Genomic DNA, 57,671 nt, shown 5'->3' with positions numbered 1-57,671 from the left:
TGCAGCCGACAAACTGGTTTTCCGCTTCCTGGCCGTTTACCGCAATGGCCGTGCCGTCGAGCTTGAGGTGAAACAGCTGCTAGAATACGGTGCCGACCGCCACTTCCAGCGACGCCGAGGAGCTGAGGCCCGCGCCCTGGGGCACGTCGCCGCTGATCACCATATCGATGCCGCCGAAGCTGGCGTCGCGCTACTGCAGGTGCTTCACCACGCCGCACACGTAGTTGGCCCACATCGGCTCTTTGACGCTGAGGATCGGCGCGTCGAGAGAGAAGCTGCCCTGCTGATTGTCGTAGTCCACCGTCACCACGCGCACTTGGCGATCGTCACGCTTCGCGCAGGCGATCACGGTCTGGTAGTCGATAGCGCACGGCAGCACGAAGCTGTCGCTATAGTCGGTATGTTCGCCAATCAGGTTAACGCGGCCCGGCGCCTGGATGGTATGGGTCGGCGCATAGCCGAAGGTGTCGGTAAAAATCTGGTGCGTGGTATTTTTTAAGCTCATTATTCTGCCTCGCGGAGGAAGTGAATATCGCTGACGGCGCGCAGGCGCTCTGCCGCCTGCTCTGCCGTTAAATCGCGTTGGGTTTCAGCCAGCATTTCGTAGCCGACCATAAATTTACGCACCGTGGCCGAGTGCATCAGCGGCGGATAAGAAGTGCGCGTGCAGCAGCCAGTGCTCCGTCTCTACCACGGTGCGGCTGCCGTCGTTCAGCTCGCGCGCGGCGGCGTAGTCCACCAGCATCGGCGAGCGGTTGGCGGCGTAGTAGGCGCACTAATTGTCATCTTCGCGCTGCGCTTCGTTGGGCAGAAAGCTGTTGGCCCAAATCTGGCCGTGCGGATGCGGGTTGGAGCAGCCCATCGCCGCGCCTTTGTTCTCAAACACCTGCACCCAGGGATAGTGCTGACCGAGATCGGCGGTCTGCGCCTGCCAGGTGGTCACCACCTCTTCCAGCGCGGGCAGCGACATCTCCGGCAGGGTTTTGCTGTGGTCGGGGGAGAGGCAGATCACCCGGCTGGTGACGCGCGCGCTTTCGCAGCTCATCAGCACATCGCTCCTCTCCGGCGCTTCCGGCGTGTCGGTTATCAGCGCGGCGAAGTCGTTAGTGAAAACGTAGGTGCCTTTATAGTCGGGGTTTTTATCGCCGGTGACGCGCGTATTGCCCGCGCAAAGAAAGCAGTCGGGATCGTGCGCCGGCAGTTTCCCCTGAGCGCCCTGCCAGGGACGTTTGGCACGGTGAGGAGAAACGAGGATCCACTGATTGATCAGCGGATTATAGCGGCGATGCGAATGATCGACCGGGTTAAATTTTTCCATGTTGATCCTGGTTAACGTCAAAAAGCCAGACAGGCAAGGTTAAAAAATAGCACATTGGCGTCCGCCAAAGCGTTATCAAGTCTGGACAAGTGGAGTCATTTACACAAACTGAAATTCCTTATTCAAAGGCTTCCCTTGCTTCATAGGAAGGTTAAAAGCAGAAGAATATGGTAGCGATTACATTTTGTGTCAAGGAAAGAAGCAAGACGCCGCGAGGCGGCGTCGGGGATTAGCGCAGGTGCTCCTGCAGATAGTCATAGCCCGATGCGGCAGGCACAAAGCTCAGGCGATGCGTAATGCAGTGCGGAGCGTCTTCGGCATGGTGCGAGACAAACAGCAGCCGGTTACGGCCTTCGCAGATCAGCACCAGCCGCTGCTGGCCTCAGGAGAGGCTGTGAAAGGGCGCGTCTGCCAGCGCGTTGTCCATGCCGAGCCGCGCCAGCGCCTTTTGCCGCTCCGATACCGCCTGATAGAGGCCGACTGAATCGAAAAAGCCGGAGAGGATCACGGTGCGCACGTTGGCGCTGACGCGGTAGTCGAGGTGCAGGCTGCTGCTGACGTAGCCGATATGCTGCTTGATATCCCATATGGTTTCGCCGCTGCCGCGGCGGATGCCGAACAGCGTCAGATTGTTGCTGTAGCCCTGCGGATGATCGCCGGTGACCAGGCTCAGCAGCATCGATTTTCCTGCGCCGTTGGGGCCGACAATCTGCCAGTGCTCGCCGGGGTTGACCTGCCAGTTCAGCCCGTCGATCACTGCCTTATCGTTGTAGGCAACCACGCCGTTGCGCAGCGTCACGCGCGGCGCGTCGTCCGCCAGCTGCGGAACCAGCGCCTCGGCGAGAATGGCGTCGCGCGCGCCGCAGTGCGTCAGGGTACACTCCGCTAGCACGCCGATCTGCTGAATAAAGTCGGGCAGATCGTCGAAGCGGTTCAGCACCAGCACCAAGGTGACGCCGGAGGCCTACAGGCTCTCCGTCAGGCTAGCGTGCGAGGCGACATCGAGTCCGTCAAACGGCTCGTCGAGGATCAGCAGATCGGGCTACTTCATCAGCGCCTGGCAGAGCAGAACCTTGCGCGTCTCGCCGGTCGAAAGATATTTAAAGCGGCGATCCAGCAGGTAGCCGATGCCGTACTGCGTCGCCAGCGCCTGGGCACGCGCAGGCGCGTTGATTTTGTCCTGAATGATCTCCAGCGCGGTGCGGCCGGTATCCTCTTCCCCTTCGCTCAGCATGTCGGTGTTGTTGCGCTGCCTTTCGTCAGTAACCAGCTGCTGCAGTGCTGCAGCTGTTCGAACGACAGGCGCGTCGGACAGGCGAAGCCGCTGCCGTTGGCGCCAACGAACGCCCAGCGCTCGCCGCTGGTCAGCTGCAGCGCATCCAGCGTCAGCTGCTGAGACGAAACGTGCCTTGCGAAATTTGCAATAAAGCCATGATCTGTTCCAGTTTATGCATCGTGTTACTGAATTGTAACCAGAGCCGTCGCTGAAGTCAAATCGCAGAGCCCGACTCACAGCAGGGTGGCGATAATCGCATGCTCGGCATTGAAGCTCGCCGTCACGCTGTCGCCAGGATGCAACTACAACTGCAGCTGCGCGACTTGGCTGTTGGCGAGGGTGGCGCAGAGCTGTTTGCCGCTCGGCAGCGCCATCAGCAGTTCGCTCATCTGCTCGCCGGGCTCAATCTGGCTTACCTGCGCGCTAAGCTGATTGTCCGCCTGGGTCGCGTCGCGGCTGACCTGAATCCAGGGCGCCTTGATTCAGCACCAGCACCTCTTTGCCCGGCTCAAGCTGCAGGCGTTCCACGCTGCGCTGGGTCAGCGCCACGTTTAGCTGCGTGGCGCCATCCGCCAGCCACACGCTGAGGTGCTACACCACCTGCTGCCGATAGTGGGCGACCACGGTGCCGAACAGCTGGTTGCGCGCGCTGGTCTGCAGAGAGAAACGCGCAATGGTCGCCAGCAGGCTGTCGAACGGCACCGAGTCGAACGCCTTTTGCTGGATCGCTCCAGCAGCTGGAACAGCTGAATCAGCCGCTCGCCGTAGCGCGTCAGCTGCGCGACACCGCCGCCTTTGGCTCCACCAGCGTCTCTTCCGCCAGCTGGTTCATCTCGTTGATGGCGTACCAGGCGCTTTTGTAGCTGATGCCCGCCAGCTTCACCCCTTGGCTGATGGAGCCAGTTTCGCGAATGCGCTTCAGCAGCGCCATGCGGCGCGGATCGGCGAACAGCTTTTGCTGCAGCCGGATGGTAAGGGAAAGTTCTGCCTGCATATCGGCTCTCCAGAACGGGTGAATGGCCAGATCATAGCGGGGAGCGGCAGGTAAAGTAAAAGCACGAAAAGGGCAGTGCGTTTTTTCCTCAGACGTTACAATCACTTTTTTGCTTTGCTTTGCTTTGCTTTGCTTTGCTTTGCTTTGCTTTGCTGAGTGAGACTTCCATGCTGGAACTGATTAAAAGCCTTGCTGTGGCGGTGATTATGGTGCCGGTGGTCATGGCGATTATGTTGGGTCTGATCTATTGCCTGGGCGAGGTGTTTAACGTCATCTCGAAATTTGGCCGCCGCGAGCACGCTTCGCGCTCGACCTGCTGTTGATTGCCCTGGGACGACGCGGGATCGTCGGCGAGTATCTCTACGACTGGTTCGGCTTTAGCTTCGCTGGCGTCGGCGGTGATCGCCTTTCCGCTGATGGTGCGCGCCATCCGGCTAGCGCTGGAAGCGGTGGACACCGGGCTGGAGCAGGCGGCGCGCACGCTAGCGCGTTTTTTTTACCATAACGCTGCCCGGCGTGATTGTCGGCACCGTGCTCGCCTTCGCCCGTTCGCTGGGCGAGTTCGGTGCCACCATTACCTTTGTTTCCAATATCCCGGATGAGACGCGCACTCTGCCGCTGGCGATGTTCACGCTGATCGAAACGCCCGGCGCCGAGAGAGCGGCTGTGCGTCATTGCCATCGTGCTGGCGCTGCTCTCGCTGCTAATCTCCGAATGGCTGGCGCGCTGGGGACGCCGCAGGATGGGCGCCTGATGCTGACACTCAACTTCTCTCAACGGCTGGGCGCTTACCAGCTTGATATCGATGCCTGCATCCCGGCGCAGGGCATAACCGCCGTGTTCGGCCGCTCCGGGGCGGGCAAAACTTTGCTGATCAACGCCATCAGCGGGCTGACGCAGCCATAGCGCGGCGTGATTACCCTTAATCAGCGTGTGCTGCTCGACGTGGAAAAGGGCATTGCGCTGCCGCCGGAGAAGCACCGCGTCGGCTACGTGTTCCAGGACGCGCGATTGTTCCGAACTATCGCGTGCGCGGCAATCTGCGCTACGGCATGTCGCCTACGATGAAGGGGCAGTTTGATGCGCTGGTGGCGCTACTGGATCGCTTTCCGCTGTCGCTGTCGGGCGGCGAAAAGCAGCGCGTCGCCATTATTGCGCGCGCGCTACTGAGCGCGCCCGATATTCTGCTGATGGACGAGCCGATGGCCTCGCTCGATCTGCCGAGCAGCGCGAATTTATGCCTTGGCTGCAGAAGCTGGCGAAGCAGGTGGCGATTCCGGTGCTCTACGTGGCGCACAGCTTCGATTAGATCCTGCAGCTGACGGAGAATGTGCTGGTGCTCGACAGCGGCAGTGTCAGGGCGTTCGGCCCGCTGGAGAAGGTGTGGAGCAGCAGCGCCATGCGCCCCTGGCTGCCGATGAACGAACTGACCAGCGTGCTGCGCGTGCAGGTGCTGGAGCATCATCCCGACTATCCGATGAGCGCGCTGTCGCTAGGGATCAGCATATCTGGGTAAGCCGGGTCAATCAACCGGTGAAAGCCTCGCTGCGTATCCGCATCGCCTTGGCGGACGTCTCGCTGGTGCTGCAGCCGCCGCAGTACAGCTCGATACGCAATATTCTGCCAGCGCAGTTGACAGAGTTGCTGGAGGTGGGCGAGCAGGTTGAGGTGCGGCTGCGCATCGGTACCAGCGAACTCTGGGCGCGCATCTCGCCGTGGGCGTGAGACGGGCTGGGCATTCGGCCCGATCAGTGGCTCTATGCTCAGATTAAAAGCGTGTCGGTAACCGCCTGACTAGAGCAGCTGCTTGCGGATCACCTCGGCGATGCCCGGCTCCAGATTGGTGCCGATCACCTGTTTCGCGCGCGCCTTGATCGCCTCGTCGGCGTTGCCCATCGCCACGCCCAGCACAACCGCTTCCAGCATGCTGATGCCCTGCGAGGTGACCCACTCTGCTAGCCACCGACCTTTGCTGTTGCCGTGCTGCTCGATATTCACCTAATCGTGCCACGACCATTCGCACGCCAGCCCCAGTTCCGCCTCGACGCAATCGGCGAACTGCTGCAGCGCGGCGGTGTTTTCATACGACAGGGCGAATTTCCAGATGGAGTGCGCGACGCGCGCCGCCTGCGCCAGATCCGGCACCTGCATGAACAGCGGGCGCTGATGCGGCGGCAGCGATTCGGCCCATTTCAGCGTGCGCGTTACGTGTCCCGTCGGCGTCTGCTAGAGCATCGCGTCGTCGACATAGAGCAGGCCGTGAATGCCGTGCTCGTCCAGCATTTCTATCACGCGCAGCGCCCGTGCCCTATCTAGCGGATCAGCGGTTAATCACCTTTTTTGCATGATAATCATACAAATAGGTGCCATTACAGCAGATTGCGGATGTATCCAGCTGCAGCGCCTGATATAAAAGGATGGATGGCGCAGTGGTGACGCCCGGTGACGATAGCCACTTTGACGCCCGCCTGCCGCGCGCGCAAAATGGCGTCGATCGACTGGGGCAGGATGGTTTAGCGGGCGTCAGGCATTGTGCCGTCAAGGTCGAGGGCGATTACGCGATAGCTCATGACTCATTCCGTCTGAAGGGATTAAAAGAGCCATCGAGTCTACACCCGACCGCGGTCCTGAGATAAAAAGCAGGGCATAAATGATTCCGGCGCACCGTAGCAAAACAGGCTACTGTGAGCCACAGATATAATATTGATAGGCTGCGTACAGGAGAATGCATGAAACAGGTTGTTTATACCGCCAGTCCCGAGAGCCAGCAAATTCACGCGTGGCGGTTAGATGAAGAGGGCGCGCTGTCGCTGCTGCAGGTGACGGATATCGCCGGCCAGGTTCAGCCGATGGTGGTCAGCCCGAAGAAAGATTTCCTCTACGTCGGCGTGCGCCCGAACTTTCGCGTGCTGGCGTTTCGCATTGCTGCGGACGGCACCCTGAGCGAGGCGGGCGAAGCGCCGCTGCCGGGCAGCCCGACCCATATTTCCACCGATCGCACTGGCAACTATCTCTTCTGCGGCTCTTATAATGACGCCTGCGTCAGCGTCAGCCCGATTGGCGCAGATGGCCTGCCGCAGGCACCGAGCCAGGTGATTAACGGGCTGGAGGGCTGCCACTCCGCCAATATCGACAACGCCAATCAGACGCTGTTCGTGCCGGCGCTGAAGCAGGATCGCATCTGTCTCTATCGTCTGAACGACGACGGGACGCTGACGCCGCGCGAGCAGGCGCAGGTAAGCACCGTCGAGGGCGCCGGCCCGCGCTATATGGCGTTTCACCCCAACGGCAGCTACGCTTACTGCGTCAACGAGCTGGACAGCACCGTCGACGTCTGGGCGCTGAATAACGTGCGCGGCGGGGTCGAGCGCGTACAGTCGCTGGATATGATGCCGCCGGGCTTCAGCGAAACCCGCTGGGCGGCGGACATCCATCTGACACCAGATGGCCGTTTCCTCTACGCCTGCGACCGCACCAGCAGCACCCTGACGGTGTTCAGCGTCAGTGAAGATGGCGGCCTGCTGACCATTGAAGGCTATCAGCCGACCGAAACCCAGCCGCGCGGCTTCAACATCGATCGCAGCGGCCAATATCTGGTGGCGGCAGGGCAAAAGTCGCACCATATCGAAGTCTATAAAATCAGCGAGCCGCAGGGGCTGCTGACGCCGCTGGCGCGCTATGCGGTGGGGCAGGGACCGATGTGGGTGGTGATCCACACGCTGGACTAACACAGCCCTCGGTTCAGCCGGCAACACGTTGCCAGCTTTTTTCTTCCGTCCGCTGGCTGGTGACAACGCCGCAGCGGCGCGTCTCGCACTCTCCGCCTCTCTTTCTTCAGGCCTTGCCACGCTAAGGTAATATCGACGCACCCTTTTTTCGTCACCATCCTGCTGGCCGATAGCCTCTCTTCAGCGCCGATGGTATCGCCGGTATACGCTATTCTTCAGGCGGGCGAAAGCGCGGACGCCGCCGCTTTAGTGCGCAAGTTGGCACAGCGGATGTCGCAGTAGAGGGATACAGGGATGACGATTGCAGAGCAGCTGGAACAGGCAGGGATCAAAAAAGGTATAGAGCAGGGTATTCAGCAGAGTATTGAACAGGGCATCCAGCCTGGCCGCTGCGAGAGTCGGCTGGCGGTCAAGCGCCGCCTGCTGGAGATGGGCCTGCCCGGTGAAACCGTACGGCAGGCAGCCGGGCGGAGCGGGCGCAGATCCGCCATCGATCGCTGACGCAGCGGCGCCGCTCGTGACGCCGCCAGCGTAGCCGTTACGCGTAGTTCACCGTGATGCTGGCGCTCGCCAGCGCATGGAAGTGCACGTTAAAGCCCACCATTGCGCCGCTCGCCTCGGCGTCCACCTCGATTGCCTCAACGTCCAGCGCATGCACGGTAAAGATATAGCGATGACTCTCGCCCTGCGGCGCCTCATCCCACGCCAGGTGCGGGGAGATATTGTTGCCCTGGTAGCCCATGCTGTTGAACACGTGGCGCTCTGGCATCTTGTCGCCGTCGTTAAAATCATTGCTGTAAAGGCGCATCTTCTCTCCTCGATTGTCAGGAAGGGTACATAGCGAACGGCTTCCATCTTATCTGAAAACGGTGGCCTTTCCTGCGGTTAGCCGCGGTCAGCCGCTAAAGTGCGCGTCGTAGGTCAGCGCCTCGGCAATCGCCTGCGTCAACTTTTGTAGCGCTTCCGGCGTGATGATATAGGGCGGCATCAGGTAGATCAGGCGGCTGAACGGACGGATCCAGACGCCGCTCTCAACGAAAAAGCGCTGCAGCGCGGCCATGTTCACGGGCCGCCGGGTCTCCACCACGCCGATAGCGCCCAGCACCCGCACGTCCGCCACCTGCGGCAGGTGGCACAGCGGCGGCAGCGCCTCGCGCAGCTGCCGCTCAATCCGCGCCACTTGCTGCGGCCAGCGCCCCTCGCTGAGCAGGTTCAGGCTCTCTACCGCCACGGCGCAGGCGAGCGGATTGCCCATAAAGGTTGGCCCGTGCATAAAGCAGCCCGCCGGACTTTCGCTGATGGTGTCGGCGACGTGGCGCGTGGCGAGGGTCGCCGCCAGCGTCATCATGCCGCCGGTCAGCGCCTTGCCGAGACAGAGAATATCGGGCGTCACGCCAGCATGCTCGCAGGCGAAGAGTTTGCCGGTGCGGCCGAAACCGGTGGCGATCTCATCGGCAATCAGCAGTACGCCATAGCGATTGCAGCATTCGCGCACCTGCTGCAGATAGCTCGGGTGGTAGAAACGCATGCCGCCTGCGCCCTGCACAATCGGCTCGAGGATCACCGCGGCAAGCTGCGGATGGTGTTGATCGATTAGGCGCACAAAATCCTCTGCGTCCCCTTCGTCCCAGGCATCATCGAAGCCGCACTGCGGCGCGGCGGCGAAATGGTGCGTCGGCAGATAGCCGCGCCACAGGCTGTGCATCGAGTTATCGGGATCGCAGACCGACATCGCCGCAAAGGTATCGCCGTGATAGCCGCGCTGCAGCGTCAGAAACTGCTGACGCGCTTCGCCGCGGCCCAGCCAGTACTGCATCGCCATCTTCATCGCCACTTCCACCGCAACCGAGCCGGAATCGGCGAGGAAAACGCACTCCAGCGCGGCGGGCGCCATCGCCACCAGCTGACGACAGAGTGCCACCGCAGCGGGATGGGTGATGCCGCCGAACATCACGTGCGACATCTGCGCCATCTGCGTCTGCAGGGCGTGATTGAGGCGCGGATGGTTGTAGCCGTGGATCGCCGCCCACCAGGAGGACATGCCGTCCACCAGCTCGCGGCCGTCCGCCAGCCGCAGATACATTCCCTGCGCGCCCACCACGGGGTAGCAAGGCAGCGGATCGTGCATCGAGGTGTAGGGGTGCCAGATATGCTGGCGATCAAATTCGGCGTCCTGAGAAGTGAACATATGGGTTGTAAATCAAAAAAGAAAGGTTTAGTTTACAACTATAACCGCGTAAACGGTTAGGATGTCACCTTTTTTTGGAGCAAGTAATGGCACAACACTGGACTCTGGCGCAGGCGCAGGCGCTGTTCGACAAACCTTTTCTCGAGCTGATGTTCGAAGCGCAGCAGGTGCACCGCCAGCATTTCGATCCGCGTCAGGTGCAGGTCAGCACCCTGTTATCGATCAAAACCGGTGCCTGCCCGGAAGACTGCAAATATTGCCCGCAAAGCGCGCACTATAAAACCGGCCTGGCGTCGGAGCGGCTGATGGAGGTGCAGGAGGTGCTGGCGTCGGCGCGTAAGGCGAAGGCGGCGGGCTCCAGCCGCTTCTGCATGGGCGCGGCGTGGAAAACCCCCAGCGACCGCGATATGCCCTATCTGGAGCAGATGGTGCAGGGCGTTAAAGCGCTGGGAATGGAAACCTGCATGACTCTCGGCACCCTGAACGAGGAGCAGGCGCAGCGCCTGGCGGGCGCCGGCCTCGATTTCTACAACCATAACCTCGACACATCGCCAGAATTTTACGGCAGCATCACCACCACCCGCAGCTACCAGGAGCGACTGGATACGCTCGGCAAAGTGCGCGACGCCGGCATCAAGGTCTGCTCGGGCGGTATCGTCGGGCTGGGCGAGACGGTCGGCGATCGCGCCGGTCTGCTGGTGCAGCTGGCGAACCTGCCGACGCCGCCGGAGAGTGTGCCTATCAACATGCTGGTGAAGGTCAAAGGCACGCCGCTGGCGGATAACGATGACGTCGAGCCGTTCAACTTTATCCGCACCATCGCGGTGGCGCGTATCATGATGCCGACCTCCCACGTGCGCCTCTCGGCGGGCCGAGAGCAGATGAGCGAACAGACTCAGGCGATGTGCTTTATGGCGGGCGCCAACTCCATCTTCTACGGCTGCAAGCTGCTGACCACGCCTAACCCGGAAGAGGACAAGGATCTGCTGCTGTTCCGCAAGCTGGGCCTCAATCCGGAACAGACCCACACCGCGCACGGCGACAACGAACAGCAGAAGCAGCTGAGCGAGCAGCTGTTCCACGCCGATACCGCGCAGTTCTACAACGCGGCGGTGTAATGCGCTTTACCACACGCTTGACGCAGGCGCTTGACGCGCGCCGCGCCGCTGACGGCTGGCGGCAGCGGCTACGCGTCGCCCGCAACGACACCCGCACGCTGGAGGTTGACGGTAAAAGCTACCGCCACTTCTCCAGTAACGACTATCTCGGCCTGAGCCAGCATCCGGCGGTGCTCGCCGGCTGGCGGCACGGCGCGCCGGGCGCGGGCGCCTCCGGCCACGTCACCGGCTACAGCCACCTGCACGCCGGGCTGGAGACGCAGCTGGCGCACTGGCTCGGTTATGAGTGCGCGCTGCTGTTTATCTCAGGCTTCGCCGCCAACCAGGCGGTGGTGCATCTGCTGGCGCAGAAACAGGATAGCCTGATCGCCGATAAGCTGGCGCATGCGTCGCTGCTGGACGCGGCCAGCCATACGCCCGCCGCGCTGCGCCGTTTTCACCATAACGACGTGGCGAGCCTAGCGCAGAGGCTGGCGCCGCCGTGCGACGGTGCCACTCTGGTGATGACCGAGGGCATATTCAGCATGGACGGCGACAGCGCGCCGCTGGCGGCGATTGCCGAGACCACGCGCCGCGCCGGCGGCTGGCTGCTGGTGGATGACGCGCACGGCATCGGCGTAACCGGCGAGCAGGGGCGCGGCAGCTGCTGGCAGCAGGGAGTGAAGCCCGAACTGCTGGTGGTGACCTTCGGCAAAGCGTTCGGCGTCAGCGGCGCGGCGCTGCTGTGTGATGAGACCACCGCCGACTATTTCCTACAGTTTTCGCGCCACCTTATCTACTCGACGGCAATGCCGCCGGCGCAGGCGAGCGCGCTGCTGGCGGCGCTGCACGAAGTCCAGCGCGGCGACGCGCTGCGTCAGCGCCTGCACGACAATATTCAGCGCTTTCGCGCCGCCGCCGCCGCGCTGCCTTGGTCGCTGATGGCGTCGGAGAGCGCGATCCAGCCGCTGGTGGTGGGCGAGAACAGCGCCGCGCTGCGGCTGTCGCAGCGGCTGGCGCAGGCGGGCTGCTGGGTCAGCGCCATTCGCCCGCCCACGGTGCCGCCCGGCACCGCGCGGCTGCGCATCACGCTGACCGCCGCACATCAGGAGAGTGATATCGACGCACTGCTGAAGGCGCTGCATGACGCGGCAGGTGAATAAAGAGGCGGTCGCGCGCGCCTTTGGCCGCGCGGCGGGCCACTATGAGCAACACGCCGAGTTGCAGCGCCGCTGCGGCGACGCGCTGCTGGCGCTGGCGCCGGCAGTTGCAGGCGGCGATCTGCTGGATGCGGGCTGCGGCACCGGCTGGTACAGCCGCCAGTGGCGGCAGCGCGGCCAGCGGGTCGTGGCGCTCGATCTCTCGCCGCAGATGCTGCAGCAGGCGCGCAGTCTCGACGCGGTGACCTGCTATCTGGCGGGCGATATCGACGCGCTGCCGCTGGCGGATCAGAGCATCGACCTGGTGTGGAGCAACCTGGCAGTGCAGTGGAGCAGCGATCTGCGCACCGCGCTGCGGCAGTTCGCCCGCGTGCTGAGGCCCGAGGGCACCATGCTGTTTTCGACGCTGCTGGCCGGTTCGCTGCAGGAGGTGCACGACGCCTGGCGGCCGCTGGGTGCGGAGGAGCACGCCAACCGCTTTTTAACCGAGGCAGAGGTGCGCGCCGCAGGCGACGGCCTGAATCTGCGCTTTATCCCCCAGACGCAGGTGATGCATTTTCCCAGCGCGCTGAGCGCGATGCAGTCGCTGAAAGGCATCGGCGCCACCCATCTGCATCAGGGCCGCGACGGCAGCCCGCTGACGCGGCAACGTCTGGCGCGGCTGGAGGCGCTCTGGCCGCGCGACGTGCAGGGCTGCCGCCTGACCTATCAACTGCTTTTGGGCGTCACACAACGATGAGATGGTTTATCACCGGCACCGATACCGAGGTGGGCAAAACCGTCGCCAGCGGCGCGCTGCTGCAGGCGGCAAGCGCGGCGGGCTACCGCACTGCGGGCTACAAGCCGGTCGCCTCCGGCTGCGACGTCACGCCGCAGGCCATTCGCAACAGCGACGCGCTGGCGCTGCAGCGCTACAGCAGCCTGGTGCTGCGCTATGAGCAGGTCAATCCGCTGGCGTTTATCGAGCCGACGTCGCCGCATATCGTCAGTGCGGAAGAGAACAGGCCAATCGCGTTCGAGACGCTGTCACAGGGGCTGCGCGCGCTTGAGGCGCAGGCGGAGTGGGTGCTGGTAGAGGGCGCTGGCGGCTGGTACACGCCGCTGTCGGGGACGCAAACCTACGCCGACTGGGTCTCGCAGGAGCAGCTGCCAGTGATTTTAGTGGTTGGCGTCAAGCTGGGCTGCATCAACCACGCGATGCTTACCGCCGACGCGGTGCTGGCGCGCGGCCTGCGGCTGGCGGGCTGGATCGCCAACGACATCGAGCCGCCGGGCAAGCGCCACCAGGCTTATATGGCGACGCTGAAACAGCACATTCCTGCGCCGTTTCTCGGCGAGATCCCCTGGCTACCGGATGCGGCGGCGCAGGCGGAGTGCGGTCGCTACATGACGCTGCCGCGCTAGTGTTCAGCTCACTGCCAGCCATTTGTTGACAGTCAGGTCGTCGAGCTGCGCCACGTTGCGGCCGCGGTATAGCAGCAGAGAATAGTCGGCGACGCGGCGGATCAGCGAGACGCGCTGCTCCAGCAGCAGAATTGTCAGGCCGTAGTCGAGATTCAGGCGACGGATCAGATTGCCTACCTCCTCTTCCAGCCAGGGAGACATGCCGTCTGTCGGCTCATCCAGTAACAGCCTGGGGCGCAGTACCAGCGCGCGACAGCGCCAGCTGCTGCTGGTCAATGGTAGCTCGCCGCTGCGCTGCTGCCGCAGCGAGTAGAGCGCCGGAAACAGGTCGAACACCATCTCCGGGATCGCATGCGTCTTGTCTCCCTGACCGCTGCCAGCCAGCAGCGCGATCAGCAGGTTATCCTCTACACTCATCTGGGAGAAAATATGTCGCCCCTGCGGCATGTAGCCGATGCCCATGCGGGCGCGCTGCTCGGCGGGCTGTAGCAGCAGATCGCGCGGCGGCAGGCCATCTTCCTGCCCGGTCATCGAACCGCTGTTGACGGGCAGCCGGCCCACAATACAGTTCACCAGCGTGGTCTTACCCATGCCGGGCCGTCTCAGCACGCCGGTGCAGGTGTCTGGCGGCAGGTCGAGATCCACATCCCACAGAAGTATGGTTCTGCCCGTAAAACTGATTCACCGAACGTAAACTCAGCATCTGACCCTCTCTTCTTTCCAGATAATTTGCCTGAATGCATCCGCTCTTCGACGTCTGTCAAACAAGTCCTCAACAGTTGCGGTCGCGCTCATGTCGTCCCGTGAACTTCGCGTAACGGAATACCGCAATTAACGGGCCAGAGTTAGCCAACAGCCAAATGGCGCGGCGCGAAGAGAAAATGCCGTAAAAGATGAATGTTGCTTAACAATTACCGCAGGCAAATTAGCCGGCTGCACTCTGCCGGTGCCTTACCGTTTCTGGTACAACGGGGGGCAGCAAGGCAGCCTGTTGAATTATGTCTGGTCTTAATATGGGGTGCGGCTGGACAAAAGCTGAGCAGCAGGTGGGAAAAGCATAGCCCGGCGCGCGGCTTCTGGGAGAAATTGCAGCAGAAAAAAATTTTTTTTACGCGCGCGGCTTAACAATAAAAAATTATGCACAGCTGATGGCGAAAGGGCTGTGCTTAGTTATCCACTATTCCTGTGGGTAACCTTGTGCATTAGATAGTGAAAACAGGGCGCAAGCGAGGTACTGCGCGGCCTGGTCTTATTATGTCGAGAAACTGGGCTTTTTTCATGTTCTTTGATAAAACAATATGTTATTAAAAACAAGCCTGAGGAATTTCCGCTGCGTAACACAGCTGAAATTTAATGACGCTCTCTTGACAAATGTTATAACGCCGCTCTGGCTGGGGATAACCTTGCACAACGCGGCGGAAAACTTTTTCCGCGGCGCGTAACGTAAGCGCGCCGCGGCTGCAACCGTTTACTTTGCAGGTTTACTGGTGATTTATCCAGTATCAATTTCTGGCAAATTCGCTACGGCAGAGTAAAATGACTGCGCTACCCGCCGCATTCTTCAGTAGGAACCGCATGTCATGAGTAAAGTCTTTAAACTAAATTCTGCCTTTCAGCCCTCCGGCGATCAGCCAGAAGCGATTCGCCGCCTCAAAGAGGGGCTGGAGGATGGTCTTGCCCATCAGACGCTGCTTGGCGTAACCGGCTCGGGTAAAACCTTTACCGTCGCCAGCGTCATCGCCGATCTCAACCGGCCTGCAATGGTACTGGCACCGAATAAAACCCTGGCGGCGCAGCTTTACGGCGAGATGAAGGAGTTTTTCCCCGAAAACGCAGTGGAGTTCTTCGTCTCCTACTACGACTACTACCAGCCCGAAGCCTATGTGCCGAGCTCCGACACCTTTATCGAAAAGGACGCCTCGGTAAACGAACATATCGAGCAGATGCGTCTGTCGGCGACCAAAGCGCTGCTGGAGCGCCGCGACGTTATCGTGGTGGCCTCGGTGTCGGCGATCTACGGTCTGGGCGACCCTGATCTCTATCTGAAGATGATGCTGCACCTGACGCGCGGCATGATCATCGACCAGCGCAGCATTCTGCGCCGGCTGGCGGAGCTGCAGTATGCGCGCAACGACCAGGCGTTTCAGCGCGGCACCTTCCGCGTGCGCGGCGAGGTGATCGACATTTTCCCGGCGGAGTCGGAGGATATGGTGCTGCGCGTCGAGCTGTTCGAAGAAGAGGTGGAGCGGCTGTCACTGTTCGATCCGCTCACCGGGCAGATCGTCTCTACCGTGCCGCGCTTCACCATCTATCCGAAAACGCACTACGTGACGCCGCGTGAGCGCATCCTGCAGGCGATGGAAGATATCAAAGCCGAGCTGGCGGATCGTCGCCGCGTGCTGCTGGAAAACAACAAGCTGCTGGAAGAGCAGCGCCTGACGCAGCGCACCCAGTTTGATCTGGAGATGATGAACGAGCTGGGCTACTGCTCGGGCATCGAAAACTACTCGCGCTACCTCTCCGGGCGCGGACCGGGCCAGCCGCCGCCGACGCTGTTCGACTACCTGCCCGCCGACGGGCTGCTGATTGTCGATGAATCCCACGCCACCATTCCGCAGATCGGCGGTATGTATAAAGGCGACCGCGCGCGTAAAGAGACGCTGGTGGAGTATGGCTTCCGCCTGCCTTCAGCGCTCGATAACCGTCCCATGAAGTTCGAGGAGTTTGAGGCACTGGCGCCGCAGACCATCTACGTTTCCGCGACGCCGGGCAACTACGAGCTGGAGAAGTCGGGTGGCGAGGTGATCGATCAGGTGGTGCGGCCTACCGGGCTGCTCGATCCGCTGCTGGAGGTGCGTCCGGTGGCGACCCAGGTGGACGATCTGCTGTCGGAGATTCGCAAGCGCGTGGGCATCAACGAGCGCGTGCTGGTGACCACGCTGACCAAGCGCATGGCGGAAGATCTTACTGAATATCTGGAAGAGCACGGCGAAAAGGTGCGCTACCTGCACTCTGATATCGACACTGTAGAGCGCATAGAGATTATCCGCGATCTGCGCCTTGGCGAGTTCGACGTGCTGGTGGGGATCAACCTGCTGCGCGAAGGGCTGGATATGCCGGAAGTGTCGCTGGTAGCGATCCTTGACGCGGACAAAGAGGGATTTCTGCGCTCTGAGCGCTCGCTGATCCAGACCATTGGCCGCGCCGCGCGTAACGTCAACGGCAAGGCGATCCTCTACGCCGACAGGACCACCAACTCGATGGCGCGCGCCATTGAGGAGACCGAGCGCCGCCGCGAGAAGCAGCAGAAGTACAACGAAGAGAAGGGCATTGTGCCGCAGGGCCTCAACAAAAATATCACCGATATCCTCGAGCTGGGGCAGAACGTGGTCAAGACGCGCGGCAAGGCCAAGGCCACCAGCCGCAGCGTCGCCGAGGCAGAGGCAAACTATCTGGCGCTGACGCCGCAGGCGCTGCAGAAGAAAATCCACGAGCTGGAGACGCAGATGCAGCAGCATGCGCAGAACCTAGAGTTCGAAGAGGCGGCCAACATGCGTGACAAGCTGCACGAGTTGCGCGAGCTGTTTATCGCCGCCTCGTAGCGCCTCAGCTAAAGCGCTGGATAGCGTGCTCCAGCGCTACGCGCAGCAGCTGGCGGTCGTGACGATAGGGAATGTCGGCGGCCTCCAGCGCCTCGCGCACAATCAGGCGATCCTCCATGCCAGCCGTGTCGGCCGCCGGGCTGACCACCACCGCGTCAATCACCCGCTTGCCGATATACTTCTCCATCATCGCCAGCTTATCCGCCACCGTCAGGCTGGCGGCGGCCGGGCTCAGCTCACGACCGAGGTTGCCGATAAACACCATGGTGGCGGGCGTGCGGCGTAGGGCGCGCGCCATCTCCTCCATAAGCAGGCTCGGCATCAGACTGGTGTAGAAGCTGCCAGGACCAATCAGGATCAGATCCGCCTCGGCTACCGCCTCCAGCGCCTCGCGCGTCGCCGTAACGTTGGGGTGCAGCATCAGCTCCTGCGGCGGCTGCGTCATGCCGTCGATGGCGGTTTCGCCGTAAACCATGTTACCCTCGCTGTCGAGCGCCACCAGATCCACCGGCTGTTCCGACATCGGGATCAAAAAGGCGTCCACTTTGAGCAGATTGCGGATGATATTGATCGCCTCCAGCGGCCGCACGCTAAGGTGATCGAGCGCCTTCAGCATCAGGTTGCCCAGGTTGTGTCCGGCCAGCTCGCCGTTGCCGACGAAGCGATACTCAAACATCGCCGAGGCGACGCTCGGCTCGGTGATCAGCTGGTTGATGCAGTTGCGCATGTCGCCCCAGGCGATACCGCCTTCGGAGCGGCGGATGCGGCCGGTGGAGCCGCCGTTGTCGGTTGTAGTGACGATGCCGGTCAGACGCGAGCCGAGCGGCGACAGGGCGGACATCACGCGCCCTAGGCCGTGCCCGCCGCCTAGCGCCACGACGCGATCAAGGTCTGATAAAGTTCGGTTCATGCTTCCTCTTTACACCCGCTGTCGACGCGCCGATCCGGCGTCAGGTTCAGCGGGCTATGTTAACCCTACTGCCGCGGAATGCCGCGGAAATGTGTTATATATCATCATGTATAGCGAAATTAGGTGATGGCAGAGCGGCAGATTTCGCGCTACCATTTGCCAACCATGTCGTCCATATGGGCGACATACACTCAAAGCCAGAATGCCTAAGTCAAACGATAGGGGATTCAGGCCACAGCCAACGCGCTGCTGGGGTGCAGAAAGAAATGCCTGCATCTCCTGTACTTGGAAAGGTGTTCTGGTGTCACAATTTACTGATGTATTTGCACGTCCGTTTACTACCTGCGTCTCTCGGTCACGGATGTCTGTAACTTCCGCTGCACCTACTGCCTGCTCGACGGCTACAAGCCGTAGAGCGTGCGCAACAAAAGTTTCCTCTCGCTCGATGAGATTCGACGCGTCACGCGCGCCTTCGCGGCGGCGGGCACCGAAAAGGTACGCCTGACCGGCGGCGAGCCGTCGCTGCGCCGTGATTTTACCGATATTATCGCCGCCATGCGGGAAAATCGCGCCATTCGCCATATCACCGTGACCACCAACGGCTATCGGCTCGTGACGTCGCCGCCTGGCGCGACGCCGGCCTCACCGCGCTCAACGTCAGCGTAGGCAGTCTTGACGCCCGCCGGTTCCACGCCATTACCGGCCAGGACAAGTTCCATCAGGTGATGGCAGGCATCGACGCCGGCTTTCAGCAGGTCAAGGTCAACAGCGTGCTGATGCGCGACCTCAACAGCCGCAGCCTGCAAACCTTCCTCGACTGGATCCGCACCCGTCCGATTCAGCTGCGCTTTATCGAGCTGATGGGGACGGGCGAGGGCGGGGTGCAGTTTCGCCAGCAGCACGTCTCCGGTGCGGTGATCCGCGATCAGCTGGTGGCGCAGGGCTGGCAGCGCCGTGAAAGCGGCCGCAGCGACGGCCCGGCGCAGGTTTTACCACCCCGACTATGTAGGCGAAATCGGCCTGATTATGCTCTATTTGCGCGACTTCTGCGCCAGCTGCAACCGGCTGCGCGTCCCGGCGCACGGCAACCTGCATCTCTGCCTGTTCGGCGACGGCGGCGTGCCACTGCGCGATCTGCTCGCCTCTGACGACCAGCAGGCGGCGCTGCAGGCGCGCATCGCCCGCAGCCTGGGCGAGAAAAAGCAGACTCACTTCCTGCACCAGTGCAACACCGGCATTACGCAGAACCTTTCTTTTATCGGCGGATAATCTCAGGAGCGAGCAAATGGGCAAATCTACGGCTGAATTTATGCCGGTTAACGTTGCGGTGCTGACCGTTTCCGACGGGCGCGATGCCAGCAACGACACCTCCGGCGACTACCTGCGCGCCGCAGCGCGCGAGGCGGGCCATGTGGTGGTCGATCACGCCATCGTCGGCGAGGATGTGCAGGTGGCGATCGTTAACGGTGGCACCGGCTTCAATGCGAAAAACGTGACGCCGGAAGCGCTGCAGCCGCTGTTCGATCGCGAAATCGAGGGTTTCGGCGAGCTGTTCCGCATGTTCTCTTTTGAGGATATCGGCGGCTCGACGCTGCAGTCGCGCGCCGTCGCCGGCATTGCCAATGGCACGCTGATCTTCACTCTGCCCGACTCGATGAAGTGAATCTGGTAGCCGAGCCGGAGCACCAGCGCATGCGCATCATCTCGCTCTGCCGCCTGAGCGGCAAGACTGGCATCGAGATGGAGGCGCTGACCGCCGCGTCGGTGGCGGCCCTGACCATCTACGACATGTGCAAAGCGGTGCAGAAGGATATCGTGGTCGATCAGCTGCGCCTGCTGAGCAAAAGCGACGGCAAGTCCGGCGACTTCCAGGCGGTGAGACATAATTAAGGTGCTGTTTTTCGCGCAGGTGCGCGAGCTGGTCGGCACCAGCGCGCTAGAGATGCCCGACAGCTTTCCCTACATGGCGACGCTGCGCAGCGCGCTGGCGCTCGACGCCGGCAAGCTGCTGGCTGCCGTCAATCAGACGCTGGTACCTATGACCCATCCGCTGCAGGTGGGCGATGACGTGGCGTTCTTTCCGTCGATGACGGGAGGCTGAGATGGCAACGCAGATCTGCGTCGGCGCGGCCCCCTTCAGCATGGCGGACGAATACGCCTGGCTCTCCACCTCCGACGCCGACGGTGCGGTGGTGACCTTTACCGGCAAGGTGCGCAATCACAACCTCGGCGACAGCGTCGCCGCGCTGACGCTGGAACACTATCCGGGCATGACGGAGAAGGCGCTGCAGGCGATCGTCGACGAGGCGCGCAGCCGCTGGCCGCTACAGCGCGTCAGCGTCATTCACCGCATCGGCGAGCTGTTTCCCGGCGATGAGATCGTGTTCGTCGGCGTTACCAGCGCGCACCGCGGCAGCGCCTTCGCCGCCGCGGAGTTTATTATGGACTACCTTAGAACCCGCGCCCCCCTCTGGAAGCGCGAGGCGACCGCTGGGTCGACGCCCGCGGCAGCGACCATCAGGCGGCGCAGCGCTAGGATTGAGGCTTGCTGAGTTGCTCCGCCGGCCTGAAGTGGGTATGGCCGTGGGCGTGCTCGCCGCCGCCGGAAACGCGTTTTAGCTGAATAACCTCGCCGCGCTGCCAGGCGTTGGCCCCCGGCAGCACCGGTTGTGTGACGATATCGGCGCGCGACGCCCGGATTTTGCGGCTGTCGATATCGAAGCGCTTATCGTGATCCGCCAGCAGGCGATTATCGAGCTGCCCGTCGGCGGTAAAGCCCATCATCAGCGCCGGAATTCGGAGCGGCAGCGTCTTATCGCGGTCGGTGTGCCAGGTTTTGCCGTAGGTATTGGCGATGCGCGCTATCAGGGCGTGATTGGCCGCCTGCGGCAGACTAGGCGCAATCAGCGTGCCCGATTTCACCTCATAGTCGTGGCTGTGCCACAGCTTCTTCTCTTCCGGCGGCAGCGTCTGGTAGAGCCGCGCGCTGATAATATACTCCACGCCCATCAGCCGCGCGTCTTTGGTGTTGCCGTCGTAGATAAAGGCTGACCGTCGGCTTGCCGACGCCTGTTCACTCACATGAGGTGCATCATGGATCGATATCCACGCAACGACTTTCTCGTGCAGCCCGTCAGCGGGCTGCAGACTTTTATGGTGCAGGTTTACGGCTGGATGACTTGCGGTCTGCTGCTGACCTCCTTTGTCTCCTGGTACGCGGCCGGCAACGAACGCATCATGTTCTTTATCTTCTCCAACCGCATGACCTTCTTAGGCCTGATTATCGCGCAGCTGGCGGTGGTGTTCGTGCTCTCTGGCCTGGTGCATCGCCTGAGCGGCGAGCTGGCGACCGGCCTGTTTATGCTCTATTCGGTGCTGACCGGGCTGACGATGGCTAGCATCTTTCTCGCCTATACCCTCAACTCTATAGCCAGCACCTTCTTTGTGACGGCAGGGATGTTTGGTGCAATGAGCTTTTACGGCTACACCACCAAGCGCGACCTGAGCCGCTTCGGCAGCCTGCTGTTTCGCTGATCGGCATTGTGCTGGCGTCACTGGTGAACTTCTGGCTGAAAAGCCCGGCGCTGATGTGGGCGATTACCTATATCGGCGTGGTGGCGTTTGTGGGACTGACCGCCTATGACACTCAGCAGCTGCGTCAGATGGGCGAGCAGATCGACCTGCGCGATCTGCGAATCGCTGCGCCGCTATTCGATCATGGGCGCGCTGAAGCTCTATCTCGACTTTATCAACCTGTTCCTGATGCTGCTGCGCATTTTCGGCAACCGCCGCTGATTCACCCGCGGTGCTGTCCCGCCGCGCTGGCGGGACAGTCTTTATCTCTCTTTCTCTCAGTCAGGCGTTCTTTTGCAGCTTGCGCTCGTTCTTCGCCCGCAGGTGTTTCGCGCGGCTCTCTAGCACCAGATAGAGCACTACGCCAGCAGCAGCGGCAGAATAAGATCGACCTGCGCAATCAGCGGCGTGTGCGCGGGCAGCCAGCGATCGCCAGGGAATTGCGTAAAAAGTGGAAAACCAACATGCTTTTCGTCAGCTGCCACCAAGTGCGCGGCGGCAGGCGGACAGTCGCGCGCCAGCAGTCCCTCAAGGTTATCGCGCAGTGTCTGGTTGAAGTCGCGGTCATAGATAATCAGGTTGGCTTCAAGGTTAAGCGACAGGCTCAGCGGATCGAGATCGCTGGAGCCGACGGTGGACCTCTGCCCATCCTACACCGCCACTTTGCCGTGCAGCGGCCGCCGGATGTACTCGTAGACCTCGACGCCCGCATCCACCAGGTAGTTATAGAGCATCTTCGCGCCCAATTTGACAATCGGCATATCCGGCTCGCCCTGCACAATCAGCCTGACCCGCACGCCGCGCTGTGCCGCCGAACGCATCTCGCGCAGCAGCCGGTAACCGGGGAAAAAGTAGGCGTTGGCGATAATCACATCCTCATTCGCGGTGCTCAGCATATCGAGATAGTGTTTTTCGATATCGTCACGATGATCGTCATTATTGCGATAGACATAGAGCACCTGCGCGTTGACGGCAGGGCGGTGCGAACGGCCGCCCCACCAGCGCCGCGTCACCGCTTTGCTGCCCATCGCCTGACGCACATAGGCGGTGATATCTGCCACAATCGGCCCTTTTACCTCTACCGCATAGTCCTGCTTGGCCTCCGGGCCGTAGCTGGTGTTGTGCTCGGCGGAAAAGTTGATGCCGCCGACAAAGGCGATGACGTCATCCACCACCACGGTTTTGCAGTGCAGGCGGCGAAGAATGTTGGTGTGCATACCTATCACCAGCGGACGCGGATCGTAATAGATAAAGCGCACCGCTTCGGCCGTCAGGCTGTTGACTAAGCGGTCGGGCGAGCCGTAGCCGTCCACCATCACCTCAATCTTTACGCCGCGCTGCGCGGCGGCCAGCAGCTCGCGATGCAATGCTTTGCCGACCTCATCCTCGAACAGGATAAAGGTCTCCAGCAGCACGCTGCGTTCGGCGCGCTGAATCGAGCCAAAGACGAGCGGGAAAAACGCTTTGCCATTTTTTGCAGTGCAGCATGCCGCGGTTTTCGCTGTCGGCCACAGAAATATCACGATTTTCATATTCCAGAATGGGAAACCGTGACAAAATCGCGTTCCCATAGTGTCCTTCCGGATAAACAGCGTTGCGCCCGTAGGCGAAATCGTTCCACATTCGTAGTGCGGTGTGTTGGACCAGTTCTCATGGATGCAGGGGATGAATAGCGTGCGTGTCCATTACCTCCTGCAGGGAAACGATGTCCGCCGAGGTGGCGCGTACCGCTTCACGCAGTTCCGGCAGGATGAAGCGAAGGTTGAAAGTGGTAATCCCTTGTGGGTATTGATCGTCAGGACTTTAAAGGAAAATCCTTGCTTAGTTTGTGGCATACTCTCGACGCACTCCTTTTCATCAGCAACAAAAGTAAAGTATAGTCTTTGTCACAAACGGGTGCGGACAAGGATGGAAATTTAGGGCGTTATCCGAAAATTGCTTTACATTGAGGAAACCGTTTCCGGCCTGTGCGGGTTGCACTTGGGCGACCTGTTGGGTCTGCCAGGAGAAGAGAATGAAATGGTCTAATCGTGTTCAAATTATCACCGGACAAACCTGCGTGCATATTGCCATGCACGCGCTGGTTATTGCCGCGCTGGTCTGGGGCTGGGAGCATCGCGCCCTGACCGATGTGTGCAGCACGCTGGTAGCCGCCTATGCCGTGGTGTTTATTGCCATGCTGGTCCTGCAGCATAGTGTTCGTTTGCGCAGCATCGGTGATTATCTAGAAGAGGCGACTACCACCTACTACTTTGGCGCGGCGATGATGACGCTGTTTCTGGTCTCGCGCTTTGTGCACTATGCGCTGCTGCTTGGCTGTCTCGGCATGGTGATGTTGGTGGGGCCGGCGCTGGTCTCACTGCTGGCGAAAGAGCCGGCGGTACGCATCGAGAAGAAGCGCAGCTAACTGTCAGCGCGATAAACAACGCCACCTTCGGGTGGCCTTCTGCTTTCTGGAGCAGGCACCGCCCGCTTATTTTCGCCTTTCTCGCACCCTGCGGAGAAAGCTGCTATACTGCCGGGCTTACGCATCGTAGTTTATGCCCTTTTCACACGTTAGCCGCAGGCTGGCGTCACTTTCCACTTTGAAAACTACACCGTTCAACGCGGTCAGGGTGGGCCGGAGTAACACACTTAATGTCATTCGACTCTCTCGGCCTGAGTGCCGATATTTTGCGCGCGATCGCCGAACAGGGCTATCGCGAACCTACACCTGTGCAGCAGCAGGCGATTCCGGTAGTGCTCTCCGGCCGCGACCTGCTGGCCAGCGCCCAGACCGGCACCGGCAAGACCGCCGGCTTTACTCTGCCGCTGTTGCAGAAGCTCTCTTCGCAGCCCGCAACGGGACTCGGCCGTCGCCCGGTACGCGCACTGATCCTGACGCCGACGCGCGAACTCGCGGCGCAGGTGGGCGAAAACGTCAGCGACTACAGCAAATACCTGTCGCTGCGCTCGCTGGTAGTGTTTGGCGGCACCAGCATCAACCCGCAGATGATAAAGCTGCGCGGCGGCGTCGATATTCTGATTGCCACGCCGGGCCGTCTGCTCGATTTGGAACATCAGAACGCGGTCGATCTGTCGCAGGTCGAAGTGCTGGTGCTGGATGAAGCGGACCGCATGCTCGACATGGGCTTTATTCACGATATCCGCTGTGTGCTGGCGAAGCTGCCGGCGAAGCGCCAGAACCTGCTCTTCTCCGCGACCTTCTCCGACGAGATCAAGGCGCTTGCAGAAAAGCTGCTGCACAACCCGGTACAGGTCGAAGTAGCGCGCCGCAATACCGCCTCAGAGCAGGTTTCGCAGCAGGTGCATTTCGTCGATAAGAAGCGCAAGCGGGAGCTTTTATCCCAGCTGATTGGCGAAGGCAACTGGCAGCAGGTGCTGGTCTTTACCCGCACCAAGCACGGCGCCAACCACCTGGTGGAGCAGCTGAATAAAGACGGCATCACCGCCGCCTCCATTCACGGCAACAAAAGTCAGGGTGCCCGCACCCGCGCGCTGGCGGACTTTAAAACCGGTGCTATTCGCGTACTGGTCGCTACCGATATCGCCGCGCGCGGCCTGGATATCGAAGAGCTGCCGCACGTGGTGAACTATGAGCTGCCGAACGTAGCGGAAGATTACGTGCACCGCATCGGTCGTACCGGCCGCGCCGCGGCGACCGGCGCCGCGCTGTCGCTGGTCTGCGTAGACGAGCACAAGTTGCTGCGCGACATCGAACGTCTGCTGAAGCGCGAAATCCCGCGCTTGGCGATCCCGGGCTATGAGCCGGATCCGAGTATCAAGGCGGAGCCGATTCAGAACGGTCGCCAGCAGCAGCCGCACGGCGGTCGTGGCCGCGGTCAGGGCCAGGGCGGCGCACCGTCCTCGCGCGCGCAGGGCGAAAAACGTCTGCAGGGCGACAAGCGCGCTCCGCAGCCGCGCCGTCAGGGCCAGGCTGCCGAGGGCAACCGCGCCGCACGTCCGCCACGTCGTCCGGCAGCGAAGAAAACCGGAACAGCGTAACGCCATGCGGGTGTTGCTGGTCCCGATGGAGGGGGTGCTTGATTCGCTGGTGCGCGAACTGCTAACGGAGGTCAACGACTATGACCTCTGCATCACCGAGTTTTTGCGCGTGGTGGATCAGCTGCTGCCGGTCAAATCGTTCTACCGCCTCTGTCCCGAACTGCCCAACGCCAGCCGCACGCCCGCCGGAACACGGGTGCGCCTGCAGCTGCTCAAAGATCTCGAGCTGATCTACCGCGGCGCGAAAGCGATGCGGTGCCGGCGCACCTGCCGGTAACGGTCAAGGTGCGGCTCGGCTGGGATTCCAGCGCGCGCTGCTTAGAGATCGCCGACGCTGTGCAGCAGGCGGGTGCCAGCGAGCTGGCGGTGCACGGCCGCACTAAAGAGGATGGCTACCGCGCTGAGGCGATCAACTGGCAGGCGATTGGCGAGATCCGCCAGCGGCTGCGCATTCCGGTGATCGCCAACGGCGAGATCTGGGACTGGCAGAGCGCGCAGGCGTGTCTGCGCATCACCGGCTGCGATGCGGTAATGATTGGCCGCGGCGCGCTCAACGTACCCAATCTCAGTCGAGTGGTGAAGTACAACGAGGCGCCGATGCCTTGGCCTGAGGTGGTGGCGCTGCTGCAGAAGTACACGCGGCTGGAGAAGCAGAGCGATACCGCGCCTCTACCACGTGGCGCGCATTAAGCAGTGGCTCGGCTATCTGCGCAAAGCCTACCCGCAGGCGGACGCGCCGTTTACGCAGATCCGCACACTGAAACACTCCGCCGCGATCGCAGAAGTGATTGATCGGCAGTACTTCGGTCACGCCCTGTGATAAAAATTCAGGCGACCCGTTAGCAGGCTAAGCGTATAGTGAAGGCTATTTTTCACTACAAGCCAGCCTGCCATGTCTGATGTCGCGGTACTGACTGACGGTCAACTCAACAAACGTATTCTTTCCGTTCTGATCTTCACCTTCTTTTGCTACCTCTCTGTCGGCCTGCCGCTGGCGGTGCTGCCCGGCTTCGTGCATAACTCACTGGGGTTCAGCTCGTTCATGGCCGGACTGATGATCAGCCTGCAATATTTCGCCACGCAGCTGAGCCGCCCATAGTCGGGACGGCTGGCCGATCGTCTCGGCCCGAAGCGGGTGGTGATGCTGGGCACGATCTGCTGTGGCATGAGCGGTGCGCTGACGATTGTCGCCGTGCTGTGCCGCGACTGGCCGCTTCTCAGCCTGCTGTTGCTGGCGGTGGGACGGCTCTTTCTCGGCGTCGGCGAGAGCTTCAGCAGCACCGGCTCGACGCGGTGGGGCATGAATATCGTCGGCCCGTTGCAGACGGCGCGGGTGCTCTCCTGGAACGGCGTCGCCACCTATCTGGCGATGGCGATTGGCGCGCCGCTCGGCATAATGCTGAATCAGGGCATGGGCATCAGCGGCTTTGCCGGCCTGGTGGCACTGATGGACATGCTGGGTTATCTGCTGGCGAGCCGCAAACTGGCGGTGGCGGTCAATACGGCGAGCGCATTCCGTTTCACCGCGTCTTTTCGCGCGTCTGGCTGTTCGGCCTCGCGCTCGGCTTCAGCACCATCGGCTTCGGCGTTATCTCCACCTTTATTACCCTCTACTTCGCCAGCCGCGACTGGAGCGGCGCCGCCTTTGCGCTGTCGCTGTTTAGCCTTGGCTTTGTGCTGTTTCGCCTACTCTTCAGCCGCGCCATTACGCGCTTCGGCGGGCTGAAGGTGGCGATGTCTCCTTCCTGCTGGGGACGGCAGGCCTGCTGATCATCTGGCAGGCGGAGAGCAGCGTGCTGGTGGAGCTCGGCGCGCTGCTGACCGGCTGCAGCTTTTCGCTGATATTCCCGGCGCTGAGCGTTGAGGCGGTCAAGCATGTGGCGCGTCAAGATCAGGGATCGGCGCTGGGAGTCTACTCCGCCTTTCTCGATTTGGGGCTGGGGCTCACCGGCCCGGTGGCGGGCCTGCTGATCGGCTACTGGGGGATGCAGTCGGTCTACTTGGCGACAGCCATCATTGTCATGGGCGCCTGCTGCAGCGCAACAGCGGCGCAGCATAACGCCGCGCCGTCAGCGATCAGAACTGCGCGTAGAGGCCGGCGGCCAGCAGCACAGACACCGGCAGCGTCAGGATCCACGCCATTGCCAGGTTGTGCAGCGTGGCCATCTGCAGACCGGTTGGCCGCCATGCTGCCCGCCACGCCGGACGAGAGCACTTGCGTGGTGGAGACTGGCAGGCCGAAGCTATCTGCCGCGCCGATGGTCGCCATCGCCACCAGTTCTGCGCTGGCGCACTGTGCGTAGTTGAGGTGGGTTTTGCCGATGCGCTCGCCGACGGTAACAACGATGCGCCGCCAACCGACCATGGTGCCGAGGCCCAGCGCAATTGCCACACCACCTTCACCCACATCGGAATAAAGCGCGTGGCGCTGTCCAGCTCATTTTTGATGGCGCCTAGGTTGCGCTGCGTCTCTTCCAGCATTGCCACCTTGTTGGTCTGAATATGCTTAATCGTCTCTGACGCTAGGTACATCTGGTTGCGGGTGTTGGAGACCGCCTGCGCCGGAATATTCTACATCGAGCTGTAGCGGCGGATCTGCTCGCTGATATCGCCCAGCGTCAGCGCCAGCGCGGGCAGCACGTCGGCGTTGAGGTTGTTGGTGCGCACATAGTCGGTCAGCACGTCGCGTGAGACGGGCGGGCGCGCACTGGCAGGCTGCAGCTGCAGCAGCTGGTCCTCGGTGACCTGCGCCAGCGCCGCGACGCGCGGGATCTGATCCGGCGGCAGCGAGCGGTTAAGGGCATAGGCGATCGGCATGATGCCCACCAGAATCAGCCCCACGCCTTTCTGGCCGTCGTTGGAGCCGTGGGCGAACGAAACGCCGGTACAGGTGAGGATCAGCAGGCCGCGGATCCAGGCGGGCGGCGGCTCGTTGCTTTTCGGCGCCTCATAAAGCTCGCGGTTGCGGATCAGCGCCTTCATCGCCAGCAGCAGCGCGGCGCAGATAAAGCCGACTAGCGGCGAAAGGATCAGCGAATAGCCGATCTTGATCGTCTGATCCCAGTCTACACCGCTCATGCCGCTGCGGCCATGCAGCAGGGCGTTGGCTACGCCGACGCCGATAACAGAGCCGATCAGCGTATGGGAGGAGGAGGGCAGCCTAAAATACCCGGTGCCGAGGTTCCAGATAATGGCGGAGAAGAGCAGCGCATAGACTATCGCGAAGCCGCCGCCGCTGCCCGCCTGCAGAATCAGCTCCACCGGCAGCATAGAAATAATGCCGAAGGCCACCACGCCGCTGGAGAGCAGCACACCAAGAAATTTGCACAGCCCGGAATAGACCACCGCGACGCTGGGCGTCAGCGAGTGGGTGTAGAGCACCGTCGCGACGGCGTTAGCTGTATCTGACGAACTCAAAGCCCAGTGCGATCACCAGCGCCAGGCCAAGCAAGAAGAAGGGGACATAGCTGGTAACCGGCGTGTCGGTCTCCTGCACGTCTCTGAACAAGTTGAATCCGGCAAAACTCAATCCCGCCACCAACAGTATCAGAAACAGCTGCCTGGAAAAGCGGTTACGCTTGCCGATCAGGTCGGGACGGTCCTCTCGCCGAGGCGGGACAGACTGTTTTCGCTCATGGAACACCTCAGAGTCAGTTGCGGGCGCGCCCTGGCCGGCGCCCATTACTGGCAGGGATACGCGCTTTATATGACAGAACAATGAAGTCAGCCTGTGGCCCTGTCATTTAACTGTCACCCATTTGTATCAGGCTGTTGATTTGGCCTGACTTTCATTCTGATGGCGAGATGCATCCCGAGCCCTTACTTTTACCGCCCAAACCCGACTTCGATGACGAGGTGGCGGGACTGATCTATGGCTATCTGATTGCGCCGGATGCGCCGCCGCGCCGCCTCAAACGCGCGCGAGGCGGTGCAGACAGGGGAACAACCGCTGCGCGACGGCGAGTTTCTCTGGCTGCATATCAACCTCAACAACGCCCGCGCCCGGCACTGGGTTCAGAGCCACTTTCAGGTCGATGACGACTTTTTCGAAGAGATCGGTTCCGCCTCGTCGCGCACCCGTCTGGCAGAGCTGGGCGAAGCGCTGATAGCGGTACTGAACGACGTGACCTTTTCGCAGGAGGAGCGCAGTGCGCAGAACGCCACGCTCTGGATCTAGTGCCGTCGTCAGCTGCTGATCAGCGCGCGCTACCGGCAGGTGGGAATGATCGAGCGTATACAGAAGCGCATTCCTTCGTGCGCCTTTGTTAACGCTGAAGAGATGCTGCTGAGTCTGCTGGGCGAGCAGGAGCGCCAGCTGGAGCAGGTGGTGCGGCGCACCAGCCTCGCCGTCGACGCTGTTTCGCCTGCTCAACCGTCCGCCTGCTTGGCTCGATCGCGATACGCTGTGCGCCTTCACGGAGGAGTTCAGCGTGGTGCTCAACGATCTCGCCAGCCTGATGGAGCGTATTCGGCTGCTGCAGGAGGAGATCGCCGCGCGCCTGATGGAGCAGAGTAACTGCACGCTGTTTCTGCTGACCGTGATTACCGTGCTGGCGCTGCCGATTAATATCGTCGCCGGCTTTTTCGGTATGAACGTAGGCGGCGTTCCGCTGGCGGGCAACGCGCACGGCTTTTTGATACTGGTGCTGATGGTGCTCGCCTTTACCTGCGCGGCGGACGGGCTGGCGCTGAGAAGGCCGAAGAAGTAGGGAAGGGGATGAGGTAAGCAGCTGGCGGTGCGGGATAAGCTCTGGCATGGGCGGGTTCTGACAACGCCGGGACAGATAAGAATAACAGCCTGTAAGACCCGGCGAGATTATGTTGCCTGGTTGATTTCCGCCAGTAGCCAGCACTCGAAAGCGTGCAGCGCCACTTCATTCATGCCTGTTTCGGTCGGTTTAACTAAATAAAACCTTTTGCTGAGTGATCCAGCCTCAGGCCAGGGGGCAACAAGCTCTCCGCTATTCAACTCCCTTTCGACATACATGCGCGGCACCATGGCGACGCCTTGTCCTGATAGCGCTGCGGCGATAGACATTTCATGAAGATCATAGCGGACTCCCTGCGCCGGGTTATCAAGTTCGATTCCGATTTTTTGCGCATAGTGTTCATGCCTGCGGATTCTGGCGACGGTGAATTCGCGGCAGTTCGTTCAGCTGTACATTATTTTCTTTGTTCTTAAGCAGCGCTGGATGGCATTCGGGTAGTAGCGTGTCCTGGAAAAGAAACAGAGTATACATACCTGCCCATGCCGGATGATCAATATGTACCACAGCGTCAAAACCACTGCCGGTGAGAATAAAAGGATCGGTTCTGGCGGCAACGTTCACTGTGATATCAGGGGGTTGAGCATAAAAGCTGGCAAGGTGGGGAATCAGCCAGCGGCACGAAAAGTCGGCAGAGCTGCAATATCCAGATTCTTGCTGCCTTCCGGTATGCCCATGATTGATTGCGTATCTCTTGGCCCCCTCGGTCAGCGACAACGCCTGCGCAGCGCGGGCAAAATTATCGTGATTTGCTGCGGCTGCAAAGGCCAGCAGGGAGCGGCTACTGGGAATTTTTATGGGCATCATCGTGGCCTCAAATGTATATGCAGGACATCTACCGCTGTGATAAAATATCACTAAGCAGTGAAATAATATCGATTTTAACAGGGAAATATATTGCTTAGCATGATGAAACTTCATTAGGCGAGATGTTGGTCGTTCGCAATTTCTATGAGGTGTTTATGCAATCTGCTATTTTTCCTTCCTTCAGATCGGCGGTTATCAGGTTATCGCGCTGAGTGACGGCACAATGGAAGCCCCGCTTGATTTACTGTCGGGCATTCAGGCCGCCGAGGCTGAGCGTATTTAGCGCAGCGCCGGGATTGAGAGGTATGGGCATATATCCATATCAACTGTTATCTCATTCGTGGATTATTTTGGTGGATGCTGGCGCGGGTGGGCACAATAACGTAGGCGGGCAGCTACGGGAAAAACTTGAGATGCTCGGCATCTGCTCTGATGATATCGACACGATATTATTGACGTACGGTCATCCCGATCATATTGGCGGCTTGCTGGATGAAAATGGGGAACCTGTCTACAAAAAGCCTGAGCTTCGCCTTCATCCGTTTGAAATTCAACACTGGCTGAATGATGAAAAACAGCATAGCGCCAACGAGCGCGGCAAACGCAATATCATACTGGTTCGTCAGGTCTTAAATGCCTATGCAGCAAAGGTGCGTTTTATTGACGAGAAGGCGATCGCGCACGGCATTCGCTCTGTCTGGCTGCCGGGCCATACGCCAGGTCATAGCGGGTTTCATATTCATTCAAATGAGTAAAGACTGTTAATTTGGGGAGATATCGTTCATTTTCCACATATTCAGTCAGCGCATCCGGCTGTATCCGTCATATTTGACGTCCATCCAGCTCAGGCTGAAGAAATAAGAGAAAAAGCGCTGCAGCAGGCCGTGGATGAAAGACTAATCATTGCAGGGTTGCACTTTGACCAAACTGGCTTTGCCCGTATTCAACTGTCTGACAGCGAATATCGTATTGTCTCCGTCTGAGAAAGCAGGGTTGAGTGACAGATATGCGCCCTGTTCCGTATCGATTAACTTGCTGAGCGCCACGATTGTCATTAATTATATTGATGTTGTTCAGCTCTTTAATGGCCAGTACAGCTTGATGAAAACAGCCTTCGCACCCCACGCAAAGCCGGTCTCTGTCATCAAACGTCCGCGCTTCTTTCCTGACTTACGCTTTCATTAAGATAGCCAAATCAGAGGCGTGCAATGCCAGAGGCCGCCAGGCCTTCTTTACGCCCAGCCTCAACCCCTTCTCTGCCCAACCCAAAAAGCCCGCATCAGCGGGCTTTTTAACAACCAACAGCTCCCCCTTCTTACGAAGGATTATTGACCACAGCGGGTGCAGCTGGCTGCGCCTGCGGCACCGCGTTCGGGTTGACAACGTTAGAGGTTAGCGCCTTGCGGCGTCATCGGCTGTTCTTGCGGCTGTGCGCCCGGCGCTTCCGGCACCTCGGCCGGTGCGGTCTGCACGCCGCTCGCCACGCAGTTAACCTTGGTCGGCATGCCCGTGCGGCTCTGGATCGCGGCGTTAACCTGATCCTGGCTGACGCTGGCGTCGTTGATCACTTTGGTCACCGCAGAGGTCAGAGTGATCGGCACCACTTCACGCGAGTTGAACTGCTCTTTGGTGGTGGAGAGCGGGTTGTGCACCTCGATATAGCGCGAGCCGTCCGGCTCTACTGTCGCTTTCACCGGCTGATCGATAAACTGCACACGCGTGCCGACCGGCACGTTCTCGAACAGCCACTTAATGTCGTCGGTGCGCAGACGCACGCAACCGTGGCTCACGCGCAGGCCGATGCCGAAGTTGGCGTTGGTGCCGTGAATCGCATAGAGACGGCCGATATAGAGCGCGTAGAGACCCATAGGGTTATCCGGACCGGCGGGGAACACCTCCGGCAGATTCTCGCCGCGCGCCGCGTATTCGGCGTGCATCGCTTTGGTCGGCGTCCAGGTCGGGCCAGCCTTTTTGCGCTGTACCGACGTGGTCCAGTGGATCGGCGTATCTTTGCCTAACTCGCCGATGCCGATCGGCAGCACCACCACGGTTTTAGTGCCTTTCGGGTAGTAGTAAAGACGCATCTCCGCGCTATTGATCACGATGCCTTCGCGCGGGGCGTCAGGCAGGATCAGCTGCTGCGGTACAATCATCTGCTTGCGCGCCTGCGGCAGGTAGACATCCATGCCCGGATTGGCTTCCAGCATATTGCTAAGGCCCATCTGGTACTGCGCCGCAAACGCTTCCAGCGGCAGTTTGTTATCCTGGGGGACGGTAATCTCAATATTTTGCCCAACCAGACGGCTGTTGGCGGCTGGTAAGGGGTAAACCACAGCGAAGGCGGACTGACTGAATGCAGCCAGCGTCAAGGCCATTGAAGCGAACGCGCGAATCATTTTCATATTTTACAAGTCGTTATGGCCTGTTAGCAGGCTTGTCAGTTTATCGAATCCGTGCCGGTCGGCTTGACCGGCTGCACATTATATATATAATGTGCATTGTTTCGATGTTGTGAATCAGGATTTTAGCAGCCATTGCAGACTTTAGGTTACGGACTGTGTTATCGGCCACCACCAGCCCTACGCGGCGGCCGAGCAGGGCTGCCACATCGTCACTTCGCCGCTCAGTTTGCGGTTGAGAAAAAAGGCGGCGCTGATCAGCGCAAGGTGCGTCAGCGCCTGCGGCATATTGCCTAGTGTGCGGCCGTGGCTGTTAAACTCCTCGGCGTAGAGCCCCAGCGGATTGGCGTAGCTCAGCAGCTTTTCAAATTCGAAGTACGCCTCGTGGATGCGGCCGGCGCGCGCCAGACACTCGACATACCAGAACGAGCAGGCGCCGACCTTCCAAGCCGGTCAGGCCGTCTCGTCGATATTGTAGCGGCGCACTATGCCGTCTCTGACCAGCTCGCGCTTGATGGCGTCCAGCGTCGCCAGCTACTCCGGATCGGTGGCGTCGACAAAGCGCATCATCAGCATCGAGGTGTCAAGGTAGCTGCCGTGACGCGTCGAGACGAAATGGCCGCGCTCCTCATTCCAGAAGTTATTCCAGATATCGGCGCGGATCTCACTGCGCGCGCTGTCCCAGCGGGAATGGGGCATAGGCAGCGAGCGCTTCATGCCCCGAGGTGCAGCGCGCGATCGCGAGCGCCACCTAGCACATCAGGCGCGAATGGAGGAAATGCTCCGGCTCGCCACGCATCTCCCAGATGCCGGCGTCGGGCTGGTTCCAGTTGCCGCACACCATATCGATCATCTGCGACACGTTCCGCCAGCCGCGCTCGGAAATCGCCTCGCCATATTTATTCGCCAGATAGATCGTATCCATCACATTAGTTCGCCATAAATATCGAGCTGCGTCTGCTGCCAGGCGTCGTTGCCGATGCGTACCGGCCGCGAGTCGGTATAGCCGGAGAGATTAAGCAGCTCGACTTCGTGCAGTTCGGTGCCGCTGTCGAGGCGATATATGACCTGCAGCCGCATCTCATCATGGTGGCTGTTCTCGACGCAGCGGCCTACCCAGCGGGTAAAGTGCTTCGCCTCGTCGACATAGCCGAGGCGCATCAGCGTATACATGCTGAACGAGGCGTCGCGGATCCAGGAGGCGCGATAGTCCCAGTTGCGCACGCCGCCCAGCTCCTCCGGCAGGCCGAAGGTGGCGGCGAGGCGCAGGGCGGGCTGGTTCGGGGCGGTGAAGGCGACAAAGTCGCCTGCGGCGGCGGCCTGGGTCTCGGCGCGCGCATAGTCATGGCGCGGCGCGCAACGCATGTTGAACCAGGCGCTGCCGCGCACCATCTTCACCCGACGGATCAGGCGCGGCATCTTTTTCTCATCGTCGCAGATCGGCATATAGTCAGTGATCTCGGCGATGCCCTCCGCCCCCAGCCAGCGGGTCTGCAGGATATTGGTGTCCGGCAAGTAAAGCTGCTGGCGGCGCATATCCTGCCACTCCGGCGCCAGCGAGAAGAGGCCCGCGTCGTCGCTTTCGAGCAGCGCAGAGAATATCGACGGGCTGTCCAGCTCCGGCCAGCAGAGATAGTCAATGGTGCCGTCGTTCGCCACCAGCGCGCAGGTGCGCAAATCGCCAATAATGCCGTGATCCTCTATCGGGCGTTTTATAGTGCTCATCCTCTTCTCCGTTGCGGGCAAGTAGCCTTAACTATAGACAAAGCGGCAGCAGGGGCTGACCTGGCGTTCGGCGGATTGCTTCTATTACTTCTCTGACCTGACATCCTGAGGAGACCCCTATGAGCACCCCACAGAGCAAAGTCGTCATTGTCACCGCATCTGACTCCAGCATTGGCCGCGCCAGCGCCCTGATGCTGGCGGAGCAGGGCTACTCGTCATCACTTGGCGTTCCGACGAAGCGGGCGCGCAAGAGACGGCGCGGCTGGTGCGCGAAAAAGGGCGCCGCGCCGAAATTACGCACCTCGATCTTGCCGACCCGCAGGAAGGTGGCCGCTCGCTCTCCGAACTGATCGCGTGGCTCGGCCGCACCGACGCGCTGGTGAATAACGCGGGCGCCAACGTCAAATCGCCCTTTCTCGACACGCCGTTCGAAGAGTGGCACAAGGTGTTCAGCGTGGACGTCGACGGCGCCTTCGTCTGCGGCCAGATCGCCGCGCGAAAAATGGTGGAGCAGGGCGACGGCGGGCACATCATCAATATCACCTCGGTGCATGAGCACACGCCGCTGCCCGACGCCGTTGCCTACACGGCGGCGAAGCATGCCATGGACAGCCTGACCAAATCGATGGCCATCAGCCTGATCAAAGAGAATATTCTGGTGAATTCGGTGGCACCGTGCGCTATCGCTACGCCGATGAACAATATGGGCGACGGCGACGCGCAGAAGATTAAAACGCCGGAGATCCCGATGGAACGCCCCGGCGACGTGCGGGAAATCGCCAGCCTGATGGCCTGGATCGCTCAGAGTGGGCCAGCTACACCGCCGGCCAGTCCTTTATCGTTGACGGCGGCTTTATGCTGGCCAACCCGCAGTTCTACGGCGGGAAAGACATCTAACCGGCGCGCCGGGTGTGCCAGCGACGGATCACCCAGCGCAGCGCAAAGGCGAAGACCACCGCCGCGACCAGCCAGAGGATATGCTTGAGGTGCAGGTCGAGCTTCTGCAGCCAGGGGGCAATCATGCCGCCGGCAAAGTAGCCTAGGGCGACGAAAATCTTCGCCCAGATCGCGGCGCCGACGATATTCAGCAGCAGAAATTTCAGCGGCTTCACGCGGCTGGCGCCGATAATGATCGGCCCAATCAGGCGAAAGCCGTACATAAAACGCACCCCAATAACGAACAGGCTGGGGTGACGCTGAATCCGCCGGTTGGCCTTTACCACCTTGTCCTGATGTTTATGCAGCTTGCGCAAAATGCGCGTGCCGTAGCGGCGGCCGATCCAGTAGAGCAACTCGTCACCGATCACGCCGCCGCCCATCGCCGCCAGCACCACGCCGATAAAATTCAGCTGTCCCTCATGCGCCGCCACGCCGCCCAGCAGCGTAAAGGTCTCACCTTCGGCGATACAGCCGATCAGCAGCGCCAGATAGCCGTATTGTTCTATTAATCCATTGATATCGATATGCAAAATCATGCTCTCTGTCCTGTCAGCGTTTCTTACAGTCTATACATCTTCGCCCAATCCTTCTGTCAACGGGTGGCAACCGCACTATTTTTCCCCGATTAGCGGCGCGCTGGCTACAAAAGCAAGCAGCGCCGTTTATACTTCAGAGGATGCTGCCGCGCTGGTCAGATGCATAATGCCTCGGCAGCCTGTCTCATCAGAGAGGTGACGCTATGAATCATGTCTGGGGTCTTATGGCGCATCCCGATCGGGAAATGCGCGATATCAAGCAAGAGAACGAAAGCGTTTCGCACCACTACACCCACCACGTGCTGCTGATGGCGGCGATTCCGGTGATCTGCTCCTTTATCGGCACTACGCAGCTGGGCTGGAATCTGGGCGAAGGGCAGCTCGTGCAACTTAACCTGCTGACCGCTATCGGGCTCGGCATCCTGTTCTACCTGATTATTTTAGGTGGCGTGGCGGTAATGGGCCGCGCCATTCACTGGATGGCGCGCGACTATCCGCAGCGTCCTTCAGTGCAGCGCTGCACTGTATTCGCCGGCTATGTGGCGACGCCGCTGTTTTTAAGCGGCATCGTAGCGCTCTATCCGCTGGTCTGGCTCTGTGTGCTGATCGGCGCGCTGGCGCTGGTCTATACCGGCTATCTGCTCTATATCGGCATTCCGCTGTTTCTGAATATCGACCGGGATGAGAGCCTGCGCTTCTCCGGCTCGACGCTGGCGATCGGCGTGCTGGTGTTTGAGGTGCTGCTGGCGCTGACGGTGGTGCTGTGGGGCTACGGACCGCGACTCTTTTAACGTGCGCGCCCTGAGCCAGGCCGCAATAGCTAGGCCTGGCGGCACGGTCGCCGAGTCGCAAATCGCCTCCAGCAGCGCGATGATTGTCGATCTCAGCAGCGGCAAGGTGCTGTTCTCCAGCCATCCCGATCGTGTGCGGCCCATCCCCTATATCACCAAACTGATGACGGTCATGGCGGCGCTGGATGCGAAGCAACCGCTGGATGAGCGAATTTCAGTAGATATCAGCCATACCCCGGAGATGCGCGGCGTCTTTTCCCACGTCAAGCTCAACAGCGAAATCAGCCGCAGCAATATGATGATGCTGGCGCTGATATCTTCGGGCACCACTATCCCGGCGGCTACGAGGCCTTTATCCGCGCCATGAATGCCAAAGCGCGCGCAGGGGATGACCCATACGCGCTATGTCGAGCCGACGGGGCTGTCGATCCACAACGTGTCGAGCGAGGAAGATCTGGTGAAGCTGCTGCGCGCCACGCGCGACTATCCGCTGCTGGGCACGCTGAGCACCACTAAAGAAGAGACCGCCGTCTTTACCCATCCCAGCTATGCGCTGCCGTTCCGCAACACCAACCATCTGGTCTATGAAAACGACTGGCGTATTCAGTTGACCAAAACCGGCTACACCGACGAAGCGGGCCACTGCCTAGCGATGCGCACCCTGATCAACAACTGGCCAGTGGCGCTGGTGGTACTGGACGCCTTCGGCAAATATACCCACCTCACCGACGCCAACCGCCTGCGCAACTGGCTGGAAACCGGCAAAGCCGCGCCGGTACCCGCTGCGGCGCTAGCGTATAAAAAGCAGATGCCAGAAATAGTTAAGACTACTCTTAAGGAATCCCCATGTCTGCTATCGAAGTTATTCTCGTCGACCACCTTGATCGTCCCACCGAAAAAATGGAAAAGCTGGAAGTGCATGAGAAGGGATTGCTGCATCGCGCGGTAACAGTCTACGTGTTTAATTCGCGTGGCGAGCTGCTGCTGCAGCGTCGCGCCCGCGACAAATATCACTGCGGCGGCCTCTGGAGTAACACCACCTGCGGCCTTCCTTATCCGGCGGAGCCAACCCAGCAGGCGGCGGAACGTCGGTTACTGGAGGAGATGGGGCTGTCGCTGACGCCGGTGTTTGAGCTGAGCTACAACCTGCCGCTCAGCAACGGGTTGACCGAGCATGAGTATGGCCACGTCTACTTCGCGGTTAGCGACGATCTGCCGACACCCAATCCCCAGGAGGCGGACGCGTGGCGCTATCTCTCCGTCGGCGACATCCAGCGCGCGATGCTTGACGCGCCGCAGCAGTTCACGCCTTGGTTTCTCTACACCTTCCCGCGCATATCCGCTTATCTGAACGCGTTGAGTATGCCGGCCTGAATAGCGTCCTCCCCCGCCTTCAACCCCTGTGTTGCCTGTAGGCAAGAGGCCGAAGCGCAGCGAGAAACGACGAGGCGTTGTCAGACAGCGTAACGCGCTGGCCCGTACGGGTGCACCTCAGAGGTGAGCTGCGCCTCCGCGCGGGCCGGGGCGTTAGCGTTGCGCTCGGCGCCGCTCTAACGTGCTGGCGCGCTTTTAACGCCCGGCAAAATCTTCCGCGTCCACATCATAGCCCGACGGCTCCCAGCGTAAGGAGATGCTGATCGCCTCATACCTGGTGGGACACTACATCTCTACGCTGGCCGCCTTGTTGCCCTAGCCGCGCAGGCGGGAGAACTCGGCGAGAAAGGTCATCGCCACCGGCAGATCAATGCCGACCCCCCAGCCCCATTACGAAACGTGCGCCGCCCAGCACATACTCATTGGGCGCAAAGGCGCAGGCGAGTGCCGCCGCCACCAAGAAGAACGTATCCGCCATAAAGACTCGGTAGCGGCCGATTTTATCGGTGAGATAGCCGCCGATCAGCGCGCCGACGATGGCGCCGAAAGGTTAGGCGTCGAGAAACACGCCGCCCAGCGCAATTGCCACCACGATGCGCCGTTGTTGCGCGCCCCTGTGCCGCCGTTAATCAGGCGGGAAACGTCTTCCGCACTGCGCTGGGGGTCGCCGGTGGGCGGGTTCCCTGCCAACGCCACGTGGGCGGAAGAAGAAGTGAGACCGATCATGATGTTGTTTGTAATTATCATGAGTAAAATAGACGCCTTACCTTCTAGACGTCTAGATGTAAATTATTTTATGTGTTATAAGCAGGCTGATAACGGTATGAAAAGTTACGGCGCGCCACTTCATGCCTCAGGCAATGTGTTAAGCGATGCAGAAAGGAGCGTCTATCCTCTATAAGCACCTCATCGATAACCGAAATAAAGGAATACCTCATGGCAAGGTCTGGTTTTCTGGCGCTGACGGCAGCGCTGATGCTGGCAACAGGCGCGGCGCACGCCGCCGATCCCGTGCGCGTAGGCTCGAAAATTGATACGGAAGGGTCGTTGATGGGCAACGTGATCCTGCAGGTGCTGGAGAAGCACGGCGTGAAAACGGTGAACAAAATCCAGCTCGGCACCACCTAGGTGGTACACAGCACCATCACCGCTGGCGAGCTTGATATCTACCCCGAGTACACCGGCAACGGCGCCTTCTTCTTTTTAACGACGAAAAGGATGCGGCGTAGAAAAACGCGCAGCAGGGCTACAAACAAGAAGGTTAAGCAGCTCGATGCGGAGAAAAATCAGCTGGTGTGGCTGATGCCGGCACCGGCCAACAACACCTGGAGCATCGCCGTACGCCAGGATATGGCGCAGCAGAACAAGCTCAGCTCGCTGGAGGATCTCAGCCGCTACCTGAAACAGGGTGGCACCTTCAAGCTGGCCGCCTCGGCAGAGTTTATCAAGCGTGGCGACGCCCTGCCGGCGTTTGAAAGCCTATGACTTTAAGCTGACGCAGAGCCAGCTGCTGTCGCTGGCGGGCGGCGACACGGCGGTCACCATCAATGCGGCGATGGCCTACGGCACCGACGGCCCGGTGGCGGCGCTAGGCCACAAACGCTGAGCGATCCCAAAGGGGTACAGCCGATCTATGCGCCGACGACGGTGATCTGCGCCGCGGTGCCGAAAGCTGGCTGAAGCCGGTGTTCAGCAAGCTGGATGAGAAAACCCTGCAGCAGCTTAACGCGAAGATCGCCGTTGACGGCCAGGACGCCAGCAGCGTCGCGCGCGACTGGCTGCAGTAGCAGAAGTTGCTGTAAGCGATGGGCCTGTTGCGGGAGGCGATGCTACCGGCGCGCCGCCAGCCGGTGGCGCTGCTGTCGCTGCTCTGCGGCACGCTGCTGATCGGGCTGCCGCTCGGCATTGTGCTCTATCGCTGTCCTGCGTGGCAGAGCGGCGTCTTCATCGTGCTGAACGTGATTCAGACCGTACCCTCCGTGGCGCTGTTCGGCCTGCTGATCGCGCCGCTGGCCGGGCTGGCGTCCACCTTTCCCTGGCTGGGCGTGTGGGGCATCAGCTTCATCTCCCCGGCGCTGATCGCCCTGACGCTCTATGCGCTGCTGCCGCTGGTGCGTAGCGTGGTGGCTGGTCTGCAGTAGGTGCCGCGCGATGTGCGCGAAAGCTCGCGCGGCATGGGCATGAGCGCGCCGCAGCGCTTTTTTGCAGTGGAGGTGCCGCTGGCGCTGCCGGTCTGGCTCGCCGGGCTGTGCGTGGTGGTGGTGCAGACGCTGGGCATGGCGGTGATCGCCGCGCTGATCGGCGCAGGCGGCTTCGGTGCCATTATTTTCCAGGGACTGCTCAGCAGCGCGCTCGATCTGGTGCTGCTTGGCGTGATCCCGGTGATTGCGCTGGCGGTGGCGATCGACGCGCTGTTCCGCCTGCTGATTTCCCTGCGGGAGAGAACCCATGATTCACTTTAACGGCGTCAGCAAGCACTTTTCCGGCAAGGCGGCGGTGCGCGACGTGACGCTGCATATCGACAAGGGCGAGTTCAGCGTGCTGCTCGGCACCTCTGGCTCCGGCAAGTCCACCACGCTGAAGACGATCAACCGGCTGGTGGAGTGCGACGAGGGCGAGATCCTGTTCGCCGGCGAGTCGATTCGCCAGCTTGACGCGCGCGATCTGCGTCGCCGTATGGGCTACGCCATTCAGTCCATCGGCCTGTTTCCCCACTGGACGGTGGAAAAGAACATCGCCATCGTGCCGGCACTGCTCGGCTGGCCGAAGGCGCGCATCCGCGCGCGAGTCGAGGAGCTGCTGGCGCTGCTCGGGCTGGACGCGTCGCTGGCGCGACGCCTGCCGCATCAGCTCTCCGGCGGCCAACAGCAGCGCGTCGGCGCGGTGCGGGCGCTGGCCGCCGATCCCGAGGTGTTGCTGATGGATGAGCCGTTCGGCGCCCTCGATCCGGTTACGCGATCCGCTGATGTGGTTAATCGCGCTCTTCGCGGCGCTGCTGACCGGCTTGCCCTACAGCGCGTCGCTGTTCGCGCGTTGGTTTCCCGAGCTGGTGCGGCCGCTTCACCAGCAGGAGAGCTTCTGGCAGCTGGCGCTGGGCGTGGGCGGTGGCGTGCTGGTGACGTGCCGCGCAGGTCGACGCTTTCGCCCGCTGGTGGAGACGCTAGTCGCCGCCGGGCAGACGGTGCCGCCGGTGCTGGCGATTGCGGTGCCGGTGATGGGGTTCGGCGTCTGGCCGGCGGTGGGTCGCGCTGGTGCTCTACAGCCTGCCGGTGCTACAGGGCACGCTGGCGGGGCTGGACGGCGTGTCCGCCAGCAGTCGGGAAATTGCGGACGGTGTCGGCATGAGCGCGTGGCAGCGCCTGTGACAGATAGAGCTGGCTCTGGCGGCGCCGGTGATCTTGGCTGGCGTGCGCATCTCGGTGATCGTTAATATCGGCACAGCGGCGATCGCCTCGACCGTCGGCGCGGAAAGCCTCGGTTCGCCGGTGACTATCTTCCTGAGCGGCTTTAATACCGCCTATGTGATCCAAGGGGCGCTGCTGGCAATCGTCTGCGAGCGCCTGCAGCGCTTGCTTAGCGCGAGTGGAGAATAAGGGTATAACCGACTAGCATCAGTCCGCCCGTACCGCCGACGGCCATAATGAAAAACAGCGTTGTGAAGAAAATTTTTTGCCAGTTCATGCGGAAACCCTTGAAGCCCGAAAGGCGGGGATGATAACGTGAGCAGGGCGAGGGGGAAAGGGAACAAGGGCCCTGTGTGCGTTTTACTGAAAGCGCGTCTCGTGAGCGCGGATAGAGAAACCCTGTTCCTGCCAGTGCGTCAGCTGCTCCTGCTGGCGACGGGTTAACTTTTTGCCGGTCCAGACGAAAATATTCTGGCCAGGAAAGAGTTCCGGGCGCGGCAGATCGAGCGGCTCCGCCAGCACGTCGAGTCGCCAGGCATCCAGGGACAGACGCCAGGCCTCCAGCCAGATACGAGTGCGATCCTCAACAGCCCAGCCGATGATCAGCGCGTCTTTGCCCGCCTTTTTGCGGCTGGAGGCCAGGCAGAAAGCGACGTAGTCAATCAGCGCACCGTCCAGTAGGCTGCTCATCACGCGCGCGGTGTTCTGATCCAGCCCCAGCTTCTGCCGCACCGGCATAATGACGTGCTCGATAAGCGGGTCTACCGGATGTTCGCGACCCATGGCGGCGATTTTGGCGCGCAGCCTGGAGGGTTGGACGTGGTGCAGCACGCTCATCAACTCTTCCTGAAGGTTGACCCAGCTATCATGCACATTGACGTTTTCTCCTTCGAGCAGTGCCTTGACTTTGCCTACCGGCACGCCGCTCTCAATCCAGCGCTTGATTTCTTCAATGCGCTGAACGTCCTCGTCATCAAACTGACGATGCCCGCCTTCCGATCGCTGCGGCTTTAACAAGCCGTAGCGACGTTGCCACGCGCGCAGTGTGACGGCATTGATTCTACAGCGTTCTGCAACGTCGCCGATACTGTAAAAGGCCATAACTTCCCCAAACTTTCGAACGCAATTAGATTACCTTAACGAACGCAGACAACTTGTACCAATGTTTTTTAAGTGTACAAGTTGACGCTGCCGTAAATTTCACTCTCAATCTCATTTATGAGAATCACTTCCCAAAAGTGAGATAACAACGATACAGATTGCAGAAACTGAACAACGCTTGGCGGCGCGCCTGGCTGAGTTGCGCACCCAGCGCGGCTGGTCGCTTAAGGAACTCGCCACGGCAACCGGAATTAGCCGCGCTTCATTGTCACGTATTGAGCGTGGCGAAACCAGCCCCACCGCTGCGTTATTAAATCGCTTATGTGTTGCCTATGGCCTGACTATGTCGCGGCTGCTGAGCGAAGTAGGAGGAGGGCAGCGATCTGCTGCTGACGCCGGATCGCCAGCCGGTCTGGCAGGATGAGGCGAGCGGCTTTGTGCGCCGCAGCGTGTCGCCGCCGGCGGCCCACTTTCGCGCAGAGCTGGTTGAGGGGCAGCTTCTTCCCGGCGAGCGCATCGATTACGATGCGCCGCCTATGCAGGGGCTGGAGCAGCACATTTGGCTGCTAGCAGGGCGGGCTGACCATCAGCATGGAGGCGCAGAGCTGGACGCTGTGGTCGGGCGACTGTCTGCGCTTTCATCTTACCGGCCGCTCCGCGTTTGCGGCGCATCTCACCGACGGCGCACGTTATCTGCTGGTGGTATGTAAACCATGATGACCTATACATGGCTTGACGGCGCCGAGGCGCGCCAGCAGCTGACATCACTCAGCGATCTGTTGCAGGCGTGCGTGGCAGATGGCGCCAGTATCGGCTTTACCGATGCGCAGGATCGCGCAGTTATCGAGCGCATCTGGCAGGATCGCGCCGCCTTGCTCTCCAGCGGCCAGAACGAACTGCTGGTCGCCTGGCAGCCCGACGCGGTGGTCGGCTGTGTGATGATTCACGCCGCCAGCATGCCCAACGGCCGCCACCGTGCAGAAATCAGCAAGCTGCTGGTGCATCCGCGCGCCCGGCGGCAGGGTATTGCGCGCCAGCTGATGCAGCAGGCCGAGACACGCACGCAGGCGCTCGGCAAGCGTCTGCTGGTGCTGGATACCCGCAGCGGCAATGTCGCCAGCCTGCTCTACCGGTCGTTCGGCTGGCAGACGGCGGGATCGATTCCCGCCTATGCCGAATCGGTGACGGGAGAGCTGGAGGCGACCACGGTGATGTTTAAGCCGCTGGCCGTCAGCTTGGATCAGGGGCTGGCATAGCTAACTGGTGTCACGGCGTCGCTGTCGATTGCGCGGCTCAGAGCGCGCAGCGCCGTGCGCAGCGGGCAGAGCGTGCCGACCGGCGTAACGCAGCAGTCCGGCTGCGTGCCACTCTTCGCGCAGCAGCGGATGCGCCGCGTCGATCGGTTGTAGCTGGCGCAGCGCCTCCAGGCTTTGCGCCTGAAAGTAGAGCCGCAGAAAGCTCTGGCCGCTGGCCTTGTCGCACCAGCGCTCCAGTACTAGGCTGGCGCCGGTCGGGATATTGCCGCGCGCGTAGCCGGGCAGCGTTCAGCTGAAGCCCATCAGGCTGCGCACCATAGCGATATTGGTATCGTGGGCCAGCAGCAGCAGCCAGCACGCATCCGGCGGCGCGTCCGCGCGCTTCTCTGGCGCCGCTGCCGTCAGCATGGCGCATTGGGCAGCACCGAGGCGCGCTTTTGCGCAGTGTAGCACAAATCGTTGCTGAGATCGTAGTTTGCCGTCAGCAGCGGCAGCATCACGGTGATTTGCCCGGCGTGAGTGATATTGCCCCAGGCGAGCTGGCTGAGCGGCAGATTTTTGCTCTAGCCCATGCGCAGCGTTTCGGCCATGCTCGCCAGCACGCTCAGTTCGGCAACGTAAGTGCTGCCGCTTTTGCTCTGGCGGATTTGCCACGGCTGATCAAACAGCGCGCAGTGGGCGTCGGACGGGCATACTGCCCGCTTCAGCGCCGCAACAGCGGGCTCGAGCGCCCGCTGCCGCGCGGCGAGATCGCCTGCCGCCGCCATGACCGCCGCTTGCTGCCGCTGCAGGCCGGGCGCGCTGGCGGCGAAGGCGTTGCTCTAAAACAGCGGATCCTTGTCGCCCGCGACGCGACGCACCGTCACGCCGCAACCGGGAAAGGCGCCGTCCATCAGCGCCTCGGCGCTGGCAAGGGTGCGCTGCAGCGGGCTGGCGCGCAATAGATATCCTGCGGCTGCGGGCAGCCGGCCGAGCTGGCGGTAGTGCTCGCCTTCCCAGCGTCCTTTGTTGACCAGCGCCGCATAGCCGTGACCGGTCTGCTCGCCGTCGCGCGTTGACCAGGCCGGCCAGGGGCGCTGGGTGGCGGCTTTAATCTCTTTTCGGTTGCCCGGCGTGGGCGGGCGCACGCCGTGGCGGCTCAGCTCCACCACCTTCTCCAGCTGATAGTCAGGCTGCGCAGCGGCCTGCGTCGTGCAAAGTAACAGCGCGCAGGCGGCCATACAGGCGTAACGGGAAAATGTCATCTCTTCTTCCTTATGAGAATAGTAGTGAGGCCACACCATAGCGCTGAGGGCTGGCCGCTGGCTACGCTAAGATTTTGCCGGAGCAAAATTCTACGAGGCAGCGCGAAAAAATGCGCCGTAAAGCTGACGCTGGCGGATTACTGTGTAAAAATACAGGCCATTTGCACCCGGCGGTAATTGACTATGGCCCTGACAGCAGCATTAAAAAGCCAGATAGCGCAGTGGTATAAGGCGCTACAGCAGCAGGTGCCGGACTTTATTCCCCGCGCGCCGCAGCGCCAGATGATCGCCGAAGTGGCGAAATGCCTGGCGGGCGACGACGCGCGCCACCTGGCGATCGAAGCGCCGAACGGCGTCGGCAAAACCCTTTCCTATCTGATTCCCGGCATCGCTGCGAGCCGCGCCGACGAGAAAAGGCTGGTGATCAGTACCGCCAACGTGGCACTGCAGGATCAGATACTCACCAAGGATCTGCCGCTGCTGAAAGAGATCATCCCCGATCTCACCTTTACCGCCGCCTTTGGCCGTAGGCGCTACGTCTGTCCGCGCAACCTGGCGGCGCTGGCCGCCAGCGACGACCAGCAGGGCGATCTGCTGCTCTATCTTGATGACGAGGTGGTCAGCAGCACCCGCGAAGAGCAGACGCAGTGCGCGCGGCTGGAAAAATCGCTCGGCAGCTACGCCTGGGACGGCTTGCGCGACCACAGCGAAGAGAACATCAGCGACAGCCTGTGGCAGCGTATCTCCACTGACAAAGCGAGCTGCCTCGGCTCCCACTGCCGCTGGTATCGCGAATGCCCGTTCTTTATTGCCCGCCGCGAAATCGAACAGGTAGATGTGGTGGTGGTCAACCATGCGCTGGTGATGGCGGCGATGGAGAACGAGTCGGTGCTGCCGCCGGCGAAACAGCTGATGCTGGTGCTGGACGAAGGGCATCATCTGCCGGAAGTAGCGCGCGACGCGCTGGAGATGAGCGCGGAGATCACGCCCGGCTGGAGCAGCCTGCAGCTCGATCTCTTTGTGCGGCTGGTGGAGGGCATTATGAAGCAAATGCGGCCAAAATCGCTGCCGCCGCTCAGTAATCCGGAGCGGCTGAAGGCGCACTGCGAAGAGCTGCGCGAGCTGCTCACGACCCTCAGCCAGGCGCTCAATCCGCTGCTGCCCGCCGACAATCAGCCGGGCGAGTTCCGCTTCGTGCTGGGCGAGCTGCAGGAAGAGTTGCTGGCGCTCTGCGCCCGCCTGTTCAAGCTGAGCGACGCGCTGCGCGGGCTGGCGGAAGGGCTGATTAACGCCCTTAGCGAGCAGACCGGCAGCGTCGACCTGACGCGTCTGCATCGAAATCTATTGCAGCTGAACCGCCAGTTCGGCTGGTTCGAATCGGTCAGCAAACTGTGGCGGCTGGCGGCAATGCCGAAAGCCTCAGGGGCGCCGGTGTCGAAATGGGTTACTCGCGAGCTGCGCGACGGCCAGGCGCACCTGCTGTTCCACTGCGCCGGCATCCGTGTCAGCGATCAGCTGGAGAAACTGCTGTGGCGCAAAATCCCCCATGTGGTGGTGACCTCCGCCACACTGCTCTCGCTCAACAGTTTTCACCGCCTGCAGGAGATGTCGGGCCTGAATGAAAAGGCGGGCGACCGCTTTGTGGCGCTCGACTCGCCGTTTAATCACGTCGAGCAGGGCAAGCTGGTGATCCCGCAGATGCGCTACGAGCCGCTAATGGCGAACGAGGCGGAGCATATCGCCGAGATGGCGGCCTTCTTCCGCCAGCAGATGAAAGACGCGCAGCACAAGGGGGTGCTGGTGCTGTTCGCTAGTGGCCGCGCCATGCAGCAGTTCGTCGCGCAGCTGCCGGAGCTGCGGCTTTCGATGCTGATGCAGGGCGACCAGCCGCGATCGCGCCTGGTGGAGCTGCACCGCAAGCGGGTGACGAAGGGGGAAACCAGCATTCTGGTTGGCCAGCAGTCGTTCGCAGAGGGGCTGGATTTAAAGGGTGAGCTGCTCAGCCAGGTGCATATTCATAAAATCGCTTTTCCCCCGGTGGACAGTCCGGTAATTTTGACCGAGGGCGAGTGGCTCAAAAGCCTGAACCGTTATCCCTTTGAGGTGCAGAGTTTGCCGAGCGCCTCCTTTACCCTGATACAGCAGGTGGGACGCCTGATCCGCAGCCATCAGTGCTGGGGCGAAATCGTGATTTACGATCGCCGCCTGCTGAGCAAAGCCTACGGCAGCCGCCTGCTGGCCGCGCTGCCGGTTTTTCCCATTGAGCAACCCGAGGCGCCCGCCGCGCTGAAGGTGAAGCGCGCGCCGCTGCCGGGAAGCCAACGCCGTCCCGCCAGGCGGCCCGCGGCGAAGCGATAACAACAGAGTTGGCGTTGGCCGTGGTCATACAGCAGCCCTGACTGGAAGCGAAAAATGGAACTGAACAAAGTCATTAAAGAGGTGGGCGCGGCAAAAATCACGCGCGCGATCGCGCCAGGCTGATGATTTTGGTCGCCATCACCAGACGTGTGAAGTTGTCGGACAGCAGATCGCCCAGACCGACACTGTGCGACAGCACCAGATTACACTGCAGGTCCGCCAGACGGCTTGCGGAAATCGGCTGAGGCGCGTCAGCAAGAGCCGGGCGTCCGGCGTCGCGGGCGTCAGCCGCGTCTCCTCATCCAGCCACCATACCCCTTCCGCGGCGCATAGCCGTTCGCCAGCCGCCACTCGCCGCCGCGCAGCAGAGTAATCACTCGATCGACACCGGGAAAGCGCGAGAAGGCGCCGTCGCGGGCGAGGGTAGCGATGCTGGCGCGCCAGGCGAAATCCGCTTCGCCCGGCGGATAGCTGACTATCTCGCGCGTCTCGCCGCCGCCGTTGCGCCAGCGGCTGACTGGCAGGTTGGCATAACGGAAGCGCGTTCTCATCGCAGCGCCGCCATCGCCTGGCGAAACGCGGTGGCGCACGCCTTGGCGGCCCGCTTGGACTACCGCGCGTCCCGCCACCCAGACGTCGCGGATCTGCGCGCGGCCGCCGGCAAACAACCAGCGGTTGAGGCGCGCCTGCTCGGCGACAGCGCGCCGAGGGCGACGTGGCTGTCGGAGCCGATGCCCCAGCGACGGCCCTGGGCTATATAGTCCGTGGCCGGAAAAAGGCCGTCGCCGAGATTGGCCTCGGTGGTCAGGCAAAGCCCGGCTACCGCGCGGCTGGCGGCCAGCTACTGGATTTCAGGCGTCTCAAGGTGGGTGGCGTGGATTAGGCTCCAGCGCGTATCGACCGCAAAGCGGTTAAGCAGCCACGCCACCGGCCGCTCGCCGCTCTTGGCCAGGCAGTCGTTGACCGATTTCTCCTGCTCGGCGACGTGAATATGCACCGGCAAGGTCACGTCGCTGACGGCCAGCACCTTGCGCATCTGCGCTTCGCTCACCGCGCGCAGCGAGTGAAAGCAGAGGCCGCGACTGAGCAGCGGTTTGCTATCCATTACGGCGGCCAGCCGCTGTTGCTGGCGCAGATAGTCCTCGGTTTGCTGAATAAAGCGTTTCTGGCCCGGCAGCGACGGCTGCGCGCCGAAGCCGCTGTGGCTGTAGAGCACCGGCAGCAGCGTCTGGCCGATGCCGGCGACCTCGGCGGCCAGCATCAGCTGTTGCAGCATCGCGTCCTGCGCGTAGGGCGCGCCGCTGGGGTCGTGATGCAGGTAGTGGAACTCTGCGACCTGGGTATAGCTGCCTTTCAGCATGTCGATATAGAGATACGCGGCGATGGCGCCGACCTGCTCCGGCGTCAGGCGTTGCACCATGCGATACATCTAGATCGCGCTAGCTCCAGAGGCTGTCCTGCGCATTGCTCGCCGCCTCCTCCAGGCCCGCCATGGCGCGCTAAGGCGTGCGAATGCAGATTGGCGACCGAGGGGATCACTGCGCCGGGCAGGCTAATGGCGCCCTGCGCGTCGCTGTCGGGCGTCACGCTCTGGGGCGCAAAGGCTCTGGGTCTGGAAAAGACGCACGGATCGCTGGAGGCGGGCAAGGTGGCAAACCTCGTCCACTGGCCGCTGGCGCGTCCGGCGGAACGGTTTACTGGCTGGGTGGCAAGCTGCCCTGTACCGTTATCTTCGCGGAGATGCGCAATGACACCTTTTCACTTTACGCCGGGCAGCCTGCCGCTGCTGGTCAGCATTCCTCACGCCGGCACGCAGCTGACGCCTGAGGTGGAAGCGGGGCTGAGCGAGGCGGCGCGCGGTTTGCCCGACATCGACTAGCATATTCCGCTGCTGTTCGATTTCGGGCGCGACCTGGGCGCCAGCGTGCTGATTGGCCACTATTCGCGCTTTGTGATCGATCTGAATCGTCCGCCGGACAATCAGCCGCTCTACGCTACTGCCACCACCGGCCTCTTTCCGGAAACCCTGTTCGACGGCGCGCCGACCTTTACGCCGGGCAACACGCTCACCGCGGCGCAGCGCGCAGACTATCTCGCCGATATCAGGCAGCCCTATCACCAGCAGATCCAGCACGATCCCGCGCCTGTTTGAGGGACACCTGCCGGATCTCAATATCGGCACCAACGACGGCAAAAGCTGTGGCGCAGGGGCTGGCAGCGGTCTACGCGGCGCAGAGCGACTACAGCTGGGTAGTGAACGGGCGCTTTAAGTGCGGCTATATCACCCGCGCCCACGGGCAGCCGCAGGAGAAGATTCAGGCGGTGCAGCTGGAGCTGGAGCTGGAGCTGGAGCTGGCGCAGCGGAACTATATGGATGAGACGCCGCCGTTCGCCTGGCGGCAGGAGCGGGCGTCAGCCCTGCAGAAGGTGCTGAAGCCGATGGTGCAGCGCTTTATGGCCGACGGCAAACCCGCCTGACCAGGCTGCGCGCCGCCGTCTAGCCGCGGCGCGCGTCCGGGCGCGTAAGAGCGAAGCGCTCGTTTTCGCTGGTGCCGTAGTAGGCGCTCGGCCCGCCGGCGCGCAGAATCAGCTGGGTGCGCGCTGTCTGATAGATGCCATCCTCCAGCAGCGACTCGTCGATATGGATGGCGACCGCTTCGCTTAGCACCAGCCAGCTGTCTATCGGGTTGCCTTGCGCATCCTGCAGCTGGATCAGCTGGGTCAGGCGGCACTCGAAGTTCACTGTGCTTTCCGCCACCAGGCTCGATTTGACCTGCAAGGCGGCGAGCGGCGTCAGGCCCACAAGGGCAAACTCATCCTGATCCAGCGGCACTGACGCCGAGCTCTCGTTCATCGCCTCCACCAGCGGGCGCGTCGCCAGATTCCAGACGAACTCCTTGCTTTCGCTGATATTGCGCACGCTGTCTTTCCAGCCGCTGCTGGCAAAGCCGATAATCGGTGGACGGGGTAGTTAAAGCAGTTGAAGAAGCTGTAGGGCGCTAGGTTGCGCTGGCCGGTGGCGGAAATTGAGCTGATCCAGCCGATAGGACGCGGCCCGATAATGGCGTTCAGCGGGTCGTGCGGCAGGCCGTGACCGGCGCGCGGTTGGTAGGAGTAGAGTTTATGCGTCATCTTTTATCCCGTAGCGAAGTGTTAACAATATCTTAACGCTACAGCATCGGCTGCATCGGGAAGAAATGTATAAGTGGATTGTGCGGCTTTATTTTCGCGCCGCTGCGGCGTATTGTACGCGCCTGCAAACCGGGAGACGCCATGAACAAGCCAGCCAGTAACCTTTTCCACGCCCGCAATCGACATCAAGGCGAATATGACTTTGCCGCCTTGACCGTCGCGCATCCGCCGCTGGCAGCGAAGGTGTGGCCCAACGGCTATGGCGGCGAGTCGATCGATTTTGCCGACGCGGAGGCGGTGATGCTGCACAACCAGGCGCTGCTGAAGCACTTCTATGGCCTGGAGTGGCAGCTGGCGCCCGGCGCGCTCTGTCCACCGGTGCCGGGACGCGCCGACTACCTGCACTATCTGGCGGATCTGCTGGCGCAGGACAACCGCGGCGCCATCCCGCAGGAGGATATTCTCGATATCGGCTGCGGCGCCAACTGCATCTATCCGCTGATCGGCCAGGCGGAGTATGGCTGGCGTTTCCAGCACTGATATCTACGAGGCGGCGCTCAAAGCGGCGAATCGCATCGTGGCAGCCAATCCAGGCCTGCAGCGCAGCATTCGCCTGCGTCGCCAGAAAAATTCCGACGCGGTGCTGGCGGGCGTGGTAAGCAAAAACGAATTCTTCTACGCGGTCATGTGCAATCCGCCGTTCCACGCCTCGGCGGCGCAAGCGGCAGACGACTCGCAGCGCAAAGCGTGCAATCTGAAGCTGGAGAGCAACACACTGCGGAACTTCGGCGGCCAGCACAACGAGCTGTGGTGCGAAGGGGGCGAGAAAGCCTTTGTCGGCCATATGATCGCCGAAAGCGCGGCACTGGCGCGCCAGGAGATCGAACAGGTTCCAGGCGTTGAGCAGCACCAGCGTGGCGAACACGGTGATCATGCGTGCCAGCTTGAGAATCGCCTTGACCCAGTCGTTGACCCGCTTTTGCAGCGCGGGATAGTTGCTGCGCAGATCGGGCGACAGCGTAATGGTTTTGCCGATCCAGCGCGTCAGGATGCCGGAGACGAAGGCGGCGATACCGATAATCGCCAGCATGCGCACCGAGGCGGACATCATAAATTTCAGGCTGTCGCCGGGATTGAATATCGACAGCAGAAACAGGGTGATGAAGTAGGCGCTGGCCAGCCAGTGCCACACCAGCGCGAAGGCGCGAATAAAGAAGGCGAAGAAGGCCATGCTGCGATCGGAGAGCGGCTGCAGGGCGCGGTGAATGCTGGGCGGTTAGAGAAGATCAGTGCCGGCGCCCAGACGGTCATGATGCCCATAATCAGCACGTTGACCAGCGCCGAGACCGGCACGTTAACCTGGTTAGAGACAATAGGCACAATCACCAGCAGGCCGTAGCCGATCAGGCCGGAAAGCCAGCTGAGGCGCGTGCTCCAGTAGCGGGCGTGGCCGTCGCTGAGATGAAAAAGCGCAGCTCGCTGAAGCCGGGACAAAAGATAAGCCGCAGCATCGCTTTGAAGAATTCGATGAGAGCGAAGGCGTTCAGAAACAGTCCCTGCTGATAGGCGATGGTGCGGCTGTTGCCGTGGTAGTTGTCGCTGATGATCTGCCCGGTAAAGAGCGTCAGCGCCAGCATCAGCAGATCGATGGCGAACGCGCCGAGGATGGCCAGCGGCAGCTGGAACCAGTTGCGCTGCTCCTGATTTTTCGGCGCCCCATCCGGCGATACAAGGGGATGCATGGCGAGGCGCAGCAGCCAGTAGAGAGCGAACAGCGCCGCCGATAGCACCACAAAGTGCCGCAGGGCGTTGAAAAAGGTGGTCGGATTGAAGTTCTTGTGCGGCGTATCGACGATATTGTCATGCAGGCGGGCAAACTTCTGCGCCACATCGCCGCCGAATTCGCGCGTCACGTCGGTCACGCCCTGCAGTACGGTTTTATCCTCCTCTTCCGCCGCGGGCGTGCTGTCTGGCGCCGTCGCGCAGCTGGGTAATCAGCTCCTGGCGCGCCTGGTCATTCTCCAGCACGTTCGCCAGCGCGGCATAGGCGGCTTTTTTCTCTTCTGCCGTCGGCGCGCTCTGGCCGCTGCCGCTGGAGCCGGATGTTTGCTGCGCCGCCACCGCCGCCTGCGGCAGCGTTACCGCCTGCGCGGCGGGCAGCACGCAACAGCAGAGCAATAACAGCGCGATCCCTTCCGCAACAGGCGACAACATATGTAGGCTGACGACATGACTTTCTCCTCAGCAACCTCTGGCCCACAGAAGAAAAAGTATAGTCAGGCGCAGCGAGTGAATGTTCTGAAAGGCATTTTTCGCCCGTTGCGCAGGCGAGCGGGCGGCATCAGGGCGCTGGCAGGCGAATGCGAGTGCAGCAGTCAGGCCGCGAGAAGCGGGCGCAACGGCAAGGTGGAATCAAACTAGCAAATGCGTCTGGAGCGCGGGGCGAGGTGGGGAAAGAGAGGGGCCGGCATAATGCCGGCCCGTTCATTCAGGAAACGTGCTGCAAAAACTCGCGCAGGCGATCGCTCGGTGGCTGGGCGATCAACGTATCGGGATCGCTATCCTCCGCGATGGTGCCCTTGTCGATAAAGATCAGGCGTGAGGCAACCTTCTGCGCAAAGCCGACTTCATGCGTCACGATGACCATCGTCATGCCTTCTTCCGCCAGGTCCTGCATCACCTTCAGCACCTCGTGGCGCAGTTCGGGATCCAGCGCGGAGGTCGGCTCGTCGAAGAGCATCATTTTTGGCTTTACCGCCAGCGCGCGGGCGATGGCGACGCGCTGCTGCTGGCCGCCGGAAAGCTCTGACGGGAAATAGTGCGCGCGCTCGGCCAAGCCAACCTTCGCCAGCAGCTCGCGCGCCAGCCGGTGCGCCTCTTCCTTTTTCGCGCCGCGCACGCGGATCGGGCCGAACGCCACGTTATCCAGCGCGCTCATCTGCGGAAACAGGTGAAACTGCTGAAAAACCATGCCCGCTTCTTGACGGATCAGGTGCTCGTCTACCTTAGGATCGTTGACCTCCAGGCCGTCGACGATCAGGTCGCCACTGGTGATATCTTCCAGCTTGTTGATGCAGCGCAGCAGCGTTGATTTGCCGGAGCCGGACGGGCCGATAATCACCACTACTTCGCCCTGGTTAATCTTCAGGTTGATATCGTGCAGCACCTGGGTGTTGCCAAAGTGTTTGGAGACGTTCTTGAATTCAATCACAGGATTCTCAACCTTTTCTCAATGCGGCGCAGCACAAAGCTCAACACTAGCGTAATCACCAGATAGATAATCGCCACGGCGCTCCAGATCTCCAGCGCGCGGAAGTTGCCGGCGATAATTTCCTGGCCCTGACGTGTCAGCTCCGCTACGCCGATAACGATAAACAGCGAGGTATCTTTGATGCTGACAATCCACTGGTTGCCGAGCGGCGGCAGCATGCGGCGCAGCGCCAGCGGCATAATCACGTAGCGCAGGGTTTCGCGACGCGACAGGCCCAGCGCTAGGCCCGCTTCGCGGAAGCCTTTGTTGATCGACAGCACCGCGCCGCGGGTAATTTCGGCGATATAGGCGCCAGAGTTGATCATGATTGTCACCACCGCGGCGGTAAAGGGATCGATGCGCAAATCGGGAAACGCCATCGGCAGGGCGAAGTAGATAAACATCACCTGCACGACAATCGGAGTGCCGCGAATGATCTCGATAAAAACCAGCGCGAGGTTGTTGGCGATCCAGCCGCCATAGGCGCGGGCGAAGCCGGCGACCAGACCGATAATCAGTCCGCCGACTAGGCCGAGAATTGAAATGATCAGGGTCATCTTCGCACCTTCAATCAGCGCGGGCATGGCGGGCCAGATGACACTCCAGTCAAACTCCATGGTGTGACTCCAGGTTGTTGCGATAGAAAAAAACAGGGAACCTGTCCCTGCTCAAAGTGACAGCAAAAGCATTATTATTTAGGTTCGCTACCAAACCATTTTTTATAAATCTGGTTATAGGTGCCGTTCTCTTTCAGAGTTTTGAGCACGCCGTTGACCTTTTCACGCAGGTCGTTGCTGCCTTTCGGGAAGGCGATGCCGTACTGCTGCGCTTCAAGCGATTCGCCAACTGCCTTAAAGCGGCCTTTGCCTGCGGTGTTGATGAAGTAAAGGATGTTCGGCGTATCGTGCAGCACCGCGTCGGCGCGGTTGGTGCCGAGCTCCATATAGGCGTTGTCGATGTTCGGGAACTGACGCAGATCTTTGGTTTTGATATGCGCTTTCGCATAGTCAACCGAACCGGTGCCGCTCTTTACCGCCACCACTTTGCCATGCAGGTCGTCGATGCCTTTGACGTCATTTTCATTGTTGCGCACCATTACCAGCAGGCCGCTCTTGTAGTAGCCGTCGGAAAATTCGGTCGCCTTTTTGCGCTCGTCGGTAATGGTAATGCCCGCCAGCGCCAAGTCGACGTTGCGCGTTTGCAGTGCAGGGATGATGCCGCTGAAGTCCATCGGCTTCAGGATATAGTCCAGCTTCAGCTCCTTAGCGACGGCGTCCCACAGGTCAACATCGAAACCGACATATTTGTCGCCCTGCTTGAATTCAAAAGGTACGAAGGCGGTATCGGTGGCGACGATCAGTTTTTTTTCTGCTGCGGAAGAAGAGAAAGATAAGGCCAGCGCCAGCGCGGCCACAGAGACTTTAAACAGTGACTTCATAATTTTTCCTTAATTACACCCAGGCCCGAAACCTGCGTTTACGTCTGGATTATACGAAAAAACTATGCCAACTTTAAATTCTAAACAGAATCATGGCATTAAATCCTAAAGCTGACACGATTTTGCATGAGTAAAACGCTTTCGCACCAAAGTGGTGCAGAGGAGTATTCTGGTGTAATCGCACCTTTGCATACGGTCGGGCGGCTGAAAAGCAGAGAGCGGTAGAAATGTTATGGATGTCAAAAAATAGTGAAGGGCGAGTAAGAGATATAAAAAGACGGGTTTCCCCGCCTGTTGCTATTCACTGCCGTTACTCAATGTTGGACTCGATAAACCACAGGAATTTATCCAGGTTTCGCGAGACGGCGGTGAAGATATCGGCGGTATCTTCTTCGTTTACTTCGCTGATGGCTTTACGCGTGTCGTTAGCGACAATCGCGTGACGGTCGACCAGCGTCCTCAGGTGACCCTGTACGCTGTAAATGTTCAGCGGGTAGCTCTACAGCGACGTTTTATCGTTTATAACCTGGCTGGTAACCAGTGCCACGCCGCCCAGCTGCACAACGCGCTCAGCAATGGTGTCCTGATGGTCAGGTTCGTTTTTACCAGTTTTGCGATACTCATCGTATGAATCCTCCCTTTGACAGTTATCCTAATCAGGCATGGGAATGAGTATAGCAGCGCCTGAGACGTTTGCAGGATTGGAGCTGTCGATGGATGAAATAGATGGCATTTACGGATAAAGTGCAACACGAAAATAACGGCGCTGCCGGGTTCACGCCTTAGCAGCAGGCGGCAATATGAAGGAAATCAGCCGTTTAGCCAGCACAGGCAGAGAAATGAGTCAGTTTGTTTCAGAATGATGATGATATTGTGTATTGATAGTTAATATTAGCCGCGCGGGAGAGCAGAGAATATTAAGCGCCCGCGCCAAGCGCGAGCGAAGTAAGCTACTGCACCGGCGGCGTTTTATTTTCACCGCTTTCTGAGAGTTATTGCGCGGCGTCAGCCGAAGCGATGACGATCACCACCAGCCCCAGACACTGCTGAAGCGAGAGCGCCTCGCCGAGGAAGAGGATGTCGGAAAGCGCCGCCGCGGCCGGTTCAAGGCTCATCAGCGTGCCGAAGATGCGCGCTGGCAGCCACGTCAGCGCTACCATCTCCAGCGAGTAGGGAATGGCGCTGGAGAGCAGGGCAACCAGCAGCGCCACCGGCACAATGCTCCAGTGCCAGATACCCGGCGCGGCGAACGCCAGCCCGGTCGGCACGAAAATCAGCGATGCAATCAGCGAGCTCATGGCGACGGTAGCCGGTCCGTGTTCAGCACCGGCGCGCTGACCTGCCAGTATATAGCAGGCCCAGCACGCGCCCGCGTCGACCGCTAGCGCGGCGCCGAGCGGATCGATCGCCTTCATGCTGTCGCAAAACGGCAGCAGGAACTCGAGTCCGGCGACGGCCAGCACCACCCAGGTCAGATCGAGCAGACGTCGCGTGCCCAGCAGCGTCAGCGGGCCAGTGAATTCAAGCGCCACCGCGACGCCCAGCGGCACGGTTCGCAGCGAGAGGTAAAAGAGAAAATTCATGCAGCCCAGCGCCAGCCCGTTCATCAGCAGCGGCATGCGCTGTTCGCGCGTGAAGCGCAGGCGCCAGGGTTTAAAGATCGCGCAGAGCATCAGCGTGCTCAACCGGAGGCGCAGCGCGGTAATGCCGGTGGCACCTACCTCCGGAAACAGGGATTTCGCTAGCGACGCGCCACCCTGTAGCGATATTATCGCCACCAGCAGCAGGGCGACAGGAATAAACGGAGAGGGTGATTTGCCAGAGAGAGAGAGAGAGAGAGAGAGAGAGAGAGAGAGAGAGAGAGAGAGAGAGAGAGAGAGAGAGAGAGAGAGAGAG

General features: G+C 60.9%; 28 protein-coding genes, 39 pseudogenes and 1 riboswitch (1 of these 68 running past the window's edge). Of the genes and pseudogenes, 36 read left to right on the top strand and 31 right to left on the bottom strand.

Annotated features, from left to right (window positions below; translation table 11 throughout):
* From galK to EIO60_RS05210, 4 pseudogenes are all read right to left on the bottom strand, one after another.
* A pseudogene (galK, locus tag EIO60_RS05225) lies at positions 1 to 505 on the bottom strand (galactokinase) (it extends 608 nt beyond the left edge of the window).
* Positions 505 to 1,318 (bottom strand): annotated as a pseudogene (gene galT / locus EIO60_RS05220) (galactose-1-phosphate uridylyltransferase). The pseudogenes galK and galT overlap by 1 nt, the downstream one beginning before the upstream one ends.
* Before the next feature lie 229 nt (positions 1,319 to 1,547).
* A pseudogene (locus EIO60_RS05215) lies at positions 1,548 to 2,751 on the bottom strand (ATP-binding cassette domain-containing protein).
* Between the two features lie 76 nt (positions 2,752 to 2,827).
* Positions 2,828 to 3,588, bottom strand: a pseudogene (locus EIO60_RS05210) (TOBE domain-containing protein).
* 167 nt (positions 3,589 to 3,755) lie between these two features.
* Here EIO60_RS05210 and EIO60_RS05205 point away from each other — a divergent pair.
* The 3 genes and pseudogenes from EIO60_RS05205 to modC all read left to right on the top strand — a co-directional run bounded on the left by EIO60_RS05205 (position 3,756) and on the right by modC (position 5,382).
* A complete protein-coding gene (locus EIO60_RS05205; RefSeq protein WP_258576106.1) occupies positions 3,756 to 3,911 on the top strand; it encodes an AcrZ family multidrug efflux pump-associated protein in 156 nt (51 codons plus the stop codon).
* A pseudogene (locus EIO60_RS05200) lies at positions 3,902 to 4,342 on the top strand (ABC transporter permease); the annotation flags it as partial. The gene EIO60_RS05205 and the pseudogene EIO60_RS05200, both read left to right, overlap by 10 nt.
* Positions 4,342 to 5,382 (top strand): annotated as a pseudogene (gene modC, locus EIO60_RS05195) (molybdenum ABC transporter ATP-binding protein ModC). The pseudogenes EIO60_RS05200 and modC, both read left to right, overlap by 1 nt.
* On the opposite strand, the pseudogene EIO60_RS05190 reads toward modC, so the two are convergent.
* Positions 5,383 to 6,098 (bottom strand): annotated as a pseudogene (locus tag EIO60_RS05190) (pyridoxal phosphatase). It abuts the pseudogene before it with no gap.
* Between the two features lie 219 nt (positions 6,099 to 6,317).
* On the opposite strand from EIO60_RS05190, the gene pgl reads away from it, so the two are divergent.
* Together pgl and EIO60_RS05180 are read left to right on the top strand one after the other, a co-directional pair.
* Positions 6,318 to 7,316, top strand: coding sequence for a 6-phosphogluconolactonase (gene pgl, locus EIO60_RS05185; protein WP_258576105.1), 999 nt, complete (start codon positions 6,318 to 6,320; stop codon positions 7,314 to 7,316).
* 294 nt (positions 7,317 to 7,610) lie between these two features.
* Entirely contained in the window at positions 7,611 to 7,817 is a 207-nt protein-coding gene (locus EIO60_RS05180) for a hypothetical protein (RefSeq protein WP_258576104.1), read from the top strand.
* A 37-nt stretch (positions 7,818 to 7,854) separates the two neighbouring features.
* Here the strand turns inward: EIO60_RS05180 and EIO60_RS05175 are convergent, their stop codons facing one another.
* Positions 7,855 to 8,124 carry a YbhB/YbcL family Raf kinase inhibitor-like protein gene (locus EIO60_RS05175; protein WP_258576103.1) on the bottom strand — a complete coding sequence of 90 codons (270 nt, stop codon included), beginning with the start codon at positions 8,122 to 8,124 and terminating at the stop codon, positions 7,855 to 7,857.
* A gap of 87 nt (positions 8,125 to 8,211) precedes the next feature.
* On the bottom strand, positions 8,212 to 9,504 hold the full coding sequence (gene bioA, locus EIO60_RS05170) for an adenosylmethionine--8-amino-7-oxononanoate transaminase (RefSeq protein WP_258576102.1): 1,293 nt from the start codon (positions 9,502 to 9,504) through the stop codon (positions 8,212 to 8,214).
* A gap of 86 nt (positions 9,505 to 9,590) precedes the next feature.
* On the opposite strand from bioA, the gene bioB reads away from it, so the two are divergent.
* From bioB to bioD, 4 genes are read left to right on the top strand one after another with little or no spacing between them, the layout of a single operon-like run.
* Positions 9,591 to 10,622 carry a biotin synthase BioB gene (bioB, locus tag EIO60_RS05165; protein ID WP_258576101.1) on the top strand — a complete coding sequence of 344 codons (1,032 nt, stop codon included), beginning with the start codon at positions 9,591 to 9,593 and terminating at the stop codon, positions 10,620 to 10,622.
* The gene (locus EIO60_RS05160; protein WP_258576100.1) at positions 10,622 to 11,764 is read left to right on the top strand and encodes an 8-amino-7-oxononanoate synthase; all 1,143 of its coding nucleotides are present in this window, start codon (positions 10,622 to 10,624) and stop codon (positions 11,762 to 11,764) included. Before bioB ends, EIO60_RS05160 begins: the two co-directional genes overlap by 1 nt.
* Positions 11,745 to 12,500, top strand: a complete 756-nt coding sequence (gene bioC, locus EIO60_RS05155) for a malonyl-ACP O-methyltransferase BioC (protein ID WP_258576099.1) — start codon at positions 11,745 to 11,747, stop codon at positions 12,498 to 12,500. Before EIO60_RS05160 ends, bioC begins: the two co-directional genes overlap by 20 nt.
* Entirely contained in the window at positions 12,497 to 13,165 is a 669-nt protein-coding gene (gene bioD, locus EIO60_RS05150; RefSeq protein ID WP_258576098.1) for a dethiobiotin synthase, read from the top strand. The genes bioC and bioD overlap by 4 nt, the downstream gene beginning before the upstream one ends.
* Positions 13,166 to 13,168: 3 nt before the next feature.
* Here bioD and EIO60_RS05145 read toward each other — a convergent pair.
* Positions 13,169 to 13,868: pseudogene (locus EIO60_RS05145) on the bottom strand (ABC transporter ATP-binding protein).
* An 877-nt stretch (positions 13,869 to 14,745) separates the two neighbouring features.
* Between EIO60_RS05145 and uvrB the strand changes: the two are divergent.
* Positions 14,746 to 16,767: an excinuclease ABC subunit UvrB gene (uvrB, locus tag EIO60_RS05140; protein WP_258576097.1), complete on the top strand. Its 2,022-nt coding sequence runs from the start codon at positions 14,746 to 14,748 to the stop codon at positions 16,765 to 16,767.
* A gap of 4 nt (positions 16,768 to 16,771) precedes the next feature.
* Here the strand turns inward: uvrB and EIO60_RS05135 are convergent, their stop codons facing one another.
* Positions 16,772 to 17,677, bottom strand: a complete 906-nt coding sequence (locus EIO60_RS05135; protein WP_258576096.1) for a gluconeogenesis factor YvcK family protein — start codon at positions 17,675 to 17,677, stop codon at positions 16,772 to 16,774.
* Between the two features lie 178 nt (positions 17,678 to 17,855).
* A riboswitch (molybdenum cofactor riboswitch) is annotated at positions 17,856 to 17,989 on the top strand.
* On the opposite strand from EIO60_RS05135, the pseudogene moaA reads away from it, so the two are divergent.
* The 5 genes and pseudogenes from moaA to moaE all read left to right on the top strand — a co-directional run bounded on the left by moaA (position 17,976) and on the right by moaE (position 20,213).
* Positions 17,976 to 18,946, top strand: a pseudogene (moaA, locus tag EIO60_RS05130) (GTP 3',8-cyclase MoaA). (Overlaps the previous riboswitch by 14 nt.)
* 16 nt (positions 18,947 to 18,962) lie before the next feature.
* Positions 18,963 to 19,331, top strand: a pseudogene (locus EIO60_RS05125) (MogA/MoaB family molybdenum cofactor biosynthesis protein); the annotation flags it as partial.
* Positions 19,332 to 19,333: 2 nt separating this feature from the next.
* Positions 19,334 to 19,567, top strand: a pseudogene (locus EIO60_RS05120) (cyclic pyranopterin monophosphate synthase MoaC); the annotation flags it as partial.
* Positions 19,560 to 19,778, top strand: a complete 219-nt coding sequence (locus EIO60_RS05115) for a MoaD/ThiS family protein (RefSeq protein WP_258576291.1) — start codon at positions 19,560 to 19,562, stop codon at positions 19,776 to 19,778. The pseudogene EIO60_RS05120 and the gene EIO60_RS05115, both read left to right, overlap by 8 nt.
* A gap of 1 nt (position 19,779) precedes the next feature.
* Positions 19,780 to 20,213: pseudogene (gene moaE, locus EIO60_RS05110) on the top strand (molybdopterin synthase catalytic subunit MoaE).
* Here moaE and EIO60_RS05105 read toward each other — a convergent pair.
* Positions 20,210 to 20,839: a DUF1264 domain-containing protein gene (locus tag EIO60_RS05105; RefSeq protein WP_374058148.1), complete on the bottom strand. Its 630-nt coding sequence runs from the start codon at positions 20,837 to 20,839 to the stop codon at positions 20,210 to 20,212. The pseudogene moaE and the gene EIO60_RS05105 sit on opposite strands and share 4 nt — an antisense overlap.
* On the opposite strand from EIO60_RS05105, the pseudogene EIO60_RS05100 reads away from it, so the two are divergent.
* Positions 20,771 to 21,472, top strand: a pseudogene (locus EIO60_RS05100) (Bax inhibitor-1/YccA family protein). The gene EIO60_RS05105 and the pseudogene EIO60_RS05100 overlap by 69 nt on opposite strands.
* Before the next feature lie 137 nt (positions 21,473 to 21,609).
* On the opposite strand, the pseudogene clsB reads toward EIO60_RS05100, so the two are convergent.
* A pseudogene (clsB, locus tag EIO60_RS05095) lies at positions 21,610 to 22,782 on the bottom strand (cardiolipin synthase ClsB).
* Positions 22,724 to 23,085: pseudogene (locus EIO60_RS05090) on the bottom strand (endonuclease/exonuclease/phosphatase family protein); the annotation flags it as partial. The pseudogenes clsB and EIO60_RS05090, both read right to left, overlap by 59 nt.
* 179 nt (positions 23,086 to 23,264) lie before the next feature.
* Here EIO60_RS05090 and EIO60_RS05085 point away from each other — a divergent pair.
* The 4 genes and pseudogenes from EIO60_RS05085 to EIO60_RS05070 form a co-directional block, all read left to right on the top strand.
* Positions 23,265 to 23,657: a YbhQ family protein gene (locus tag EIO60_RS05085; RefSeq protein WP_258576095.1), complete on the top strand. Its 393-nt coding sequence runs from the start codon at positions 23,265 to 23,267 to the stop codon at positions 23,655 to 23,657.
* A gap of 230 nt (positions 23,658 to 23,887) precedes the next feature.
* On the top strand, positions 23,888 to 25,255 hold the full coding sequence (gene rhlE, locus EIO60_RS05080) for an ATP-dependent RNA helicase RhlE (protein WP_258576094.1): 1,368 nt from the start codon (positions 23,888 to 23,890) through the stop codon (positions 25,253 to 25,255).
* A gap of 4 nt (positions 25,256 to 25,259) precedes the next feature.
* Positions 25,260 to 26,075, top strand: a pseudogene (locus EIO60_RS05075) (tRNA-dihydrouridine synthase).
* A 72-nt stretch (positions 26,076 to 26,147) separates the two neighbouring features.
* Positions 26,148 to 27,288, top strand: a pseudogene (locus EIO60_RS05070) (MFS transporter); the annotation flags it as partial.
* 43 nt (positions 27,289 to 27,331) lie between these two features.
* Here EIO60_RS05070 and EIO60_RS05065 read toward each other — a convergent pair.
* Positions 27,332 to 28,891, bottom strand: a pseudogene (locus EIO60_RS05065) (inorganic phosphate transporter).
* 168 nt (positions 28,892 to 29,059) lie between these two features.
* Between EIO60_RS05065 and EIO60_RS05060 the strand changes: the two are divergent.
* Positions 29,060 to 29,964: pseudogene (locus tag EIO60_RS05060) on the top strand (CorA family divalent cation transporter).
* A 107-nt stretch (positions 29,965 to 30,071) separates the two neighbouring features.
* Here the strand turns inward: EIO60_RS05060 and EIO60_RS05055 are convergent.
* Positions 30,072 to 30,825: pseudogene (locus EIO60_RS05055) on the bottom strand (LysR substrate-binding domain-containing protein).
* 356 nt (positions 30,826 to 31,181) lie between these two features.
* On the opposite strand from EIO60_RS05055, the gene EIO60_RS16100 reads away from it, so the two are divergent.
* Positions 31,182 to 31,583 (top strand): MBL fold metallo-hydrolase, encoded by a 402-nt coding sequence (locus tag EIO60_RS16100; protein ID WP_309484695.1) that lies wholly within the window; start codon positions 31,182 to 31,184, stop codon positions 31,581 to 31,583.
* Positions 31,584 to 32,213: 630 nt separating this feature from the next.
* Here EIO60_RS16100 and EIO60_RS05045 read toward each other — a convergent pair.
* Together EIO60_RS05045 and EIO60_RS16095 are read right to left on the bottom strand one after the other, a co-directional pair.
* Positions 32,214 to 33,230, bottom strand: coding sequence for a L,D-transpeptidase family protein (locus tag EIO60_RS05045; RefSeq protein WP_258576093.1), 1,017 nt, complete (start codon positions 33,228 to 33,230; stop codon positions 32,214 to 32,216).
* A 177-nt stretch (positions 33,231 to 33,407) separates the two neighbouring features.
* A pseudogene (locus EIO60_RS16095) lies at positions 33,408 to 34,952 on the bottom strand (glycoside hydrolase family 15 protein).
* 119 nt (positions 34,953 to 35,071) lie between these two features.
* Here EIO60_RS16095 and EIO60_RS05025 point away from each other — a divergent pair.
* Positions 35,072 to 35,849 (top strand): annotated as a pseudogene (locus tag EIO60_RS05025) (SDR family oxidoreductase).
* Here the strand turns inward: EIO60_RS05025 and EIO60_RS05020 are convergent.
* Complete coding sequence (locus EIO60_RS05020) at positions 35,846 to 36,421, bottom strand: DedA family protein (protein ID WP_258576289.1); 576 nt, start codon at positions 36,419 to 36,421, stop codon at positions 35,846 to 35,848. The pseudogene EIO60_RS05025 and the gene EIO60_RS05020 overlap by 4 nt on opposite strands.
* 209 nt (positions 36,422 to 36,630) lie before the next feature.
* On the opposite strand from EIO60_RS05020, the gene EIO60_RS05015 reads away from it, so the two are divergent.
* The 3 genes and pseudogenes from EIO60_RS05015 to idi all read left to right on the top strand — a co-directional run bounded on the left by EIO60_RS05015 (position 36,631) and on the right by idi (position 38,592).
* A complete protein-coding gene (locus EIO60_RS05015; RefSeq protein WP_258576090.1) occupies positions 36,631 to 37,218 on the top strand; it encodes a Yip1 family protein in 588 nt (195 codons plus the stop codon).
* A 1-nt stretch (position 37,219) separates the two neighbouring features.
* Positions 37,220 to 38,167: pseudogene (pbpG, locus tag EIO60_RS05010) on the top strand (D-alanyl-D-alanine endopeptidase).
* Entirely contained in the window at positions 38,065 to 38,592 is a 528-nt protein-coding gene (idi, locus tag EIO60_RS05005; RefSeq protein ID WP_258576089.1) for an isopentenyl-diphosphate Delta-isomerase, read from the top strand. Before pbpG ends, idi begins: the two are co-directional and overlap by 103 nt.
* Positions 38,593 to 38,880: 288 nt before the next feature.
* On the opposite strand, the pseudogene EIO60_RS05000 reads toward idi, so the two are convergent.
* Positions 38,881 to 39,318, bottom strand: a pseudogene (locus tag EIO60_RS05000) (MFS transporter); the annotation flags it as partial.
* Between the two features lie 210 nt (positions 39,319 to 39,528).
* Here EIO60_RS05000 and EIO60_RS16545 point away from each other — a divergent pair.
* The 4 pseudogenes from EIO60_RS16545 (at position 39,529) to EIO60_RS16535 (ending at position 42,185) form a co-directional block, all read left to right on the top strand.
* A pseudogene (locus EIO60_RS16545) lies at positions 39,529 to 40,379 on the top strand (glycine betaine ABC transporter substrate-binding protein).
* A 72-nt stretch (positions 40,380 to 40,451) separates the two neighbouring features.
* Positions 40,452 to 41,054 (top strand): annotated as a pseudogene (locus EIO60_RS04980) (ABC transporter permease); the annotation flags it as partial.
* Positions 41,041 to 41,556, top strand: a pseudogene (locus EIO60_RS16540) (ATP-binding cassette domain-containing protein); the annotation flags it as partial. The pseudogenes EIO60_RS04980 and EIO60_RS16540, both read left to right, overlap by 14 nt.
* Positions 41,516 to 42,185 (top strand): annotated as a pseudogene (locus EIO60_RS16535) (ABC transporter permease). The pseudogenes EIO60_RS16540 and EIO60_RS16535, both read left to right, overlap by 41 nt.
* On the opposite strand, the gene EIO60_RS17260 reads toward EIO60_RS16535, so the two are convergent.
* The gene (locus tag EIO60_RS17260) at positions 42,166 to 42,231 is read right to left on the bottom strand and encodes a YohO family small membrane protein (RefSeq protein ID WP_508278745.1); all 66 of its coding nucleotides are present in this window, start codon (positions 42,229 to 42,231) and stop codon (positions 42,166 to 42,168) included. The pseudogene EIO60_RS16535 and the gene EIO60_RS17260 overlap by 20 nt on opposite strands.
* A 125-nt stretch (positions 42,232 to 42,356) precedes the next feature.
* Complete coding sequence (locus tag EIO60_RS04965) at positions 42,357 to 43,097, bottom strand: MerR family transcriptional regulator (RefSeq protein ID WP_258576086.1); 741 nt, start codon at positions 43,095 to 43,097, stop codon at positions 42,357 to 42,359.
* Positions 43,098 to 43,248: 151 nt separating this feature from the next.
* Between EIO60_RS04965 and EIO60_RS04960 the strand changes: the two are divergent.
* Positions 43,249 to 43,814: pseudogene (locus EIO60_RS04960) on the top strand (helix-turn-helix domain-containing protein).
* Positions 43,811 to 44,353 (top strand): GNAT family N-acetyltransferase, encoded by a 543-nt coding sequence (locus tag EIO60_RS04955; protein ID WP_258576085.1) that lies wholly within the window; start codon positions 43,811 to 43,813, stop codon positions 44,351 to 44,353. Before EIO60_RS04960 ends, EIO60_RS04955 begins: the two are co-directional and overlap by 4 nt.
* On the opposite strand, the pseudogene EIO60_RS04950 reads toward EIO60_RS04955, so the two are convergent.
* Positions 44,338 to 45,597 (bottom strand): annotated as a pseudogene (locus EIO60_RS04950) (histidine-type phosphatase). The gene EIO60_RS04955 and the pseudogene EIO60_RS04950 overlap by 16 nt on opposite strands.
* A gap of 183 nt (positions 45,598 to 45,780) precedes the next feature.
* Between EIO60_RS04950 and dinG the strand changes: the two are divergent.
* On the top strand, positions 45,781 to 47,955 hold the full coding sequence (dinG, locus tag EIO60_RS04945; protein ID WP_258576084.1) for an ATP-dependent DNA helicase DinG: 2,175 nt from the start codon (positions 45,781 to 45,783) through the stop codon (positions 47,953 to 47,955).
* A gap of 100 nt (positions 47,956 to 48,055) precedes the next feature.
* On the opposite strand, the pseudogene EIO60_RS04940 reads toward dinG, so the two are convergent.
* The 3 pseudogenes from EIO60_RS04940 to hutF all read right to left on the bottom strand — a co-directional run.
* Positions 48,056 to 48,205 (bottom strand): annotated as a pseudogene (locus EIO60_RS04940) (aromatic amino acid lyase); the annotation flags it as partial.
* Positions 48,187 to 48,506: pseudogene (locus tag EIO60_RS04935) on the bottom strand (HutD/Ves family protein); the annotation flags it as partial. The pseudogenes EIO60_RS04935 and EIO60_RS04940, both read right to left, overlap by 19 nt.
* A pseudogene (gene hutF / locus EIO60_RS04930) lies at positions 48,503 to 49,545 on the bottom strand (formimidoylglutamate deiminase); the annotation flags it as partial. The pseudogenes hutF and EIO60_RS04935, both read right to left, overlap by 4 nt.
* Between hutF and EIO60_RS17115 the strand changes: the two are divergent.
* A pseudogene (locus EIO60_RS17115) lies at positions 49,526 to 49,689 on the top strand (imidazolonepropionase); the annotation flags it as partial. The pseudogenes hutF and EIO60_RS17115 sit on opposite strands and share 20 nt — an antisense overlap.
* A gap of 13 nt (positions 49,690 to 49,702) precedes the next feature.
* Positions 49,703 to 50,433: pseudogene (locus EIO60_RS04920) on the top strand (N-formylglutamate amidohydrolase).
* Positions 50,434 to 50,452: 19 nt separating this feature from the next.
* Here EIO60_RS04920 and EIO60_RS04915 read toward each other — a convergent pair.
* Positions 50,453 to 51,087: pseudogene (locus EIO60_RS04915) on the bottom strand (flavin reductase family protein).
* A 141-nt stretch (positions 51,088 to 51,228) separates the two neighbouring features.
* On the opposite strand from EIO60_RS04915, the pseudogene rlmF reads away from it, so the two are divergent.
* Positions 51,229 to 51,964 (top strand): annotated as a pseudogene (gene rlmF, locus EIO60_RS04910) (23S rRNA (adenine(1618)-N(6))-methyltransferase RlmF); the annotation flags it as partial.
* Here rlmF and ybiO read toward each other — a convergent pair.
* From ybiO to rhtA, 6 genes and pseudogenes are all read right to left on the bottom strand, one after another.
* Positions 51,923 to 53,301 (bottom strand): annotated as a pseudogene (ybiO, locus tag EIO60_RS04905) (mechanosensitive channel protein); the annotation flags it as partial. The pseudogenes rlmF and ybiO overlap by 42 nt on opposite strands.
* Positions 53,302 to 53,575: 274 nt before the next feature.
* Positions 53,576 to 54,298, bottom strand: a complete 723-nt coding sequence (glnQ, locus tag EIO60_RS04900; protein ID WP_258576083.1) for a glutamine ABC transporter ATP-binding protein GlnQ — start codon at positions 54,296 to 54,298, stop codon at positions 53,576 to 53,578.
* Complete coding sequence (gene glnP / locus EIO60_RS04895; RefSeq protein ID WP_258576082.1) at positions 54,295 to 54,954, bottom strand: glutamine ABC transporter permease GlnP; 660 nt, start codon at positions 54,952 to 54,954, stop codon at positions 54,295 to 54,297. Before glnP ends, glnQ begins: the two co-directional genes overlap by 4 nt.
* Positions 54,955 to 55,028: 74 nt before the next feature.
* Positions 55,029 to 55,775, bottom strand: coding sequence for a glutamine ABC transporter substrate-binding protein GlnH (gene glnH / locus EIO60_RS04890; protein ID WP_258576081.1), 747 nt, complete (start codon positions 55,773 to 55,775; stop codon positions 55,029 to 55,031).
* 310 nt (positions 55,776 to 56,085) lie between these two features.
* Positions 56,086 to 56,367, bottom strand: a pseudogene (dps, locus tag EIO60_RS04885) (DNA starvation/stationary phase protection protein Dps); the annotation flags it as partial.
* A 400-nt stretch (positions 56,368 to 56,767) separates the two neighbouring features.
* Positions 56,768 to 57,574, bottom strand: coding sequence for a threonine/homoserine exporter RhtA (gene rhtA, locus EIO60_RS04880; protein WP_258576288.1), 807 nt, complete (start codon positions 57,572 to 57,574; stop codon positions 56,768 to 56,770).
* Positions 57,575 to 57,671: the final 97 nt, after the last annotated feature.

It is taken from the genome of Candidatus Pantoea persica (genome assembly GCF_013753875.1).
Taxonomy (GTDB): domain Bacteria; phylum Pseudomonadota; class Gammaproteobacteria; order Enterobacterales; family Enterobacteriaceae; genus Pantoea; species Pantoea persica.
This window is presented reverse-complemented; position numbering and strand designations above follow the sequence as displayed.

Excerpts from the sequence above, each read along its gene's own strand:
- EIO60_RS05175 (WP_258576103.1), bottom strand. The coding sequence starts at position 8,124 with ATGCGCCTTTACAGCAATGATTTTAACGACGGCGACAAGATGCCAGAG.
- bioA (WP_258576102.1), bottom strand. The coding sequence starts at position 9,504 with ATGTTCACTTCTCAGGACGCCGAATTTGATCGCCAGCATATCTGGCAC.
- rhlE (WP_258576094.1), top strand. The coding sequence starts at position 23,888 with ATGTCATTCGACTCTCTCGGCCTGAGTGCCGATATTTTGCGCGCGATC.
- pgl (WP_258576105.1), top strand. The coding sequence starts at position 6,318 with ATGAAACAGGTTGTTTATACCGCCAGTCCCGAGAGCCAGCAAATTCAC.
- EIO60_RS05045 (WP_258576093.1), bottom strand. The coding sequence starts at position 33,230 with ATGAAAATGATTCGCGCGTTCGCTTCAATGGCCTTGACGCTGGCTGCA.
- dinG (WP_258576084.1), top strand. The coding sequence starts at position 45,781 with ATGGCCCTGACAGCAGCATTAAAAAGCCAGATAGCGCAGTGGTATAAG.
- idi (WP_258576089.1), top strand. The coding sequence starts at position 38,065 with ATGTCTGCTATCGAAGTTATTCTCGTCGACCACCTTGATCGTCCCACC.
- EIO60_RS05205 (WP_258576106.1), top strand. The coding sequence starts at position 3,756 with ATGCTGGAACTGATTAAAAGCCTTGCTGTGGCGGTGATTATGGTGCCG.
- EIO60_RS05015 (WP_258576090.1), top strand. The coding sequence starts at position 36,631 with ATGAATCATGTCTGGGGTCTTATGGCGCATCCCGATCGGGAAATGCGC.
- bioC (WP_258576099.1), top strand. The coding sequence starts at position 11,745 with ATGACGCGGCAGGTGAATAAAGAGGCGGTCGCGCGCGCCTTTGGCCGC.
- bioD (WP_258576098.1), top strand. The coding sequence starts at position 12,497 with ATGAGATGGTTTATCACCGGCACCGATACCGAGGTGGGCAAAACCGTC.
- EIO60_RS05160 (WP_258576100.1), top strand. The coding sequence starts at position 10,622 with ATGCGCTTTACCACACGCTTGACGCAGGCGCTTGACGCGCGCCGCGCC.
- bioB (WP_258576101.1), top strand. The coding sequence starts at position 9,591 with ATGGCACAACACTGGACTCTGGCGCAGGCGCAGGCGCTGTTCGACAAA.
- EIO60_RS04965 (WP_258576086.1), bottom strand. The coding sequence starts at position 43,097 with ATGGCCTTTTACAGTATCGGCGACGTTGCAGAACGCTGTAGAATCAAT.
- EIO60_RS04955 (WP_258576085.1), top strand. The coding sequence starts at position 43,811 with ATGATGACCTATACATGGCTTGACGGCGCCGAGGCGCGCCAGCAGCTG.
- EIO60_RS05180 (WP_258576104.1), top strand. The coding sequence starts at position 7,611 with ATGACGATTGCAGAGCAGCTGGAACAGGCAGGGATCAAAAAAGGTATA.
- uvrB (WP_258576097.1), top strand. The coding sequence starts at position 14,746 with ATGAGTAAAGTCTTTAAACTAAATTCTGCCTTTCAGCCCTCCGGCGAT.
- EIO60_RS05135 (WP_258576096.1), bottom strand. The coding sequence starts at position 17,677 with ATGAACCGAACTTTATCAGACCTTGATCGCGTCGTGGCGCTAGGCGGC.
- glnH (WP_258576081.1), bottom strand. The coding sequence starts at position 55,775 with ATGAAGTCACTGTTTAAAGTCTCTGTGGCCGCGCTGGCGCTGGCCTTA.
- EIO60_RS05085 (WP_258576095.1), top strand. The coding sequence starts at position 23,265 with ATGAAATGGTCTAATCGTGTTCAAATTATCACCGGACAAACCTGCGTG.
- glnP (WP_258576082.1), bottom strand. The coding sequence starts at position 54,954 with ATGGAGTTTGACTGGAGTGTCATCTGGCCCGCCATGCCCGCGCTGATT.